45 protein-coding genes (2 of these 45 running past the window's edge) are annotated in these 57,671 nt (G+C 71.9%); 18 read left to right on the top strand and 27 right to left on the bottom strand.

Annotated features, from left to right (window positions below):
* From K4S16_RS11930 to K4S16_RS11920, 3 genes are all read left to right on the top strand, one after another.
* Window positions 1-536, top strand: the 3' portion of a protein-coding gene (locus K4S16_RS11930) for a xanthine dehydrogenase family protein subunit M (protein WP_149258985.1). 319 nt of this gene lie to the left of the window's left edge; 536 of the gene's 855 nt are visible here — the last part of the coding sequence; its start codon lies beyond the left edge, outside the window; it ends in the stop codon at window positions 534-536.
* 258 nt (window positions 537-794) lie between these two features.
* Entirely contained in the window at window positions 795-1,688 is an 894-nt protein-coding gene (locus K4S16_RS11925) for an SRPBCC family protein (protein WP_235036735.1), read from the top strand.
* A gap of 157 nt (window positions 1,689-1,845) precedes the next feature.
* A complete protein-coding gene (locus K4S16_RS11920; RefSeq protein WP_149258983.1) occupies window positions 1,846-2,547 on the top strand; it encodes a bifunctional 2-polyprenyl-6-hydroxyphenol methylase/3-demethylubiquinol 3-O-methyltransferase UbiG in 702 nt (233 codons plus the stop codon).
* A 45-nt stretch (window positions 2,548-2,592) separates the two neighbouring features.
* Here K4S16_RS11920 and K4S16_RS11915 read toward each other — a convergent pair whose 3' ends face one another.
* From K4S16_RS11915 to K4S16_RS11900, 4 genes are all read right to left on the bottom strand, one after another.
* On the bottom strand, window positions 2,593-6,207 hold the full coding sequence (locus K4S16_RS11915; RefSeq protein ID WP_160160884.1) for a bifunctional glycosyltransferase/CDP-glycerol:glycerophosphate glycerophosphotransferase: 3,615 nt from the start codon (window positions 6,205-6,207) through the stop codon (window positions 2,593-2,595).
* A gap of 97 nt (window positions 6,208-6,304) precedes the next feature.
* Complete coding sequence (locus K4S16_RS11910) at window positions 6,305-9,739, bottom strand: bifunctional glycosyltransferase/CDP-glycerol:glycerophosphate glycerophosphotransferase (protein ID WP_149258981.1); 3,435 nt, start codon at window positions 9,737-9,739, stop codon at window positions 6,305-6,307.
* A gap of 209 nt (window positions 9,740-9,948) precedes the next feature.
* On the bottom strand, window positions 9,949-10,881 hold the full coding sequence (locus tag K4S16_RS11905; RefSeq protein WP_149258980.1) for a LysR substrate-binding domain-containing protein: 933 nt from the start codon (window positions 10,879-10,881) through the stop codon (window positions 9,949-9,951).
* A 128-nt stretch (window positions 10,882-11,009) separates the two neighbouring features.
* Window positions 11,010-12,518, bottom strand: coding sequence for a carotenoid oxygenase family protein (locus K4S16_RS11900; protein ID WP_200841831.1), 1,509 nt, complete (start codon window positions 12,516-12,518; stop codon window positions 11,010-11,012).
* Between the two features lie 73 nt (window positions 12,519-12,591).
* Here K4S16_RS11900 and K4S16_RS11895 point away from each other — a divergent pair, with 73 nt between their 5' ends.
* The 3 genes from K4S16_RS11895 (at window position 12,592) to K4S16_RS11885 (ending at window position 14,764) form a co-directional block, all read left to right on the top strand.
* The gene (locus K4S16_RS11895; protein WP_160160883.1) at window positions 12,592-13,242 is read left to right on the top strand and encodes a TetR/AcrR family transcriptional regulator; all 651 of its coding nucleotides are present in this window, start codon (window positions 12,592-12,594) and stop codon (window positions 13,240-13,242) included.
* A gap of 326 nt (window positions 13,243-13,568) precedes the next feature.
* The gene (locus tag K4S16_RS11890) at window positions 13,569-14,123 is read left to right on the top strand and encodes a peroxiredoxin (RefSeq protein ID WP_149258977.1); all 555 of its coding nucleotides are present in this window, start codon (window positions 13,569-13,571) and stop codon (window positions 14,121-14,123) included.
* Between the two features lie 98 nt (window positions 14,124-14,221).
* Window positions 14,222-14,764 (top strand): carboxymuconolactone decarboxylase family protein, encoded by a 543-nt coding sequence (locus tag K4S16_RS11885; protein ID WP_149258976.1) that lies wholly within the window; start codon window positions 14,222-14,224, stop codon window positions 14,762-14,764.
* A 113-nt stretch (window positions 14,765-14,877) separates the two neighbouring features.
* Here the strand turns inward: K4S16_RS11885 and guaA are convergent, their stop codons facing one another.
* Window positions 14,878-16,464, bottom strand: a complete 1,587-nt coding sequence (guaA, locus tag K4S16_RS11880) for a glutamine-hydrolyzing GMP synthase (RefSeq protein ID WP_235036734.1) — start codon at window positions 16,462-16,464, stop codon at window positions 14,878-14,880.
* Between the two features lie 342 nt (window positions 16,465-16,806).
* On the opposite strand from guaA, the gene K4S16_RS11875 reads away from it, so the two are divergent.
* Window positions 16,807-17,769: a zinc metalloprotease gene (locus tag K4S16_RS11875; protein ID WP_235036733.1), complete on the top strand. Its 963-nt coding sequence runs from the start codon at window positions 16,807-16,809 to the stop codon at window positions 17,767-17,769.
* Between the two features lie 62 nt (window positions 17,770-17,831).
* Here the strand turns inward: K4S16_RS11875 and K4S16_RS11870 are convergent, their stop codons facing one another.
* On the bottom strand, window positions 17,832-18,602 hold the full coding sequence (locus K4S16_RS11870) for a DNA alkylation repair protein (protein WP_149258973.1): 771 nt from the start codon (window positions 18,600-18,602) through the stop codon (window positions 17,832-17,834).
* 169 nt (window positions 18,603-18,771) lie between these two features.
* On the opposite strand from K4S16_RS11870, the gene K4S16_RS11865 reads away from it, so the two are divergent.
* Window positions 18,772-19,674, top strand: a complete 903-nt coding sequence (locus K4S16_RS11865; RefSeq protein WP_200841829.1) for a zinc metalloprotease — start codon at window positions 18,772-18,774, stop codon at window positions 19,672-19,674.
* Window positions 19,675-19,784: 110 nt separating this feature from the next.
* Here the strand turns inward: K4S16_RS11865 and K4S16_RS11860 are convergent, their stop codons facing one another.
* Both K4S16_RS11860 and K4S16_RS11855 read right to left on the bottom strand, forming a co-directional pair.
* Window positions 19,785-21,536, bottom strand: coding sequence for an FAD-dependent oxidoreductase (locus K4S16_RS11860; RefSeq protein ID WP_149258972.1), 1,752 nt, complete (start codon window positions 21,534-21,536; stop codon window positions 19,785-19,787).
* A 9-nt stretch (window positions 21,537-21,545) separates the two neighbouring features.
* Window positions 21,546-23,135: a succinic semialdehyde dehydrogenase gene (locus tag K4S16_RS11855; protein ID WP_149259530.1), complete on the bottom strand. Its 1,590-nt coding sequence runs from the start codon at window positions 23,133-23,135 to the stop codon at window positions 21,546-21,548.
* A 552-nt stretch (window positions 23,136-23,687) separates the two neighbouring features.
* On the opposite strand from K4S16_RS11855, the gene K4S16_RS11850 reads away from it, so the two are divergent.
* Entirely contained in the window at window positions 23,688-24,344 is a 657-nt protein-coding gene (locus K4S16_RS11850) for a TetR/AcrR family transcriptional regulator (protein ID WP_149258971.1), read from the top strand.
* Window positions 24,345-24,367: 23 nt separating this feature from the next.
* On the opposite strand, the gene K4S16_RS11845 is transcribed toward K4S16_RS11850, so the two are convergent.
* From K4S16_RS11845 to guaB, 3 genes are all read right to left on the bottom strand, one after another.
* Window positions 24,368-26,107: a glycerol-3-phosphate dehydrogenase/oxidase gene (locus K4S16_RS11845; protein WP_149258970.1), complete on the bottom strand. Its 1,740-nt coding sequence runs from the start codon at window positions 26,105-26,107 to the stop codon at window positions 24,368-24,370.
* 133 nt (window positions 26,108-26,240) lie between these two features.
* Window positions 26,241-27,356: a GuaB3 family IMP dehydrogenase-related protein gene (locus K4S16_RS11840; protein WP_149259529.1), complete on the bottom strand. Its 1,116-nt coding sequence runs from the start codon at window positions 27,354-27,356 to the stop codon at window positions 26,241-26,243.
* Between the two features lie 84 nt (window positions 27,357-27,440).
* Window positions 27,441-28,937: an IMP dehydrogenase gene (gene guaB / locus K4S16_RS11835; RefSeq protein WP_149258969.1), complete on the bottom strand. Its 1,497-nt coding sequence runs from the start codon at window positions 28,935-28,937 to the stop codon at window positions 27,441-27,443.
* Between the two features lie 242 nt (window positions 28,938-29,179).
* Between guaB and K4S16_RS11830 the strand changes: the two genes are divergently transcribed.
* The gene (locus K4S16_RS11830) at window positions 29,180-29,569 is read left to right on the top strand and encodes a DUF5319 domain-containing protein (RefSeq protein WP_149258968.1); all 390 of its coding nucleotides are present in this window, start codon (window positions 29,180-29,182) and stop codon (window positions 29,567-29,569) included.
* Window positions 29,570-29,608: 39 nt separating this feature from the next.
* Here the strand turns inward: K4S16_RS11830 and K4S16_RS11825 are convergent, their stop codons facing one another.
* From K4S16_RS11825 to groES, 4 genes are all read right to left on the bottom strand, one after another.
* Window positions 29,609-30,529, bottom strand: a complete 921-nt coding sequence (locus K4S16_RS11825; RefSeq protein WP_149258967.1) for a hypothetical protein — start codon at window positions 30,527-30,529, stop codon at window positions 29,609-29,611.
* Window positions 30,526-31,209 (bottom strand): sigma-70 family RNA polymerase sigma factor, encoded by a 684-nt coding sequence (locus K4S16_RS11820; RefSeq protein ID WP_235036732.1) that lies wholly within the window; start codon window positions 31,207-31,209, stop codon window positions 30,526-30,528. Before K4S16_RS11820 ends, K4S16_RS11825 begins: the two co-directional genes overlap by 4 nt.
* Before the next feature lie 294 nt (window positions 31,210-31,503).
* A complete protein-coding gene (gene groL, locus K4S16_RS11815) occupies window positions 31,504-33,132 on the bottom strand; it encodes a chaperonin GroEL (protein ID WP_149258966.1) in 1,629 nt (542 codons plus the stop codon).
* An 85-nt stretch (window positions 33,133-33,217) separates the two neighbouring features.
* Window positions 33,218-33,529, bottom strand: coding sequence for a co-chaperone GroES (gene groES, locus K4S16_RS11810; RefSeq protein WP_200841863.1), 312 nt, complete (start codon window positions 33,527-33,529; stop codon window positions 33,218-33,220).
* A gap of 264 nt (window positions 33,530-33,793) precedes the next feature.
* On the opposite strand from groES, the gene K4S16_RS11805 reads away from it, so the two are divergent.
* The 3 genes from K4S16_RS11805 (at window position 33,794) to K4S16_RS11795 (ending at window position 38,547) form a co-directional block, all read left to right on the top strand.
* A complete protein-coding gene (locus K4S16_RS11805) occupies window positions 33,794-35,050 on the top strand; it encodes an SAM-dependent methyltransferase (protein ID WP_149258965.1) in 1,257 nt (418 codons plus the stop codon).
* A 722-nt stretch (window positions 35,051-35,772) separates the two neighbouring features.
* A complete protein-coding gene (locus K4S16_RS11800; RefSeq protein WP_149258964.1) occupies window positions 35,773-37,422 on the top strand; it encodes a hypothetical protein in 1,650 nt (549 codons plus the stop codon).
* A 186-nt stretch (window positions 37,423-37,608) separates the two neighbouring features.
* A complete protein-coding gene (locus K4S16_RS11795) occupies window positions 37,609-38,547 on the top strand; it encodes an aminoglycoside phosphotransferase family protein (RefSeq protein WP_149258963.1) in 939 nt (312 codons plus the stop codon).
* 307 nt (window positions 38,548-38,854) lie between these two features.
* On the opposite strand, the gene tsaD is transcribed toward K4S16_RS11795, so the two are convergent.
* The 8 genes from tsaD to K4S16_RS11755 form a co-directional block, all read right to left on the bottom strand.
* Window positions 38,855-39,892 carry a tRNA (adenosine(37)-N6)-threonylcarbamoyltransferase complex transferase subunit TsaD gene (gene tsaD / locus K4S16_RS11790; RefSeq protein WP_200841828.1) on the bottom strand — a complete coding sequence of 346 codons (1,038 nt, stop codon included), beginning with the start codon at window positions 39,890-39,892 and terminating at the stop codon, window positions 38,855-38,857.
* Window positions 39,893-39,998: 106 nt separating this feature from the next.
* The gene (gene rimI, locus K4S16_RS11785) at window positions 39,999-40,490 is read right to left on the bottom strand and encodes a ribosomal protein S18-alanine N-acetyltransferase (RefSeq protein WP_268843224.1); all 492 of its coding nucleotides are present in this window, start codon (window positions 40,488-40,490) and stop codon (window positions 39,999-40,001) included.
* The gene (gene tsaB, locus K4S16_RS11780) at window positions 40,487-41,167 is read right to left on the bottom strand and encodes a tRNA (adenosine(37)-N6)-threonylcarbamoyltransferase complex dimerization subunit type 1 TsaB (RefSeq protein WP_149258962.1); all 681 of its coding nucleotides are present in this window, start codon (window positions 41,165-41,167) and stop codon (window positions 40,487-40,489) included. Before tsaB ends, rimI begins: the two co-directional genes overlap by 4 nt.
* 140 nt (window positions 41,168-41,307) lie before the next feature.
* Window positions 41,308-42,333: a hypothetical protein gene (locus tag K4S16_RS11775; protein WP_149258961.1), complete on the bottom strand. Its 1,026-nt coding sequence runs from the start codon at window positions 42,331-42,333 to the stop codon at window positions 41,308-41,310.
* A 127-nt stretch (window positions 42,334-42,460) separates the two neighbouring features.
* The gene (gene tsaE, locus K4S16_RS11770; RefSeq protein ID WP_268843223.1) at window positions 42,461-42,931 is read right to left on the bottom strand and encodes a tRNA (adenosine(37)-N6)-threonylcarbamoyltransferase complex ATPase subunit type 1 TsaE; all 471 of its coding nucleotides are present in this window, start codon (window positions 42,929-42,931) and stop codon (window positions 42,461-42,463) included.
* Window positions 42,928-44,007, bottom strand: a complete 1,080-nt coding sequence (locus K4S16_RS11765; protein WP_149258960.1) for an alpha/beta fold hydrolase — start codon at window positions 44,005-44,007, stop codon at window positions 42,928-42,930. Before K4S16_RS11765 ends, tsaE begins: the two co-directional genes overlap by 4 nt.
* A gap of 11 nt (window positions 44,008-44,018) precedes the next feature.
* Window positions 44,019-45,140, bottom strand: coding sequence for an alanine racemase (gene alr, locus K4S16_RS11760; RefSeq protein WP_149258959.1), 1,122 nt, complete (start codon window positions 45,138-45,140; stop codon window positions 44,019-44,021).
* Between the two features lie 483 nt (window positions 45,141-45,623).
* Window positions 45,624-47,123, bottom strand: coding sequence for an NAD(P)H-hydrate dehydratase (locus tag K4S16_RS11755; RefSeq protein WP_149258958.1), 1,500 nt, complete (start codon window positions 47,121-47,123; stop codon window positions 45,624-45,626).
* 225 nt (window positions 47,124-47,348) lie between these two features.
* Between K4S16_RS11755 and K4S16_RS11750 the strand changes: the two genes are divergently transcribed.
* The 3 genes from K4S16_RS11750 to K4S16_RS11740 all read left to right on the top strand — a co-directional run bounded on the left by K4S16_RS11750 (window position 47,349) and on the right by K4S16_RS11740 (window position 48,922).
* Window positions 47,349-48,209 carry a helix-turn-helix transcriptional regulator gene (locus tag K4S16_RS11750; protein ID WP_149258957.1) on the top strand — a complete coding sequence of 287 codons (861 nt, stop codon included), beginning with the start codon at window positions 47,349-47,351 and terminating at the stop codon, window positions 48,207-48,209.
* A 38-nt stretch (window positions 48,210-48,247) separates the two neighbouring features.
* Window positions 48,248-48,469 (top strand): DUF397 domain-containing protein, encoded by a 222-nt coding sequence (locus tag K4S16_RS11745; protein ID WP_149258956.1) that lies wholly within the window; start codon window positions 48,248-48,250, stop codon window positions 48,467-48,469.
* A gap of 222 nt (window positions 48,470-48,691) precedes the next feature.
* Window positions 48,692-48,922: a DUF397 domain-containing protein gene (locus K4S16_RS11740; RefSeq protein ID WP_308800794.1), complete on the top strand. Its 231-nt coding sequence runs from the start codon at window positions 48,692-48,694 to the stop codon at window positions 48,920-48,922.
* A 223-nt stretch (window positions 48,923-49,145) separates the two neighbouring features.
* On the opposite strand, the gene K4S16_RS11735 is transcribed toward K4S16_RS11740, so the two are convergent.
* The 3 genes from K4S16_RS11735 to glmS all read right to left on the bottom strand — a co-directional run bounded on the left by K4S16_RS11735 (window position 49,146) and on the right by glmS (window position 53,030).
* On the bottom strand, window positions 49,146-50,117 hold the full coding sequence (locus K4S16_RS11735) for an ABC transporter permease (RefSeq protein ID WP_149258954.1): 972 nt from the start codon (window positions 50,115-50,117) through the stop codon (window positions 49,146-49,148).
* Window positions 50,118-50,126: 9 nt separating this feature from the next.
* The gene (locus tag K4S16_RS11730) at window positions 50,127-51,071 is read right to left on the bottom strand and encodes an ABC transporter ATP-binding protein (RefSeq protein WP_149258953.1); all 945 of its coding nucleotides are present in this window, start codon (window positions 51,069-51,071) and stop codon (window positions 50,127-50,129) included.
* A gap of 114 nt (window positions 51,072-51,185) precedes the next feature.
* Window positions 51,186-53,030: a glutamine--fructose-6-phosphate transaminase (isomerizing) gene (gene glmS, locus K4S16_RS11725; protein ID WP_149258952.1), complete on the bottom strand. Its 1,845-nt coding sequence runs from the start codon at window positions 53,028-53,030 to the stop codon at window positions 51,186-51,188.
* A gap of 122 nt (window positions 53,031-53,152) precedes the next feature.
* On the opposite strand from glmS, the gene coaA reads away from it, so the two are divergent.
* A complete protein-coding gene (gene coaA / locus K4S16_RS11720; protein WP_149258951.1) occupies window positions 53,153-54,094 on the top strand; it encodes a type I pantothenate kinase in 942 nt (313 codons plus the stop codon).
* A 6-nt stretch (window positions 54,095-54,100) separates the two neighbouring features.
* Here the strand turns inward: coaA and K4S16_RS11715 are convergent, their stop codons facing one another.
* The gene (locus K4S16_RS11715; RefSeq protein ID WP_149258950.1) at window positions 54,101-55,471 is read right to left on the bottom strand and encodes an alkaline phosphatase PhoX; all 1,371 of its coding nucleotides are present in this window, start codon (window positions 55,469-55,471) and stop codon (window positions 54,101-54,103) included.
* Window positions 55,472-55,629: 158 nt separating this feature from the next.
* On the opposite strand from K4S16_RS11715, the gene K4S16_RS11710 reads away from it, so the two are divergent.
* Window positions 55,630-57,671 carry the 5' portion of a DUF4132 domain-containing protein gene (locus tag K4S16_RS11710; RefSeq protein ID WP_160160882.1) on the top strand. The gene runs 223 nt beyond the window's last position, so only the first 2,042 of its 2,265 coding nucleotides appear in the window; it begins with the start codon at window positions 55,630-55,632; its stop codon lies beyond the right edge, outside the window.

Raw genomic sequence — 57,671 nt, 5'->3', positions numbered from 1 at the left:
GGCACCGCGGCACCTTCGGCGGGTCGCTCGCCCACGCGGACCCGGCGGGCGACCTGCCCGCGGTCGCGCTCGCCTTGGACGCGGTGCTCCTCGTCCGGTCCGCGCGCGGTGAGAGGGAGATCCCCGCGTCGGAGTTCTTCGTCGACTGGATGACGTCGGCGATGGAGCCGGACGAACTGCTCGTAGGCGTGCGCGTGCCGAAGCTGGGCGCGGGCTGGGGCGTGCACTACGAGAAGTTCCACCGGACGGCGCAGGCATGGGCGATCGTCGGCATCGCGTGCGCCGTCCGCCGCAACGGCGACGGCGTCGAGGAGGCGCGGATCGCACTGACCAACATGGGACCGACCCCGGTCAGGGCGAGCGCGGTGGAGACCGCCGTCAGAGGCGGGGCGGTGTCGGAGGACACGTTCCGGACCGCCGCCGCGCAGGCGGCGGCCGGCACGGAGCCGCCCACCGACCTGCACGGGTCGTCGGAGTACCGGGCGCATCTGGCCACGGTGCTGACGGCGCGCGCGCTGGCGGCCGCCGCGGGCTGACCCGCCCGCGCGGCATGGACATGCGGCCGGGCACCGTCGCCCCGTTGCCCGGCCGCATGTCCACCTCCCGCCTGTGGGCCGTACCGCATGTGGGCCGTACCGCATGTGGGCCGTACCGCATGTGGGCCGTCCCGCATGTTCGCCGGGCTGCGGGGTACCGAGTTGCCTGGAGCGTGGGGGGTATGACCCCACTGGCGACGCGACGGGCGGCCACCGTAAGGTCACGGGCAAGGTCTCCGGACGATAAGGACACTGATCATGGAGCTGGACCACGATTTCACCGTCCCCGTGCCGGTGGATCAGGCCTGGTCGGTGCTGCTCGACGTGGAGCGCGTCGCGGCCTGCATGCCGGGCGCGACGCTCGACTCTGTCGAGGGCGAGGAGTACTCGGGCCGGATGAAGGTGAAGGTCGGCGCGATGACCATCACCTACCGCGGCACCGCGCGGATCGTCTCCGCGGACGAGTCGTCCCGCGTCGTCACGATGGAGGCGTCCGCCAAGGAGGCCCGCGGGTCCGGGACGGCGGCGGCGACCGTGCAGGCGAGGCTGCGCGAGGAAAACGGCATCACCCGCGTGTCCGTCCACACCAAGCTGAACGTGACGGGCCGGCCGGCGCAGTTCGGCCGCAACATCCTGTCCGAGGTCGGCTCCAAGATCATTTCCCGGTTCGCGACGCAGCTGGCCGCCGAGCTGGAGGCGCCCGCCCCTGCCGCCCCCGTTGAGAAGCCCGCCGAGACTCCGCCTGAGAAGCCCGCCGAGGCCTCCGCCGAGACGCCCGCCGTCGCCGCCGTTGCGCCTGCGGAGACGTCCGGCGAGGTATCGGAGAGCCCGGGCGCTGCCTCAGAGAGCGCTGCGGAGGCCGCCAAGCCGGAGCTGGAGGCCGAGACCGGCGTGGCCTCTGCGACGCCGGAGGAGACCGCCGAAAAGCCCGGCCCGGTCAAGGCCGAGCCCTCGCAACGACCCTCGCTGCACGTGGCCGGCGGGCGCGGGGAGCCCCAGCGCGCGGGCGCCAGGGACGACGGCGACGACGCGATCGACCTGCTGGAGTTCGTCGGCCCGTCGATCGCCAAGCGTGCCGTTCCCGCCGTCGGTGGCCTGGTGGTGCTCATCCTGTTCATCCGCTTCCTCCTGCGCCGCCGCAAGAAGCGCTGACCTCGCGGGGCCCCGACCGGGGTTCACGTCCGGGGTTCACGTCCGGGGTTCACGTCCGGGGTTCACGTCCGGGGCGGGGTCAAGGCGGCGTCAACGATCCGTGCGCGGGCGGCGGCGTCGATGGAACGGGCCTGCGCCGGTGCGGTCGGCTTGTTCCGTGGACACCACCGAGCTCCAGCGGATCGCGCGGATCGAGAACGACAACTGGTGGTACCGCGAGCGCCGGGCGATCCTGTCGGCGGAACTGCTGCGGTTCAGCGTGCCCGGTACGGCCGTCGACATCGGCGCCGCGTCCGGTGCGTGCTGCCGCGTGCTGGCCGACCACGGCTGGAGCGCCACCGCGGTCGACCTGAGCCCGGCCGCCGTCGCGCTGGCCCGCGCCCACGGCGTCGAGGCCTACGAGGGAGACGCGCGCTACCTGCCGCTTCCGGCATCCGAATACGACCTGGCCCTGGTGCTGGACGTGCTGGAGCATGTGGAGGACGACGCGCGTGCGGCCGCGGAGGTCGCGCGGGTGCTGCGGCCGGGCGGGACGGCGCTGGTGTCCGTGTCGTGCGACATGGCTCTCTGGTCGGCGCACGACGTGGCCCTCGGACGCGTCCGCCGCTACAGCCGCCGCGCCCTGGTCGATCTGCTGGAGGGCGCCGGGCTGGTGCTGGAGCGCGTGTGGAGCAGGGGCGTCCTGCACAGGCCGCTCCTGCGGCTGCTCAGGAATCGGACGGCGCGGCGCGAGGATCTGGCGCCGCTGCACCCGTTCGCCAACGAGGCGCTGCGCTTGTCCGCCGCGCTGGAACGGCGGCTGCCGACCGCCTCGTGGCCGGGCGTGCGACTGTTCGCACGGGCCCGCCGCCCTGGCTGAGCGGCGGGCTCCGGCTACGTGCTCACCGAAGAGCTGGGACGGGGTTCAGGCTTTGCCGAAGATGCGGTCCACCACTCGGGACGCCGCCTGGCCGTCGTCGTGTGGGCAGTACTTCACGAAGAAGCGGTCGTAGGCGTCCGCGTAGCGCTGCTCGCCGGCGGGCGCCGCCCTGACGGCCTCGGCGACGTCCGCGGTCGTCCGCACGACCGGGCCGGGCGCTTCGGCCTCCAGGTCGAAGTAGAAGCCGCGCAGGTGGTCGCGGTACCAGTCCAGGTCGTAGGTGTAGAGGACGATGGGTCGCCCCAGGATCGCGTAGTCGAACATGGCGGACGAGTAGTCCGTGACGAGCACGTCGGCCGCCATGTACAGCTCGGCGATGTCGGGGTATCGGGACACGTCGATGATGAAGGGACCCGAGTCGCTCCCGGCGAGCCGGTCCGCGGCGATGCGGTTGGTGAGCCTGAGGTCCCGGTCGGTGATGAGGTGGTGCGTCCTGAGGAGGAGGACGTGGTCGTCGCCGAGGGCCTGCCGCATGGTGTCCAGGTCCAGTTCCATGGAGAAGCCGTGCCTGCCCCCACCGTGGTACCGGTCGTCCCGCCATGTCGGCGCGTAGAGGACGACCTTCTTGCCCTGGGGGATCCCCAGGCGCTTCCGGACGTGGGCCCCGATGCGCTCCCACTCGGGCGTGCTGAGGATGTCGTTGCGCGGGAACCCGGCCTCCAGGACCTCGCCCTCGTACCGGAAGGCCCGCCGCATGACCTGTGTGGCGTAGGGGCTGGGGGACAGCAGGAGATCCCATCGCGGCACCTCCCGTTCCATCCAGTCCAGCGGTTCGATGCGCTGGTACGGCATGTCCCTCAGGTCGTAGGCGATGCGCTTCAGCGGGGTGCCGTGCCAGGTCTGGAGGTAGGTCTGCCCCTCCCGCTTGAGGAACCAGGCCGGCATCGCCTGGTTGGTGACGATGTACCGAGCGCGCGCGAGGACGCGGAAGTGCTCGCGGCTGCCGGCCAGGACCGTCTCCGCCTTGCCGCCCACCGCGAACTGGTCGTCCCGGGAGATCCACACGCATTCCAGATCGGTGTCGCGGCGGACGAGCTCCTCATAGACGGCCCTGGGGCTGCAGCTGTACTGGTTGCCGTCGTAGCTGCTGAAGACCGCGATATCGGCCAGGGGGCTCCGCAGGTAGACGGGATAGTCCCTCTGGAAGAGAAGGACCTGTGCGTGGCCGCCGCGCTCGTCGTCCTCCAAGGCCGGACGGCTGAACAGCATCAACGCGTCGATCTGGTGGACGCCGACCTCGAATTCGTGCGTTCCGACGCGATGCCGGTCGGGCAGGTCGGGGATGGCCTCACGTTCGACGACGAGAGCCACCTCTCCGGAACTCGTGCGCGCCAGCATGTCCCAGGTGCCGCTGCTCAGGGGGAGGTCCGTCCCGAACACCGGCATCGCTGCGGGCGTGAAGGTCGCGGTGAACCGGGCGCCCTTCCCGGTTGTGTCGCTGGCTCCCGCGTCGCCGTCCCACGTGACAGGGACGCGGTGTTCGTCGCCGGAAAGGCGCCGCCGCAGGACGAAGTGGTCGGGGCGGTCTTCGGGGTCGGCGAAGTCGCCGGTCAGCGTGAGCAGGCCGCCGGCGTCCCACTCGGCGTCCGTGACGACCGGGCGGATGCTGCGCTCGACCCCGCGCAGGTTCCCGAACGCGGTGCGGCTGACGGCGAACTCCCGGCCGCGCCCCTCCCCTTCCGGGAAGGCGAACCGAGCGGGCCTGACGTTGCTCGCCACGGTGAGGCGGAGCGGGCCGCCGTCGCCCGTCAACCGGATGTCCCAGTCGATGGCGTCGCGCAGGTGCGGGCCGTGCGGCTCGCCGCCCGGGACGGACGCGAGGTACTCCAGCGGCAGCCTCGCGGTGAAGTCGAACCCGGTGCCCTCCGCCATCCGCAGGACGGCCGCCTGCCGCAGCGTCACCTCGCCGCGGACCTCGGCTCCCCCGTGCCTGCGGACCGCGACCATCGCGGCTCCGGCGCCGAGCGCGCGCCGCGTCCAGCCGGACAGCACCAGCACGTCGCCTTCGCGGCGCAGTCCGGTGAGGACGGCCTTGGCCCGCTTGACGTGGACGACGAACACGTCGTCGTCGCCCGCCGCCGGCTGGACGGCCACGTGCTCGTCCACCTGCCGCGCCGCCGTCCACCGCACGGCCGGGGCCGTCGCGGTCAACCGCTGGACCGCCCTGCGCCCGGCCGTCGTCACCTCCGCGAACAGCTCGTAGGTGGCCGTCCGCCATTCGTCGCCGTCCAGCAGGTATTCGGGCTCCACCCGGACCGTGAACCCCGACCAGTCCAGGGAGACGTTCGCCCGGCCGGCGCGTGCCGTGACCTCCGGGACGTACCTGCGCTCCACCGGCAGCCGGATCTCCTTGCCGGTCCGCACGTCGCGCATCCAGACGCGGATCCGGGAATCGGTCACCGACGCGACCCCGAACCGGTCGAAGTGGGCGTGCCCCTCCACGATGAGGGTGTCGACGTCCCACTCCACACGGTCGACGTCCGCCCACAGCACCAGTTCGTCGGTGACGTCGTACACGTCCTCCGGGATGCCCGTGTCCGGGTCGTCGAAGAAGGGGTAGCGGGCGTACCAGCGCTGCCGAAGGCGGCCGCGGGACACGAGCGGGACGTCCCGCAGCCCCCTCTCCTCGAAGCGCAGCACCTCCAGCAGTTCGGGCAGCATGCACGCGCCGAGCAGGTACGTCTCCAGCCTTCTGATCGCCTCAAGGCCGACGGTGGCCCGGCGCCCGGCCTCCGCGACGATCTCCGCGCCCAGCTCGGCCAGGCGTTCGCGCTCCTCCCACGTGGCGGCGGGCAGGGCGAGCATGAGCTCGCGCACGTCCAGGTCGAGCGCGTACATGTCGTGGACGGCCAGCAGGTCCGGCGCGTGCGTGCGGACGAGTTCCCGCGTCTTCGCGAGGTTCGCCATGCGCTGGGTGATGTCGGCCGGGTCGGGGCGCGTGCGCATGGCCGTCCCTGGACGGTCGCGCCAGAAGTAGACGGTCGCGTCCAACACGTCCACGACGGATGCCAGCAGGTGGGTCTGCACCGCGATGAGCATGTCCCGGCCGGACCCGAACTCGAAGCCGTGCGCGTCCCAGAACGAGCGCCGGTAGACCTTGTTCCACACCGTCCTGTCTTGCAGGAGGGCAGGGTGGCGGGTCACGTGCGTCGACTTCATGGTCTCCGCGTAGGAGTCCCTGTGGAGCGGTGACTGCCGCACCTGGTCCTCGTCCAGGCACATGACGTTGCCGCCGGCGAGATCCGAGCCGGTGGTGTCCAGCGTCCTGACGAGCAGTTCGTAGGCGTAGGGCGGCACCGCGTCCTCACCGTCGGCGAAGGCGAGGTAGCGGCCCTTCGCCTGCTCGATGCCGGCGTCCATGGCCGCCGTGCCGGGACCGGGCTTCAGGACCGCGAAACGGTCGTCGCGTCCTGCGAACTCCTTGGCGAGCGCCGCGTCCTTGCCCGTTCCGCCGTCGCCCGCCCTTTCCTCCCCCATGGGCTCGTCCACCATGAGCACCTGGATGTCGCGCAGCGTCTGCCCCGCGATCGACTCCAGGCACTCCGCCAGGCGGCCGCCGGTGTTGCGGATGGGGACGACGATGCTGATCTGCGGGGACACGAGCGGCTCCGTACTGGGCTTTCGGGGATCCGGTGGCTTTTGGGGATTCGGTGGGCTTCGGGGATTCGCGACGAGGCGGCCGGCAGGTCCGGCGGGCTCAGCGAAGGACCCGGTCGAGCACGCGGGCGGCGGCATGGCCGTCGTCGTGCGGGCAGTACCGGGCGGCGAAGGCGGCGCGCGCGTCCCGGAACCCCGTCTCCAGCGCGGCCGGCTCGCTGAGCGCCTCGACGACCTCCTGCGTGGTGGCGAGCAGCGGCCCCGGGGCCTCGGCGTCGAAGTCGAAGTAGAAGCCGCGCACGTGGTCGCGGTAGCGCTCCAGGTCGTAGGTGAAGAACACCATCGGGCGGCCGGTCACGGCGAAGTCGAACATGGACGACGAGTAGTCGGTGACGAGCACGTCGCTGATGAGGAACAGCTCCGAGATGTCGGGGTAGACCGACACGTCCATGACGCAGTCGCCCGGCCGCAGCCTTGGGCGGTCGGTGACGAGGTAGTGCGTCCGCAGGAGCAGGACGTGGTCGCGGCCCAGCGCGGCGCGGAACCTGTCGATCTCGAATTCGAGGCGGAACGCGCGCTTGCCGATCGCGTGGTGGAAGTCGTCCCGCCACGTCGGCGCGTACAGGACGACCCGCTTGCCCTCCGGGATGCCGAGCCGCCGCCGCACCGCCGCCGCGATCTCGTCGCGGTGCGGGCTGCTCAGCACGTCGTTGCGGGGGTAGCCGCTTTCGAGGACCTCGCCGGAGTAGCCGAACGCGCGCCGGAACAGCGGCACGGAGAACGCGTTCTGGGCGAGCAGGAGGTCCCACTGAGGGACGTCGTACTCCATCCAGTCCACGCCCTCGGTGCGCTTGTAGGGCATCCGCTTGACGTCGTATCCGAGCTTCTTCAGCGGCGTCCCGTGCCAGCACTGCACGTAGGTCTGGTCCTCGCGCTTGGTGAACCACTCCTGCTGCGACCAGTTGCCGAAGATGTAGCGCGCGCGGGCGAGCGCCTCGTAATGCTCCCGCGTCCCGGTGAGGACGGTCCGGGCGCCCGCCGGCTTACCGAACTGCCCGTTCTCGGTGACCCACACGCATTCCAGGTCGGTGTCGCGCCGCCGGAGCTCGTCGTAGATGCCGCGCGGATTGCACGAGTACTGGCGTCCCCGGTACGCGTCGAACACGGCCAGTTCACGGACGGGCAGGTTCAGGTGGCGCCGGTAGTGCCCGGACCGTATGCGGCTCTGCGCGTAGGCCCCGCGCTCGTCGTCGTCCAGGGCCGTCTCCACGCGCAACTGCAACTGGTCGCTCTTCTGGGCCCGGACCGTGATCCGGTGCAGCCCCGCCTCGAACGGCTCGGGCAGGTCGCGGAGGGTGTGGCGCCGGACGACCACCGGCTGCTCCTGCCCCCCGACGGTGGCGACGACGTCCCAGCGGCCGGAGACCAGCGGACGGGACAGCCCGAACACCGGCATGCGCGCGGGCGAGAACACCGCGGTGAACCGGTCGTCCTCCCAGTGCAGCCCGACGACGTGCTCCTCGCTCGACCGACGCCGCCTGAGGGTCAGCGAGTCCGGGCGCCCGATCCGGTCCGAGCAGGTGCCCGCCAGGTGGAGCGCGCCGTCCGGCGACCACGACACCTCCTCGACGGCGAGCACGCGGCCGCGCACGACGATCCGCAGGGCGCTGCGCCGGGTCCTGGCGATCTCCAGTTCGCCGCCGGGAACGGGGAACGCCGCGCCCGCCGGATCCTCGTCCAGGTAGGGGCGTATCCCGTCCGAGAGGGTGACCTCCCAGTCGCCCGGGCGCCGGACCAGCCCGGCGACCGGCAGCCGCGCCCGGAACCCTTCGGAGCCGACCGGCTCGACCGCCCCGAGCACCTTGCCCCGCCCCGCCCTCGGTGCGGCGGTGACGCGCGGCTCGTCCCCGAGCGGAACGCGGCTCCAGCCGTCCAGCCACAGCTCGCCGCCCTCCAGATGGCAGCCGACGACCGCCGCCGGCGTGCGGCGCACCTGGATCATGAACCGGTGCCGGCCGGCGACGCCCTGGACGAGCACGCCCGGCGCGCACTCCCGCTCCCGCGGCCACTGCCGCCCGGTGAGGCGCGGGCCGGTGAACGTCGACCGGCGCCGCAGCCCCCGGTTGACGATCTCGACGCACGGCACCCAGTCGACGTCCCGCCAGCGGCCGAACGTCCGCAGCGAGGACGGGTCGACCTCCGCGACGAACCCGGACCAGTCGTAGGTCACGTTCGACTGCCGCGACCCGGCGGTCACGTCCGGCCTGCGGACCCTCCTGACCGGGACGCGCACGAGGCCCCGCTTGTTGGACGCCAGCAGCCAGAGCCGGATGCGGGACCCGTCCTCGCTGGAGGAGTCCAGATGGCGGATGTAGGCGTGGCCCTCCAGGCGGAGCCGGCCGTCCGCCCAGGTGGCCCGGTCGATCACCGCGACCGGCCTGAGCTCGTCGGTCACGTCGTACACGTGGGCCGGGACGCCCCGCTCCTCGTCCTCGAAGAACGGGAACTGCGCGTACCAGCGGTGGCGCAGGCCGCGCCGCACCCGCGGCGCGTCCGCCGCCTTGCGCAACTGGACGTAGCGCAGCACCTCCAGCAGTTCCGGCATCATCCGCCGGCACAGCAGGTGCATCTGGAGGCGGGTCATCGCGGGCTGCCGCTTCAGGACGCGCGGGCTCACCTGCCTGGCCAGGGCCGCCCCGATGGCGAGGAGCTCCCCGCGGTGCTCGTCCTGCGTCCTGGGGAGGGCCTCGAAAAGGACGCGGAGTTCGATGGGGATGAGGACGTGCTCGTCGTAGGCGTTCAGGAGGTGCGGCGCGTAGTCGGCCAGACCGTCCCGCACGGCCCGCGCGGAGCGCATGCGCTGGCTGAAGTTGTCCCAGTCGTAGCGGTCCTCTGTGATGGACCCGGGGCGCCTGCGCCAGAAGTAGACGGTCTCACTCAGGACGTCCACGGAGCGGGCCAGCGCGTGCGCGCGCGCCGTGACCGGGGGGTCCTCGTAGTAGCCCGGAGGGAACTCCAGACCCGTCCGGGTCCAGAACGAGCGGCGGTACACCTTGTTCCACGGCGTCCGGTCGCGCATCAGCATCGGCATGGACGACACATGCGTCTTCGACCGGGGCTCCGTGAACAGGCCGTCGTGCAGGAACGACTGCCAGGTCCGGTCGTCGTCCATCCGCTGGACGTTCCCGCACGCCATGTCGGACCCGGTCCGTTCGAGGGACGCGACCAGCCGCGCGTAGGCCTCGCGCTCCACGACGTCGTCGGCGTCGGCGAACGCCAGGTACTCGCCCCTCGCCTGCCGCACCCCGGCGTTGCGGGCCGGCCCCGGCCCCTCGTTCTCCCGCGTGAACAGCCGGAACCGGGGGTCGCGGCCGCACATGTCCTTGGCGATCACGGCGCCGTTGTCGGTGGACCCGTCGTCCACCATGATCACTTCGAGGTCGCCCAGCGTCTGGCCGGCCAGCGACTCCAGGCACTCCCGGAAGTACTCCTCGGTGTTGTGGAAAGGCACGACGACGCTGAGCTTCGGGGACATGGGGCCTCCTCCTCGCCCCACGAGCATGGTGACGTCACGCCGCCGCACGAACGCGCATCGCTATTGCGAGGACGTCCCCTGACGCAGACTTGACCCCGCCTGGCCGCCACTTGACCCGCGCCTTAATCCCCGGATCAGCCGCCCACCGCCCCCGAGACCCCGAGTTCCAGGCGTGCAGATACCGGAAGGGACAGATCAGACGGACCAGATCAGGCGGGACGGATGCCGGGGGCGACGCCCGAGTCGGCGACGGCGGTGCGGATGCTCGCGGCGAGCGCCTCGAACTCGTCCGCGCGCGGCGACGTCGACCGGAAGCCGAGGCCGACGCGGCGGAAGGGCGCCGGTGCCGCGAACCGGTGCACGCCGAGGTTCGGCGCCCGGCGGGTCTCCACGTGCAGCGCCGTCTCGGGGACGAGCGTCACCCCGAGCCCGCCCGACACGAGCTGGACCAGCGTCGCCAGGCTCGTCGCGTACGTGGCCGCCGCGGCGCGCGCGCCCACCTCCCTGCAGACGTCGAGCGCCTGGTCGCGCAGGCAGTGGCCCTCGTTCAGGAGGATGACGTCGAGGTCGTTCAGCGCCTCCCGCTCCACCCCGGTGGCGTCCAGGTCGAATCCCGCGGGCGCGACGAGCACGAAGTCCTCGTCGTACAGCGGCAGCTCCGTCACGCCCGCCGCCGGCACGGGGAGCGCCAGCAGCACCACGTCCAGGCGTCCGGCGAGCAGTTCCGCGACGATGTGACTCGTCTGCTCCTCGTGCACGGACAGTTCCAGGTCGGGGAACTCCTTGGCGAGCCGCGGCAGGACGACGGGCAGCAGGTACGGCGCGACGGTCGGGATGACCCCCACCCGGAGCGGCCCCACGAGCGGCCCCCGGACGGCCTTGACCTCCTCGACCAGCCGGTCGAGTTCCGCCAGGACGGTCTCGGCGCGCCGCGCGACCCGCTCCCCCGCGGGCGTCAGCAGGACCTTGCGCGTCGTCCGCTCGACGAGGCGCGTTTCGAGGCTCTCCTCAAGCGCCGCCACGGCTCCGGACAGGGCGGGCTGGCTCATGCGGAGCGCGGCGGCGGCGTCGCGGAAATGCAGGTACTCCGCCAATGCCAGGAAGGCCCGCAACTGGGCCACCGTCGGTCTGCTGATCGCCATCCTGACCGAGAGATTACCCAACCGCGGTCACGCACCGTGACATGCCCCAGGTCGAGGCGGGGTGGGATTCGCCACAGCGTTCACACGCCACAGCGTCCAGACGGCACTGCCAGGGGGTGGGGCGGCGCTCAGTGGATGGGGAGGCGGTCCGGGTGCGGGATCGGGGCGCCGGGATCGGCGACTCGCGAGGTGAAGGTGCCGTGGAAGCCGAAGGGGAGGTGGTGCGGGAGGTGGAGGTTCGCGACGGGAGCTAGGTCCCGGGCGTCCAGGATGGTGAGTCGCGAACGGTGCTCTGCGGCGAGATACACCACGGTTAGGAGCCACCCGTCGTCCTCGGCGGAATCCGGCGCGCGGGGCACGAAGATGGGCTCGCCCACATAGGTGCCCGGGCCGGCATCGTGCGCCTGCGTATGCCCGGTGTCGCTGTCGACCTTCAGGATGGTGTCGTACTCGCCGCTCGGGCCCGTCCGTCCCGTCATGTAGGTGAAGCGGTGGCGGCGCGTGGAGCGGCGCCAGTCGTACTGGGGGAACTCGCCGGGCGTGTCCGACAGCTGCGTCTCGATCACGCGGCCCGCCGGGGTGATCCGGTAGCGCATGAGCCTGCTGGACGGCAGGTCGGTGAAGCGCGTGCGGAACTCGGACAGGTCCCGCCTGATCGCCTCGAAGTCGTCGAAGAGCACCAGGTCGACGACGGTGTCGGTGCCGTCCTCGAAGGCGTTCGCCACGTGGACGTGCACGAGCGACTCGTGCTCCACGATCCGCGCGGGGCCGCCGTTGCGCGGCACCAGCACGAAGCGCGTCCCCTTCTCGGGACGGTGCCGGATCGCGTCGAACACCGACGCGCCGCCGCCGAACATGGTGCGCAGGTCGACCATGTACGGGTCCAGGACGAACACCATGTGCTCGGTCGTCAGCGCCACGTCGTGGTTCCACGGCATTTTCAGCATCCGGACTCTGGCCAGCCGCCGCAGCCTGCCGTGCCGGTCGACCTTCCAGCAGTTGAGGGACGGCAGCGGGGTGAAGTCCTGCCCGAAGTTGAACATCTCGCCCGTCACCGGATCCCACTTCGGATGAGCGGAGAACGCCTTGAGCGCGCCGCGCAGACGCCCGTCGAAGTCGTACGCGCCGAGCGTCTCCAGGGTGTCGGGGTCGAGGCGGTGCGGCGGACCGCCCTCCCACAGGGCCAGCAGCCGGTCGGCGTGCAGCGCCACGCCGGTGTTGGCGACGTTCGCCGGCCCCTTCCCCTTAACGAAGTTGGCCCAGAATCCGCCGGGAAGCGGCGTTCCGACCCCCGGGTGGCTGGGGGCGCTGGAGACCATGCCGTGCTTGAACTGCGGCGTCCGGACGTAGCGGTTGCGGAACCGCACGGACCGGCCGTCGAAGGCGAACTGCGAGACCATCCCGTCGCCGTCGAAGAGGTGGTGCATCAGCGTGCGCCCGACCTCCCACTTGCCCGGGCCGATCCGGTACAGCGTGCCGGTGAGGCCGGACGGGAGCTCCCCGTCGATCTGGTCGATGACGTAGTCGTGCTCGTGCATGAGCGGCGCGAAGATGCGCGCCATGTCCGCCCGATCGGCCTGCGGCCCGCCGTTCACGGGCTCGCGCTTCGGGGAGTCGGCTTCGCTGGTCCGGGGCATGGGGGCCTCCCCATCTGGATACGCGTGTTGCCAGAAAGGTAGGTTCTGGAAACGCCTGTGTCAAGATTGGGAGGTGAGCCCTCGCCCGTACGGCGGCGTCACCGCCGACCGCCGCCGCGCCGACCGCCGCGCCGCGCTCCTGGAGGCGGCCCTCGACCTGCTCGCGGCGGAAGGCGTCCGAGGCACGTCCCTGCGCGCCGTCTGCGCTCGCGCCGGCCTCAACCCGCGCTACTTCTACGAGAACTTCGCCGACCTGGACGCGCTGCTGACCGAGGTCCACGACCGGATCGTCACGGAGGTCGCCGAGGCCGCCGCGCAGGGCGTCGCCGCCGCGGGGCCGGACGCCGGCCTGCGCACGACCGTCCGCTCCGCCGCCGTGGCCGCCCTGGGGATGAGCCGTGCGGACCCCCGGAAGGTCCGCGTGATGCTGGTCGAGGCGACCGCCAGTCCCGTCCTGCGCGAGCGCCAGGCCGCCGCGCGCCGCGACTACACCCGCCGGGTCATCGAGTACGCCCGGACGTTCTACGACATCCCGCCCGACGCCGACGCGCGGGTGCAGTTCGTCGCCACCATGCTGGTCGCCGGCTGGAACGAGAACGTCATCGCCTGGCTGGACGGCGAACTCAAGACCACCCTGCCCGGCCTGGCCGACATGTTCGCCGACGCCGCCGAAGCCCTCGCCACCCACGCCGCCGCCCACGCCCGAGAGAATGACCGGCTTTGAGGGATAGGTCACTCGATGCGTATTGTGCGGGCTCGACGCCCTACACTGGCTCGTCACCGAGCGTGAAGCCCGTTTTGGGCGAGTCGATGTGATTTACATCTAGTAGTCGGCTTGGTTTCCGCACCACCCGGTCATTGCTCCGCAGGTCAGGGCAGGCAAGCGGGCTATTGATAAGAAGTTCCTATCGATCACTTGCGACAGATCGATTTCTCTTGCGAATCGGCTCACGGCACTGTGAGTGACACGGCCGCCGAGGCGGGAAGCCCGCGGCCTTCCTGCGCCTCCTCATGCGGAGGCGACCCTTTCTCATGTCGAAGGAGCATGCGTTGCTTACTGTCGGTGACAAGTTCCCCGAGTACGAGCTCACCGCCTGCGTCTCGCTGGACGCCGACAGCGCGTTCGAGACGATCAACCACAAGTCCTACGAGGGCAAGTGGCGCGTGGTCTTTTTCTGGCCGAAGGACTTCACCTTCGTCTGTCCCACCGAGATCGCCGAGTTCGGCCGCCTCAACGAGGACTTCGCCGACCGCGACGCTCAGGTGCTGGGCGCGTCGGTCGACAACGAGTTCGTCCACTACGCGTGGCGCAAGGACCACCCGGACCTGCGGGAGATCCCGTTCCCGATGATGTCCGACCTCAAGCGCGAGCTGTCCGAGGCGCTCGGCATCCTCACCGAGGACGGCGTCGCCCAGCGCGCGACGTTCATCGTGGACCCGAACAACGAGATCCAGTTCGCCATGGTGACCGCCGGTTCCGTCGGCCGGAACGTCAAGGAGGTCCTGCGGGTGCTGGACGCGCTGCAGAGCGACGAGCTGTGCCCCTGCAACTGGAACAAGGGCGAGGAGACGCTCGACGCGACCAAGCTGCTCGCGGGCGCCTGAGCCTCTCACCGGGTCCGATCCCGCGGAGTCCCAGCACGACCGACGGCGGCCGGCCGCGCGGACCGCGGCCGGCCGTCCGCACGAAAGGACGCATGATCATGAGCGTGGACGCGCTGAAGGGCGCCCTCCCGGGCTACGCCAAGGACACCAAGCTCAACCTGGGCTCGCTGACCTCGACCTCCCAGCTCACCGACCAGCAGCTGTGGGGGACGGTCCTCGCCTGCGCCCTCGCCACGCGCAGCACCGTCGTCATCCGGGAGCTGGCCGAGGAGGCGGGCGACAACCTGTCCGCCGAGGCGTTCGAGGCGGCCAAGGGCGCCGCGTCGATCATGGCGATGAACAACGTGTACTACCGCGCCACCCACCTGATCGGGGACGAGACGTACGCGACCCTCCCGGCCCGGCTGCGGATGTCGATCATCGGGAAGCCCGGCGTCGACAAGGTCGACTTCGAGCTGTGGTGCCTCGCCGTGTCGGCGATCAACGGCTGCGGGCGGTGCCTGGAGTCGCACGAGAAGGTCGTCCGCGAGGCGGGCCTGTCGCGCGAGCTCGTCCAGGAGGCGCTGCGGATCGCCGCCGTGGTGAACGCGGCCGCCGCGACGCTGGACGCCGAGGCCGCCCTGGCCCCCGCCACCGTCTGACTGCTCGGCCGACAGCACGTCTGACGCCGGCGGCACGGCCTGGCGGCAGGGCCGGCGCCGGCCGGTGAAAGCGAAAGGCCCGGACGGATCCGTCCGGGCCTTCGCCGTGCCTGCTACTCCCACTCGATGGTGCCCGGGGGCTTGGAGGTGATGTCGACGGTGACGCGGTTGATCTCGCGGACCTCGTTGGTGATGCGGGTGGAGATCCGCTGCAGGACCTCGTAGGGGAGCCGCGCCCAGTCGGCGGTCATCGCGTCCTCGCTGGTCACCGGACGCAGCACGATCGGGTGCCCGTACGTGCGGCTGTCGCCCTGCACGCCCACGGACCGCACGTCCGCGAGCAGGACGACCGGGAACTGCCAGATGTCGCGGTCGAGGCCGGCGCGGGTGAGTTCCTCGCGGGCGATGGCGTCGGCGTCGCGGAGGATGTCCAGGCGGTCGCGCGTGACGGCGCCGATGATGCGGATGCCGAGGCCGGGGCCGGGGAACGGCTGCCGCCAGACGATCTCGGCGGGCAGGCCGAGCTGCTCGCCGAGCGCGCGGACCTCGTCCTTGAACAGCGTCCGCAGCGGCTCGACCAGCTTGAACTGGAGGTCCTCGGGGAGGCCGCCGACGTTGTGGTGCGACTTGATGTTGGCCGCGCCGGTGCCGCCGCCCGATTCGACCACGTCCGGGTAGAGGGTCCCCTGGACGAGGAACTCGACCGGTTCGGCCGGCTCCCCGGCGGCCCCGGACCCGCCGTGGACGATCTCGCGGGCCGCCTCCTCGAACACCCGGATGAACTCGCGGCCGATGATCTTGCGCTTCTCCTCCGGGTCGGTGACGCCGTCGAGGGCGGACAGGAAGCGCTCCTGGGCTTCCACGACGTGCAGGTTCACGCCGGTGGCCGCGACGAAGTCCTTCTCGACCTGCTCGGGCTCGCCCTTGCGCAGCAGGCCGTGGTCGACGAACACGCAGGTCAGCTGGTCGCCGATGGCGCGCTGGACGAGCGCGGCGGCGACGGCGGAGTCGACCCCGCCCGACAGCGCGCAGATGACCCGCTTCTCGCCGACCTGCTGCCGGACGGCCTCGATGGACTCGTCCGCGATGTTCACCATCGTCCAGTTCGGCCGGCACCCGGCGCCCTCGTAGAGGAAGCGCCGCAGGATCTCCATGCCGTGCTGGGTGTGCAGGACCTCGGGGTGGAACTGGACGCCGAAGAAGCCGCGCTCCAGGTCCTCCATGCCCGCGACCGGGGTGACGTCCGTGCTGGCCGTCACGGTGAAGCCGGAGGGGGCGCTGCTCACGAAGTCGCGGTGCGACATCCACACCGCCTGCTCGTGCGGCAAGCCCGCGAACAGCATGCCCGGGGACGTGACGGCGACGGTGGCACCGCCGTACTCGGCGACGTCGGAGTTCTCGACCGTCCCGCCGAGGGCCTGCGCCATCACCTGGTGGCCGTAGCAGATGCCGAGCGTGGGGACGCCGATGTCGAACAGGCCCTCCGGCACGACCGGGGCGCCTTCGGCGTACACCGAAGCCGGGCCGCCCGAGAGGATGATCGCCTTCGGCCGCTTGGCGAGCATCTCCGCCGCCGGCATGGTGGACGGCACGATCTCGCTGAACACATGGCACTCGCGGACCCGTCGTGCGATCAGCTGCGCGTACTGCGCGCCGAAGTCGACGACGAGGACGGTGTCAAAGGACTGGTCTGCGGCCACCAACTACGCCTTTCGCCCGGCCGGAAGGGTCTCCCAGTCTACGGGCCCCTGCCTGCGCCGATGCGCCGCACCCCGGAGCTGATCGTTACATGCGGCAACTGACCGATAACGGTCAGCATCGATTTACCTTGATCACACATACAGGATGACCGCGTTCTGCTATCAGTTGATGACGTCCTGTATTCGGCGAAGCACAGCTCTCCCGGAAGCCCGCTCTCCCCCGAGGCCCGGTCTCCTCGCGAACCCGGTCTCCGCGGAAGTCGGCCTCCGGGGGTGCGCCGTGCTCGCCGGAACGCCGCGCTCGCCCGGTCCCCGGCCGCGAGCGACGTCCCTAGGAGTGCCGTGAAGCTGCTCGCCGCCGCCGCTCTGCTCGCCGCCCTCGTCCCCGCCGCGCCTTCCGGGCCGTCCGCGAGCCCGTGGCACGAACGCCGGGGCGGCGACTGCGCGCAGCCCCTCGCCGCGAACCGCTCAGCCGAGCGGCACGCCGACGTGCGGCACCGGACGGACGGCCATGTCCGCGACGACCTGGACCTGAGCCCCGCCGAGGCCGCGGCCGTGGAAGCGCGCCTGAACCGGATCCTCGACGATCTCGGCCAGGGCGAGCACGGGTCCGCGAAGGCGGCCGGCCTGCGCCGAGGGGCGCGGATCACCATTCCGGTCTACTTCCATGTGATCCACGCCGGCGCGAAGGGCAACGTGTCCCTTGCGATGATCCAGCGCCAGATCGACACGATGAACGCGTCCTACGGCGGGCGCAACGGAGGCGCTGACACGCACGTCTCCTTCACGCTCAAGGCCGTGAGCCGCACCGACAACGCGGCCTGGTTCGGCGACCCGGAACGCTACGAGGACACCTACAAGCCGAAGCTGCACAGGGGCGGCAAGGCCGACCTGAACCTCTACAGCACCTACATCGGCGGCGACCTGCTCGGCTGGTCGACCTTCCCCTGGAGGTACAAGTCCGACCCCGAGATGGACGGCGTCACCATCCACTACGCCAGCATGCCGGGGGGCTCCATCCACAACTTCAACAAGGGGTTCAGCGCGACCCACGAGGTGGGGCACTGGCTGGGGCTGTACCACACGTTCCAGGACGGCTGCAGCGGCCAGGGCGACCGCGTCTCCGACACCCCCGCCGAGCGCGACCCCACCAACGGCTGCCCGGCCTACAAGGACACCTGCCCTACGCCCGGCGACGACCCGATCCACAACTACATGGACTACAGCTACGACACCTGCATGAACTCCTTCACCGCCGGCCAGGGCGCCCGCATCCACAAGGTGTGGACGGCCTACCGCGCCTGACACGGCCGTCGGCCGCGGTCCGCTTACAGGCCGCGGCCTGACCATCAGCCCCGGCCTTGCACTCAGCCCCGGCCCACTCCGGCCTTGCTCCTGGTGGCGGTCTTGTTCTTGGCGGTGGTCTTGAGGCGGGTCGCTACTTCGGGGGGTAGGCGGCGGACGGCCTCGCGTAGGGTCACGCCTGAGATGGTGTCGAGGCGGGGTTCGACCCAGGCGGCCACCCAGTCGGGGTCCTTCTTGGACAGTTCGCGGAGCACCCAGCCGATGACCTTGCGGATGAAGAACTCGCGTTCGGCGATCAGCGCGTCCCCGTAGCGGTCGATGCGGGCGAGGTCGGGATCTCCCGCCCGCACACCCGCCATGAGCGCCAGCATCGCCGTGCGCCGCACCCACATGTAGGGGTCGGCGACCCACGCGTCGAGCACCGCCGCCAGGTCCGGGTGGCGGAAGACCAGGGCGCCGACGACCTTCTCCGCGAGCTGGTCGACGTACACCCAGCTCGCCGAGTCGCGGATGAGCCGTTCGGCCAGGCTCACGTCGCGCGGCTCCAGCAACGCCACCCGCTTCATGAGCACCTCGATGGCGGCCATGCGGGCCTCGTGCACCGGGCGGCCTTCGTCGGTGACGTCCCAGAGGGTCGCGGCGAGGGCGACCAGTTCCTCCCGTGTCGGCTTGGCCTTGACCGCCGACACCGCGATCCTGCGCAGCGCGGGAACGGGGACGCCGATATGGGCGAACTCGCTCTTCAGGTAGCGCTTCTCCCCCTCGGCCCGCACCGGGTCCGCCTGTGCTCGCAGCTCGGCCATGATGCGTGCCGCCTCGGCCTCCACATCCATGGGGCCACGCTACGCCGCCGCGCTACGGCGCCGTATTCAGCATTACGCATCCGTGTTCGTCCAGGTTTGCTAAAGACGCGCTGTTTGTTCGCATTCACCCTGGTTCCAGCGATGACTCCGCTCCCCCAGCGCGCGCTCCCCCGCTCGCGCAGCACCCCCAAGGAGTTCCATGAAACGCGCCGGAATCGCCGCCGTACTCGGCATGGCCGCCGCCTTCACGGCGTACGCCCCTGCCGCACCCGCCACACTCGCCGCCCCTTCCGCCGGGCACGCCTCGTCCACCGTCTGCGCCGACCAGCCCGCGCAGGCCCGCGTCCGGGCCGGGGCCCACGCCACCGAGCGGAACCAGCCCGGAGCGGCCCAGGTCGCCGCGATGGAGAAGGACTTCCAGAACCGCGTCGGCAAGCTGAGGAAGGCGAGCACCGCGGCGGCCATCACCGTCCGGGTGCACTTCCAGGTCGTCTACGGCAGCGCTGGCAACGTGTCCGACTCGGTCCTGAACAAGCAGCTCACCGTCCTCAACAACGCCTACGCCGGCAGCGGCGTCACGTTCACTCTGGCCGAGATCAGGCGGACGCAGAACGCGGCCTGGTTCTCCGACCCCGAGGGCAACGAGAGGAAGATGAAGTCCGCGCTGCACACCGGCAACGCGCAGGACCTCAACTTCTACACCGCCGACCTCGGCAGCAGCCTCCTCGGCTGGGCCACGTTCCCGAGCAGCTACCGCTCCCAGCCGTCGATGGACGGCGTCGTCGTCCACTACCAGAGCCTGCCGGGCGGCTCGATCGGCAACTACAACGAGGGCGACACCGGAACCCACGAGGTCGGCCACTGGATGGGGCTCTACCACACGTTCCAGGGCGGGTGCAGCGGCTCCGGCGACAGCGTCTCCGACACGCCCGCCGAACAGAGCCCGGCCTCAGGCTGCCCGACCGGCCGCGACACCTGCTCGGCGCCCGGCGCCGACCCCATCCACAACTTCATGGACTACAGCTACGACTCCTGCATGTACGAATTCACGCCGGGCCAGTCCACGCGCATGAAGAACCAGTGGGCCGCCTACCGCGCCTGATCCCCGACGGCGCCTGATTACGTACCCCGTCTGACCGGTGAGCCCGGTGCCGGAGCTTTCCGCTCCGGCACCGGGCTCCTCGGCTTCCGCCGGGGCGGCCACCGAGCGGGTCAGGCGATGTCGACTATCGGGAGTTTCAGAGCCGCGGGGGCGTCGGCCGGGACGACGGGGTTCTTCGGCGCGACCGGGGCGAGGCGCCGGTAGGCGTCGCCCAGGGCGGGGCGAGGGTCCTTCTCCGCACGGTTCGGCCAGAACGACATGGCGCGCTCGGCCTGGGCCGTGATGGTGAGCGACGGGTTGACGCCCAGGTTGGCCGAGACGGCGGAGCCGTCCACGACGTGCAGTCCGCGGTGCCCGTAGACGCGGTGGTAGGGGTCGATCACGCCCGTCTCGGCGGAGTCGCCGATCGCGCAGCCGCCGAGGAAGTGCGCGGTCATCGGGATGTCGAACAGGTCGCCCCAGGCGCCGCCCGGGATGCCGCCGATCTCCTCGGCGATCAGGCGGGTCGCCTCGTGCCCCTCGGGGATCCAGGTCGGGTTCGGCTCGCCGTGCCCGGCGGACGCGCGGACGTCCCACCCGAACGGGCCCTTCTTCGGGCTCAGCGTGATCGAGTTGTCGCGGGTCTGCATGACCAGCGCGATGACGGTCCGCTGCGACCAGCGCCGGACGTCGAAGAGCTGGACGAGGTCGCCGGGCCGGCGCACCACCTCACGGGCGAACTTCAGGATCCGCGGCCTGTGCCGCTCCCCCGGCCGGTCGCCGTCCACCAGGAGGGTCTGCAGGCTCGCGAGCAGGTTCGAGCCGCGGCCGTACCGGACGGGCTCGATGTGGGTGTCCGGCGTCGGGTGGAACGAGGACGTGATCGCCACGCCCTCGGAGAAGTCCGGGCCCGGCTTGCCGCCCCGGCGCCCGCCGCCCAGGATCGCCTCGGAGTTGGTGCGGGTCAGGGCGCCGAGCCGGTCGGACAGCCGCGGCAGCAGCCCGGTCGACTTCAGCTTGTGCAGGAGCTTCTGCGTCCCGTAGGTGCCCGCGGCGAAGACGACCTGCTCGGCGGTGAGCGTCTTGCGGTTGCGGCCGAACGAGCCGGTCCGGACGATGTCGACCTCGTAGCCGCCCCCGGCGCGCGGCCGCACCGCGGTGACGCGGCTGAGCGGCATCACCCGGGCGCCCGCCTTCTCGGCCAGGTACAGGTAGTTCTCCGTCAGCATGTTCTTCGAGCCGTGGCGGCAGCCCGTCATGCACTCGCCGCACTCCAGGCAGCCGCGCCGGCGCGGGCCCTCGCCACCGAAGTAGGGGTCGGCGCTCTCGATCCCGGCGCCGCGCCCGAAGTAGACGCCGACGGGCGTCTTCACGAACGTCTCGCCTTTGCCCATCCGGTCGGCGACCCGCTTCATGACCTTGTCGGCCGCCGTCGTCGTCGGGTTCTGGACGACGCCGAGCATGCGCTTCGCCTGCTCGTAGTAGGGCGCCAGCTCGTCCCGCCAGTCGGTGATGTGCGCCCACTGCCGGTCCTTGAAGAACGGCTCCGGCGGGACGTACAGCGTGTTGGCGTAGTTGAGGGACCCGCCGCCGACGCCCGCGCCCGCCAGCACCATCACGCGGCTCGACTTCGCGCCGCGGATGAGGTGCATCCGCTGGATGCCGGTCAGGCCGAGCGCGGGCGCCCACAGGTATCGGGCGATGCGCCAGTTCGTCCTCGGCAGCTCCGGATACCGGGACCCCGGCGCCCCGGCCGGGTTCGTGTCGAAGCGGCGGCCCGCCTCGATGACCCCGACCCGGTAGCCCTTCTCGGTCAGCCGCAGCGCCGAGACGCTGCCGCCGAACCCCGACCCGACGACGAGCACGTCGAAGTCATGCTTCACAGGCGTTCCCTACTTGATCCGCAGCTTCTTCATGAGCTTGATGCCGGTGGCCATGTAGTCGGCGAACTTGTCGTAGCCGATGGCGCCCGGCGGCTCCAGGTCCATGAAGTGCTGGCTCGCGACGGTCTGGACCTCGGTGAACTTCAGCAGCCCCTCGGACCCGTGGCGGCGTCCCACACCGGACTGCTTCATCCCGCCCATCGGGGAGTCGTACGAGGCGTACGCGGCGCCGTAGCCGTCGTTGATGTTGACCGTCCCCGCCTGGATGCGGGCGGCGATGCGGCGGCCGCGCGCCGCGTTCTTCGTCCACACCGACGCGTTCAGCCCGTAGGACGTGTCGTTGGCGCGGGCGACGACCTCGTCCTCGTCCCGGTACTTGTAGACGGAGACGACGGGGCCGAACGTCTCGTTCGCGCACAGGTCCATGTCGCCGTTGACGTCCGCGAGGACCGTCGGCTCGTAGAACAGCGGGCCGACGTCCGGACGGGCCTTCCCGCCGGCGAGGACGGTCGCGCCCTCCTTGACGGCCTGGTCGACGTGCGCGGAAACCGCGTCCAGCTGGCGCTTGTGGGTCAGCGAGCCCATCTCGGCCTCGAAGTTCAGGCCGGTGCCGAGCTTCATGCCCTTGACCAGCTCGACGAACCTCGGGACGAAGCGGTCGTAGACGTCCTCGTGCACGTACATCCGCTCGATCGAGATGCACAGCTGCCCGGCGTTGGTGAAGCACGCGCGGACGGCGCCGCGCGCGGCGCGCTCGACGTCGGCGTCCGGCATGACGATCATCGGGTTCTTGCCGCCGAGCTCCAGCGAGTAGGCGACCAGGCGCGGCGCCACCTTCTCCGCGATCGCCTTGCCACCGCGCGTGGAGCCGGTGAACGAGACGTAGTCGGCGTTGTCCACCAGCGGGTCGCCGATCTCGGACGGCTCCCCGACGACGATCTGCCACAGGTCCTTGGGCAGCCCGAGCGACACCAGCAGGTCGAGGACCCACAGGCTGGACAGGCAGGTCTGGGTGTCCGGCTTGTGGATGACCGCGTTGCCCGCCATCAGCGCCGGCGCGATGTCGCTGGCCCCGAGCGCGAACGGGTAGTTCCACGGCGCGATCAGCGCCACGACGCCCTTCGGGTGCCGCAGCTCCTGGACGCGGGTCACCCCGGGCATCATCCCCTGGCGGCGGCGCGGCTTCAGCAGCCGCGGGGCCCGCCGGGCGTAGTAGAGCGAGCACAGCGCCACATCGAGGAACTCCTCCATGGCGTGGCGGCGCGCCTTGCCGGTCTCCAGCTGGATGACGTCGAGGATCTCCTCGCGCCGGTCGACCAGGGCGTCCGCGAGCCGCAGGAAGGGCTTGACCCGCTCGCCCGCCGGCAGCGCCGCCCAGGCCCGCTGCGCCTTGCGCGCCCGCTCGTAGGCGGCCCGGACGTCCTCGGGGCTCGACAGCGGAACGGCCGCGAGCGGCTCACCGGTGAAGGGGGTGGGGATCGTCGCGGTCTCGGCGCCGTCCGAGACGACATGCGAGACCAGCCGGTCGATCAGCGCCTTGGGGAGGCTGTGCTCCGCCGCGCTCTTGGCAGAGTCCGCCGCGGCGTCGGCAGTGTCCACCGAGTCTCCGGCGGAGTTCGCCGCGCCCTCGGCAGGGTTCGTCGCGCTCTTGGCAGGGGCCGCAGCGCCGTCAACGGAGTCCTTCACGCCTTCGGCGGAGTTCTCCGAGCCTTCGGCAGGGACCGCGGCGCCTTCGGCAGGGGCCGCCGCGCCGTCAGCGGAGTCCTTCACGCCTTCGGTAGTGCTCGCCGCGTCTTCGGCAGGCTTCGCCGTGTCTTCGGCAGAGTTCGTCGCGCCTTCGGCAGGGTCTGCCGCGCCTTCGGCAGGGACCGTCGGGGATGCCATGCAGGCAGGGTATGACCACCCGTCCAGTTTGGCTACCCGCAAGTAATGCGCTACTTGCAGTGATATGCCCCACTAGGTCCCGCCGACTCCCCCGGGCGATCCCGGTTTCTCCGACCGCGGCTGACAAACCTCGCCGAACGGACCGTTCCAAGCAGGCCGGAGTTGTGCAAGTCGAGGACTGACCGTGTCCGCCCGGTGTATCCCGAAAGCAGGAGGAGAATCTCAGCGCCGCCCGAGGGCGCGGCGCCGTCCAGGGGAGGGACAGCGATGACGCACGCCCGCGGCCGCACGCCCGAGGGTGACCCCGGCCGCCCCCGGCCGCGCCGGGACCGGCGGGAGCAGACCCGCGCCGCCCTGCTCGCCGCCGCCGAGCGCCTCTGGGCCGAACGCGGCATCCACGGCGCCTCGCTCGACGACATCGCCGCGGCCGCCGGCCTCACCAAGGGCGCCGTCTACTCCAACTTCGCCGGCAAGACCGACATGCTGCTCGCCCTGATGGAGCGCATCACCAGCGCCCGCACCCGCACCGGCGTCTGCGAGGAGCTCCGCGCCGCCGCCGAGGACGCCGAGGACGCCGACCCCACCGGCCGCCCGTCCCGCCGCGACCCGGGCGAGGCCCCACGCCGCCTCGCCCTGCTCCTGGTCGAGTTCTGGCTCTACGGCATGCGCGACTACGCCGCCGGGTGGCGCATCGCCGACTGGTACGCCGAACGCCGCGCCGAACTCGCCCGGGAGCTCCAACCCGCGGACGGCGCCGCCCCCGACGAAACCGCCCCCGACGGTATCGCTCCGGACGACCGCGCCACCCTCACCATGGCCCTCGACTTCGGCCTGGCATTCCAGCACCTCCTCGACCCCGTCCGGGTCCCCGCCGAGCTGTACAGCACCGGCAGGGCCCTCATGCGAGGCCGACTCGAACGCTGAGCGCCAGGCCGGAGGCGACGGGGTCAGGGCGTGGCGACGGGGACGATGTCGGGGGCGCCGCGGCGGTGGGCGTCGGCCTCCTGGTCGCCCTCCTGCGTCTGGGAGGCGCGCTCCGCCTCGACGCGCTTGCGGTAGTACTCGATCTCCCTGTCGCGCTGCTTCTTGGACCAGCCCAGGACCGGGGCCAGCAGGTCGGCCGCCTCCTGGGCGACGCCGACGCCGCGGTCCCAGGTCTCGATGGAGATGCGGGTCCGGCGGGCGAGGACGTCGTTGAGGTGCCGGGCGCCCTCGTGGGTGGCGGCGTAGACGACCTCGGCGCGCAGGTAGTCGTCGGCCCCGCTCAGCGGCTTGGCGAGGTCGGGCTTGTCGGCGATGAGTTCGAGCAGGTCGTCCAGGAGCGTCCCGTAGCGGCGCAGGAGGTGTTCGATGCGGGCGACGTGCAGGCCGGAGCGCGCGGCGAGGCGGTGCCGGGCGTTCCACATGGCCTGGAAGCCGTCGCCGCCGACGAGCGGGATCCGGTCGGTGCAGGACTGGGCGACCTTGCCGTCGAGGCCGTGGGCGACCGCGTCGATGGCGTCCTTGGCCATGACCCGGTAGGTCGTGTACTTGCCGCCCGCCACCAGGACGAGGCCCGGGACGGGGTGCGCGACCACGTGCTCGCGGGAGAGCTTGGACGTCTCCTCGGTCTCGCCGGTGAGGAGGGGGCGCAGGCCCGCGTAGACGCCCTCCACGTCGTCGTGCGTGAGCGGCGTCGCCAGGACGGAGTTGACGTGGTCCAGCACGTAGTCGATGTCGGCCTTGGACGCGGCGGGGTGGGCCCTGTCGAGATCCCAGGCGGTGTCGGTGGTGCCGATGATCCAGTGGCGGCCCCAAGGGATCACGAAGAGCACCGACTTCTCGGTGCGCAGGATGAGCCCCGTCGAGGAGTGGATGCGGTCCTTCGGCACGACCAGGTGGATGCCCTTGGACGCCTTCACGTGGATCTGGCCGCGTCCGCCGACGAGCTCCTGGATGTCGTCGGTCCACACGCCGGTCGCGTTGACGACCTGCTTCGCGCGGACCTCGCTGGTAGCGCCGCCCTCAAGGTCGCGGATGCGCAGGCCGGTGACCCGCTCCCCCTCGCGCAGGAACCCGAGGCACTGGGTGCGCGAAGCGATCTGGGCGCCGTACTCCGCCGCCGTCCGCAGGACGGTCAGCACGTAGCGGGCGTCGTCGACCTGCGCGTCCCAGTACTGGATCGCGCCGGTGAAGGCGTCCTTGCGCAGGGACGGCGCGAGGCGCAGCGCGCCGCGGCGCGTCAGGTGCCGGTGGTGCGGGACGCCGCGCGTGCTGCCCATCTGGAAGGAGAGGGCGTCGTAGAGGGCCACGCCCGCACCGAGGTACGCGCGCTCCCACACGCGGTGCGTCGTCGGCAGCAGGAACGGGACGGGCTTCACCAGGTGCGGCGCGATCTGCTGGAGCAGCAGCGCGCGCTCGGTCAGCGCCTCCCGGACGAGGTCGAAGTTGTACTGCTCCAGGTAGCGCAGCCCGCCGTGGATCAGCTTGGAGGACCGCGACGACGTCCCGGACGCGTAGTCGCGGGCCTCGACCACCGCGACCGACAGGCCGCGGGTGGCCGCGTCGAGCGCCGCGCCGGCGCCGACGATGCCGCCGCCGACCACGACGACGTCGAACTCCTCGCGGGCCATGCGGTCAAGGGCCGCCGCCCGCTCGGCCGGGCCGAGCCGGGAGCTTCCAAGACCCGTCACCGGTGATCCCGTCATCGCGCATCCCCCCACAGCGGTTCGGTTTCGGAACAGGTTCCTACCCAAGAGTAAGGACCGGTTCACCCCGAGATGCGATCAAACGGGGGTGGGGTGTCTCTCAGTCGGCGACCGGCTCAGCCCCTGGACCGGCTCAGTCCGTGGACTGCCCGGGGGCCACGACGACCTGGACCCGCTGGAACTCCTTCAGCTCCGTGTACCCGGCGGTGGCCATCGAGCGGCGCAGCGCGCCGATCAGGTTCATGGAGCCGTCGGCCACGTGGGACGGGCCGTGCAGGATCTGCTCCATCGTCCCGATCGTCCCGATCTCGATGCGGGTGCCGCGGGGGACGTCGCCGTGGTGGGCCTCGCTGCCCCAGTGGTAGCCGCGTCCGGGCGCCTCGGTGGAGCGGGCGAACGGGGAGCCGACCATCACGGCGTCGGAGCCGCAGGCGAACGCCTTGGCGATGTCGCCGCTGTTGACCATGCCGCCGTCGGCGATCACGTGCACGTAGCGGCCGCCGGACTCGTCCATGTAGTCGCGGCGGGCGGCGGCCACGTCGGCGACCGCGGTGGCCATCGGGACCGCGACGCCGAGGACGGTCCGCGTCGTGTGCCCGGAGCCGCCGCCGAACCCGACCAGCACGCCGGCCGCGCCGGTGCGCATCAGGTGCAGCGCCGCCGTGTAGGTGGAGCAGCCGCCGACGATCACGGGGACGTCGAGGTCGTAGATGAACTGCTTGAGGTTCAGCGGCTCCGCGCGCCCGGACACGTGCTCGGCGGACACGGTCGTCCCGCGGATCACGAACAGGTCGACGCCCGCGTCGATGACGGCCTTGTGGAACTGTGCGGTGCGCTGCGGCGACAGCCGCGCCGCGACGGTGACGCCCGCCTCGCGGACCTCCTCGATCCGGCGGCCGATCAGCTCTTCCTTGATCGGCTCGGAGTAGATCTCCTGGAGCCGCTGGGTGGCGCGGACGTCGTCCAGCGAGGCGATCTCGGCGAGCAGCGGCTCGGGGCTCTCGTAGCGCGTCCAGAGCCCTTCGAGGTCGAGCACGGCGAGCCCGCCGAGCCGTCCGACGGCGATCGCGGTGGCGGGGCTGACGACGCTGTCCATCGGCGCGACGACCAGCGGCATCTCGAACCGGTAGGCGTCGATCTGCCAGGCGACGCTGACCTCCTCGGGATCGCGCGTCCGGCGGGACGGCACGATGCCGATGTCGTCGAAGGCGTACGCCCGGCGGCCGCTCTTGCCACGGCCGATCTCCACCTCAGCAGCCACTGCGCCCTTCCTCCACGTGATCTGGTCTTCCCGCGGTTCGCGGGACCAAGCCCCGGAAGAGCTTACGTCAGGTCAGCGGCCCTGGTAGTTGGGGGCCTCCACCGTCATCTGGATGTCGTGCGGGTGGCTCTCGCGCAGGCCCGCGACGCTGATGCGCATGAGCTGGCCGCGCTCCTGGAGCTCGGGGATGGTGCGGGTGCCCGCGTACCACATCGACTGGTGGAGCCCGCCGACGAGCTGGTGCGCGACGTTGGCGAGGGGCCCGCGGTAGGGGACCTGGCCCTCGACGCCCTCCGGGATCAGCTTCTCCTCGGCGTTGACGTCGGCCTGGGCGTAGCGGTCCTTGGAGTACGAGGCGCCGCGCTCGCGGTTGCGCATCGCGCCGAGCGAGCCCATGCCGCGGTAGGACTTGTACTGCTTGCCGTGGACGAAGATCAGCTCGCCCGGGGACTCCTCGACGCCGGCGAGCAGGCTGCCGAGCATCACCGTGTCGGCGCCCGCGACCAGGGCCTTGGCGATGTCGCCCGAGTACTGCAGGCCGCCGTCTCCGATCACCGGGACGCCGGCCTCCTTCGCCGCGCGGGACGCCTCGAAGATCGCGGTGATCTGCGGGACGCCGACGCCGGCGACGATGCGGGTGGTGCAGATGGAGCCGGGGCCCACGCCGACCTTGATCGCGTCGGCGCCCGCGTCCACCAGGACCTGGGCGCCCGCCGCGGTGGCGACGTTGCCGCCGACGACCTGGACGGACGAGTTGCCCTTGATCGCGGCGATCGTGTCGGCGACGCCCTTGGAGTGGCCGTGCGCCGTGTCCACGATGACGACGTCGGTACCGGCCTCGATGAGGGCGCGGGCGCGGCGCAGCGCGTCCTCGCCGACGCCCACGGCCGCGGCGACGAGCAGGCGGCCGTCGGCGTCCTTGGTGGAGTCGGGGTACTGCTCGCTCTTGGTGAAGTCCTTGGTGGTGATCAGGCCCTTGAGGCGGCCGTCGGCGTCGACGAGCGGGAGCTTCTCCACCTTGTTGCCCGCGAGCAGGCGGAACGCGTCCTCGCGGGAGACGTCCACCGGGGCGGTGACGAGCGGCATCGCCGTCATGACCTCGCGGACGGGGCGGGACAGGTCGGTCTCGAAGCGCATGTCCCGGTTGGTCACGATGCCGACCAGCACACCGCGCACGTCGGTGACCGGCACGCCGGAGATCCGGTAGCGGGCGCACAGCGCCTCGACGTCGGCGAGCGTGGCGTCCGGCAGGCAGGTCACCGGGTTGGTGATCATCCCGGCCTCGGAGCGCTTGACCCGGTCTGCCTCCGCGGCCTGCTCCTCGATCGACATGTTGCGGTGCAGCACGCCGATGCCGCCCTGGCGCGCCATCGCGACCGCGGTGCGGGCCTCGGTGACGGTGTCCATCGCCGCCGAGACGAGCGGGATCCGCAGCGAGATCTCGCGGGTCAGCCGGGTCGTGGTGTCGGCCTCGCCCGGCTGCAGGTCGGAGTAGCCCGGCAGCAGGAGCACGTCGTCGAAGGTCAGGCCCTGCGGGAGGAACTTGTCGGGCGCGGCGGCGGGGTTCATGACAACCTTCCCGTAATGGTGGCGACGTCGGGCCAGGTCACAAGGACCCTGTCCCCATGGTAGGGGCCTGAGCCCGCGGCGGGACGGGCTTTGCCCGCGGCGGTCACGTGGTCTTGGTGACATCTCCCAACACGCCGGGCGGTCCTTCCCATTCCCCTGACCGCCCTTACGCTTCGCGACCGTTCGCACTCGGAGAGGAGCGGGGGTGCACCTCACGGGGCGTCGCGCAGTAGCGTGGGGGTGTGCACGACGATGCTCCGCTCGACCCGTTCGCCGGAGACCCGGAGGATCCCGCGGCGGCGCTCGGCGACCCGAGCGACGAGACCGCTCCGCTCAGCGTGACGGAGCGGGAGGACGTGCTGGCCGACCTCGCCGACCTGGAGGTCTTCCGGGCCCTGCTGGAGCCGCTCGGCGTACGCGGCCTCACGGTCGACTGCGGCGACTGCGGCAAGCTGCACTACATCGACTGGGAGCTGCTGCACGGCAACCTGCGCCACCTCCTGGACGAGGGCCTTCCCCGCGTGCACGAGCCCGCCCTCTCCCCCGATCCCGTCGACTACGTCAGCTGGGAGTACGCCCGCGGCTACGTCGACGGCGTGATCGACAGCGAAGAGGGCCGCGACGAGAACTGACCCTGCCGGTTCGCACGAAGTGCGTGCCGAGGAGGTTTCTCAGTCCTCGATGGAGCGGTTCTGGTAGTCGAGGGCCCGCTTGCGGACTATCCGGCGCAGGTCGTCCAGGCGGAGTCGGGGGTCGTCGGCGGACTGCGCCTCGGGCTTGTCGCCCGGGTCCGTGAACATCATCGGGGCCTCCTGCCGGTGCGGGGGGCGCCGGGGAATCAGCCTCGGGACGCCGCTCTCACCGCGCCGCTTGAACTGCCGGTAGTCCCCACGGCCCAGGCCAGGGTCGTCGGACGGCGTGCGCTGCGCGGGGCGTCCGGCATCCGGCGCGGGGCGCACGGGCGTCTGGGGGCGTTCGAGGACACCGGCCTCGGAGTCGGCGGTCCGGTCGACGTCCTCCGCCACGCCGGCCGCGCTCGGCGCCGGGGAGGCGGTGGTGCGCTCGGCGTCGCGGCCGCCGGCGGCCGCGACGCCGCTGCTGGCGAGGACGGCGCCGGCCACGCCCAGGGCCACGATGGTGCGCGGCCCGCGGCGGCGCGGGCCGGGCCCCGAGGGGGCGGGCGGGCCGGGGGCGTCGCAGCTCTGGTCAGGGGCTTCGCAGGTCGGGTCGTCGACGTCGACTATCAGTGCGCGCAGGAGCCGCACCGCGGGGTCGCGGTCGTCGGCCCGCCCCTCGTCCGCCGGGTCGCGCTCGTCGTCCGGCGGACCGGCGCGGAGAGCCTCGTCGGGGCCCTCGGCAGAGCCCTCAGCGGGGCCTTCAGTGGGGCCCTCAGCGGGGGCCGCGGTACCGGCAGCGTCCCGCGCCGCCAGCGACTCGATGATCGCGTCGGTACGGCGCACCGCGGACAGGTCCACGGGCGGGGCGGCGACCGGGCGGGACGCCGGGGCCGGGGCCGGGGCGTCGCCGGGGCTCGAAGGCTCGTCCGGATCCGGGGCGCCCCGCAGGCCGGTGTGGGGGCCGCGCTCCGTCAAGCGATCGACTCCTCTCTGGCCATCGCCCGGAGCCGGGCCAGAGCCCGGTGCTGCGCGACCCGTACCGCCCCCGCCGACATGCCCAGCACATTACCGGTCTCCTCCGCCGACAGCCCCGCGACGACCCGCAGCAGCACGAGCTCGCGCTGGTGCTCGGGCAGCCGCGTGAGCAGGTCGCGGGCGCGCTGCGCCTCGATGTAGCGGACCACCGTCTCCTCGGGCCCGGGACGGTCGTCCGGACCGTCCGGCAGGTCCTCGGTGGGCACGGCGGCGCGGACCGCGCTGCGCAGCGCGTCCGCGATCTTGTGCGCGGCGATGCCGAAGACGAAGGAGGCGAACGGCCGGCCCATGTCCCGGTAGCGGGGCAGGGCCGACAGGACGGCGATGCAGACCTCTTGGGCCACGTCGTCGGCGATGTGGTACTGCCCGGAGACCCGGCCGAGCCGGGCCCGGCAGTACCGGACGATCATGGGACGCACCTCGGCGATGAGGACCTCGATGGCGCCCGGGTCGCCCTGCACGGCGAGATGGGTCAGCTCCTTGAGGTCGCCGTCGCCGGCGTGGGCGGCGCGCAGCGCCCGCGTCCCGCGGCCGAGACCGCCGGGAGGCGGAGGGGCCGGCCCGCTCGAGGGTTCGGCAGCGCGCGCGGTCATGGTCCCGGCGAAGCATCCCTCGGTCACGTCAAGCATGATGCCCAGCACCCCCGGGCGTGTCTCCACTGTCCTCTACAACGGAATGGTCACAGTGCGGGAGCGAACCTGGAGTTATTACGCGTCGTGGTCACTCCGCTGCCGCGCGTCGCGAGCTTTTCCGGCGAGAACGCGCTTTCTCCGATGGGAACGCAACCCGTCCGTCGGACCCGGCCCTGGCCCGAGGACGGCCCTCCTGCCGGAGACGCAGCGAGACCCCCGCCTGGAGGGGCGGGGGTCTCGCCTACGCTTCCCGGACGGGACGAGCCCGCCGGTCGGCCGTTCTCAGTGGCCGTGGCCGTGACCGTGGCCGTGACCGCCGCCGGCGGCCTCCTCGGCCTCCTCCGGCTTGTCGACCACGAGCACCTCGGTGGTGAGCAGCATGCCCGCGATGGAGGCGGCGTTGGTGACCGCCGAGCGGGTGACCTTCACCGGGTCGATGACGCCCTGGGCGATCAGGTCGCCGTACTCGCCGGTGGCGGCGTTGTAGCCGTGCCCGGCCTGCAGCTCCTGCACCTTGGAGACGACGACGTAGCCCTCCTGGCCGGCGTTCTCGGAGATCCAGCGCAGGGGCTCGGGCAGCGCGCGGCGGACCGCCTCGGCGCCGGTGGCCTCGTCGCCGGACAGGCCGAGGGCGCCGAAGCCCTCCTTGGCGACGTGCACCAGGGCGCTGCCGCCGCCGGAGACGATGCCCTCCTCGATCGCCGCGCGGGTCGCCGAGATGGCGTCCTCGAGGCGGTGCTTCTTCTCCTTCAGCTCCACCTCGGTGGCGGCGCCGACGCGCAGCACGCAGACCCCGCCGGCCAGCTTGGCCAGGCGCTCCTGCAGCTTCTCGCGGTCCCAGTCGGAGTCGCTGTTCTCGATCTCGACCTTGATCTGGTTGATCCGGGCGGTCACCTCGTCCGCTGAGCCCTCGCCGTCGACGATGGTGGTGGCGTCCTTGGTGACGGTGATCCGGCGGGCGCGGCCGAGGTCCTCCAGCCCGATCGAGTCGAGCTTGAGGCCGATGGCCTCGCTGACGACCTGGCCGCCGGTCAGGGTGGCCATGTCGCCGAGCATCGCCTTGCGGCGGTCGCCGAAGCCGGGCGCCTTGACCGCGACGGACAGGAACGTGCCGCGGATCTTGTTGGCGACGAGCAGCGCAAGGGCCTCGCCCTCGACGTCCTCGGCCACCACGAGCAGCGGCTTCTTGGTCTGCGCGACCTTCTCCGCCAGCGGCAGGAACTCCTGCACGTTGGAGATCTTGCCGTCCACGATGAGCACGTAGGCGTCCTCCAGGACGGCCTCCATGCGCTCGTGGTCGGTGACCATGTGCGGCGACAGGTAGCCCTTGTCGAACTGGAGGCCCTCGGTGAACTCCAGCTCGAGGCCCATGGTGTGGGCCTCCTCGACGGTGATGACGCCGTCCTTGCCGACCTTCTCGAACGCCTCGGCGATCAGCTCGCCGATCTGCGGGTCCTGGGCCGAGATGGTCGCGACGTGCGCGATCTCGCCCTTCTCCTCGACCTCGCGGGCCGACTTCAGCAGCTGGTCGGACACGTACTGGGCGGCCGCGTCGATGCCGCGCTTGAGGGCGAGCGGCGACGCGCCGGCCGCCACGTTGCGGGTGCCCTCCCGGACCAGCGCCTGCGCGAGGACGGTCGCCGTGGTGGTGCCGTCGCCCGCGATGTCGTTGGTCTTGGTCGCCACTTCCTTGGCGAGCTGGGCCCCGAGGTTCTCGTAGGGGTCCTCCAGCTCCACCTCGCGGGCGATGGTGACGCCGTCGTTGGTGATCGTCGGCGCGCCGAACTTCTTGTCGATGACGACGTTGCGGCCGCGCGGGCCGATCGTCACCTTGACGGCGTCCGCGAGAGCGTTGACGCCGCGCTCAAGAGCCCGGCGAGCGTCCTCCTCGAACTCCAGGATCTTCGCCATGCGGATACTCCTCTTTCACGCGATCCGCCCCGGCGGGCCGCCCGAAGGCGGCGCCGACCGGGGCGGGTGCATCACGTCTCGGTGATTACTTCTCGATGACCGCGAGCACGTCGCGGGCCGAGAGGACGAGGTACTCCTCGCCGTTGTACTTGACCTCGGTGCCGCCGTACTTGCTGTAGAGCACGACCTCGCCGACCTTGACGTCGACCGGGACGCGCTCGCCCTTGTCGTCGACGCGACCCGGGCCAACGGCAAGGACGGTGCCCTCCTGGGGCTTCTCCTTGGCGGTGTCCGGAATCACCAGGCCCGACGCGGTGGTGGTCTCGGCCTCAAGCGGCTGGACGACGATGCGGTCCTCAAGCGGCTTGAGAACAACCTTGGTGGCGGTCGTCACGATCTGACCTCCCCTTCGATTGGTCCTCGGCCGGCCATGGATGACCGACCAGCACATGTGACAGAAGAGGCGACCCTGGACCGGCCTGCCGTCGCGGGTGCCAGACCGACCTTCGTCGCTGTGGTTGGCACTCTACCCTTGAGAGTGCCAGTCGTGAGACTATTCCGTGCCCGTTACCCCGTCAACACGGACACGAACCCGCCGACCGGCCGTCTCCGGACGTTCACCGGGCCCGGGGTTCCGCTTCCTGCCGCTAACTTCCACCCTATGGACATCGCGTCGTTCCGGGCCCTGCGCACCCCCTCCGGCCAGGCGCTCCTCAGGGAGGCGGCCGAGGCGGACGTGAGCGAGGACGGTCTGCTCGCCACGGCGTCGCGGCTGCGCGAACGGCACGACGACCCCTCGCTCGTGGCCGCCGCGCTGACCCAGGTGCGGTTGCGGGCGCGGGCCCGCGCCAAGTTCGGGGCCGACGCCGACCGCATGTACTTCACGCAGGCGGGGCTTGAGCAGTCCACCCGCGCGAGCGTGGCGGCCTACCGTGCCGCACGGTTCGCGGACCGGCTGCCCGGGGCGCGCGTGCTGGAACTGGGGTGCGGGATAGGGGCCGACCTCATCGCCCGAGCGCGCGCGGGCCTCATCGGGGAAGGCGTGGAGCTGGACCCGCTGACGGCCGAGGTGGCCCGCGCCAACGTGGCCGCTCTCGGACTGGACGGTCTCGCCTCCGTGCGGGCCGGGGACGCGACCAAGGAGGACCCGGCCGGGTTCGACGCGGTCTTCGCCGACCCTGGACGGCGCACGGCGCGCGGCCGGGTCTTCGATCCCCGCTCGTACGAACCGCCGTTCGACGTCGTCCTGGAGATGGCCCGGCAGGTGCCCGCCGCCTGCCTGAAGGTCGCACCCGGCATCCCCCATGAGGCCGTACCGGACGATGCCGAGGCCGAGTGGATCTCGGTCGGCGGCGACGTGAAGGAGGCCGCCCTATGGCTGGGCGGGCTGGCAGGCGACGCGGGCCGGCGGGCCACTCTCCTCTCGTCCGACACCCATTTTCCAGAGACCGAGCCCCTGCCCGAGACAGAGCCCCGGGTCTGGACGCTGACTTCCAGCGGCGCGGGCGAGCCCGACGTGCGTGCATGGGGCCGGTACCTGTACGAGCCTGACGGCGCCGTGATCCGGGCCCACCTGGTCGGCGAGGTCGCGGATCTGGTCGGCGGCGGCCTGGCGGACCCCCGCATCGCGTACGTCACGTCAGACGAGCTGCGCCCGACGCCGTTCGCCTCCGCCTACGAGATCGAGGACGTGCTGCCCTTCTCCGTGAAGCGGCTGCGCGCCGAGCTGCGCCGCCGCGAGGTCGGCGTGCTGACCGTCAAGAAGCGCGGTTCCGCCGTCGACGTGGACCGGCTCCGCCGCGACCTCGGGTTCGGCGGGCGCCGCGCGGAACGGGGCGCCGAGGAGCTGACCCTCGTGGTGACCCGTGTAGGACGCGACCCCGTCGCACTGCTGACGCACCCCGTCGCCGGAGCCTGACCCGCCGGACACGCGGTCTGCCCCTCGGGAACGCGGTCTGCCCCTCGGGAACGCGGTCTGCCCCTCGGGAACGCGGCCTGACCCGCCGGGGACGGGCGCCGTCCGGCAACCCTTCCCAAAGATCTTCCACCCGGCGGCGCAACACCAAGCGGGGCAGGGCGACGCGCCACGGCGGTGCAAATCATCGGCGCTTTCCGGCATTGCGCGCACCAGGGATTGCGGCCACCCGGCAAGGGCATGGGGCGGCCGTGGAAATCGGTGCGCGGAGCCCGAGCGGCCCGGAAACACCAAGGCAGGTTCAGCGGCAGGGCCATCGGCGCCCTCGAAGCCGTCCCGAAAAAGCGCGGATCCGGCCCCGCCGTGTCACGCTCGCCGCACGCGCGTCGGGCAGGGTGTAGCCGACCGCGGGTTCGCGAACTGACGATGTTGGACGAGATGTACGGACAGAACGCCACCCAGAACGCCGGACCCGTCCCGCCGCGCCCGCCGCCGTACACCCCACCTATCCCCAGGAAGAGAGCGATAGCCACAAAACGGGAAACTCACCATGCAATCAGCTATTTCCAACTAGTCGCCCTAGCCGGATAACAGGCGCATCCCGCCGAACTCGCAACTTTCTCTACTACCCGTTTTAGGCGCGCTCTACACGCACTACAGTGGCCACTCCAGAGATTCATTTGCCGTGCGTCATTTCGTCGCGCCGGCACACGAAGGAGCATCGGGTGGAAACGAATCACAACTTCCTGCAGACGGGGGGTCAACCGGTTTCGGACCGGATGCGGGAGTTGCTCGCCCGTGCGGCGCAGGACCACGTCTATGAACAGCGCTCACAGGGTCAGGTCCTGGACGAGATTCGCCAGCGTCTGGAAGGCATGGAGTGGCTGCTCCGCGAGGTCCGCGAGCGGGAGCTCAACGGGCTGACCGGGCAGATCGAGAGCGTCCGCGGGCAGGTCGACGAACTGTCCGGCAAGCCCCCTGAATGGGCCGAGGGCCTGGCCGAGCACATCGAGGCGTTCGGCGAGCGGGTCAAACCCGTGGCCGAGCTGCCCGCGCTGTGGGCCGACGTCGGCGTGGTAGCCGAGAACGTCGACGAGGGCCTGACCCGCATCCAGGCCGTCCTCGACTCGGCGCAGCAGATCACCGACGCCACGCAGCAGGCGTCGCGGCGCATGGACGACATGACCAAGCGGCTGGACAAGCTCCAGGGCAGCATGGAGGCCGCGTCCGTCCGCTTCAACCGGCTCGACAAGTCGCTCGCGGAGCTCGGCCACCGGTCCGAGCGGCTCGAACACTCGATCAACGGGGTCACGGCGAGGGTCGACCAGGCGCTCGGCGAGATGGCCGACCGCACGGAGCAGGGCCTCGAGGCGGTCAGCGGTCGGGTCGAGGGCGTCGGCGGCCGCCTCGACGGCATCGACGGCCGGCTGGACGGCGTCGACGGCCGCCTCGAAGGGCTGTCGGGCAAGCTGGAGGGCCTCGACGGCCGGTTCGAGGGGGTCGACGGCCGCATCGACGGGGTCGGCGAGCGGATCAGCCGGCTCCCCGCCGCGCTGGGGATCGCCGAGGTGCACCGGGCGCTGACCGACCTCGCGCAGCGCCCGGACGCCGAGTACGGCGACCGGTTCGACGCGCTGGAGAAGCACCTCGCGGAGGCCGTCGACCCGCTGGTCGAGGAGCTGCGCGCCCGGCCGGACCGCGACGAGGTCAAGGCCACCATGGCGCAGATCGCCGAGACCGCCTACAGCGACGTGGCCAAGCGCATGGACGAGTTCTCCCGCCGGTTCGAGGACGTGCACGACGACGTCCGCAAGCGCATCGAGGGCATCCACGACGAGGTCGCCAAGCGGGTCGACGGCGCGCTGGAGGAGTTCACCGCGCAGGTCGACCTCGTCTCCCGCCGCGTCGAGTCCGTGCACGTCGACGTGGCCAAGCAGGTCGAGTCGGTGCACAACGAGATGTCGCGGCAGGTCAGCGGCGTCCACCACGACTTCGGCAAGCGGATCGGCGACATCCACGACGACGTCACGCGGCAGGTCGGCACCATCCACGAGGACGTCGCCAAGCAGGTCGGCCACATGCAGGAGGACGTCGCGCGGCAGGTCGGCGGCGTCCAGGCGGAGTTCGCGCGGCGGGTGGAGAGCATGCAGGACGATGCCGCCCGGCGCGCCGACGCGGCGCAGGCCGAGTTCGCCAAGCGCTTCTCCCATGTGGAGGACGAGGTCGGCCGGAAGGTGGACGGCGTCCACGACGATGTGTCCAAGCAGGTCAACGCGGTGCACGAGGACGTGCTGAAACGGCTGTCCACCCTGGAGGAGACGATGCTCGCGCTCGCCGAGGCGCTGCTGCGTCCCCGCCGCGAGGCCAAGGACTGACGAGTGTCCGGGTGGGGCCGGCGCGGGCCCCACCCGGCATCCCCGTACCTCCCGGTATTCGCCGTGTTCGTCCGGTGAACCGCCGGGATGACCGGAGATGCTTCCCTCATGTCACCCCGATGACGTGCGTTTTGTTACTTTCCGTCTTCGCAAAATCACTCCCAATACCCATCGGAATCCGTTTTCATGGATCAGGTGACCCACACACCGGCTCCCTGCCTGCCGACCGGCGTCCCGCCCGGGCACACCACCCTGCGCTGGGTGGAGGACTGCCTCGGCGAGGGCGCCGAGGTCCGCATGGTGCGGCCCCTCGCCGGCACCGCCCACGCCAACCACGCCCTCCTCGTCGAGAGCCGCTCCGGCGAGGCCCACCACCTCGTCCTGCGCCGCTGGACCTCCCGCGAAGCGGCCCCCGCCCGCCGCGGCTACGGCGACGCCGAGTTCTCCCCCGAACGCGAGATCGCGGCGCTCGCGCTGCTCGCCGCCAGCAGGATCCCCACCCCGTCCCTGGTCGCCGCCGACCCGTCGGGCGCCTACTGCGACGTCCCCGCCCTGCTGATCACCCGGCTCAGGGGCCACCCGCCGCGGCCCTCCCGCGACGACCTGCCCGAGTACCTGATCCAGCTGGCCGCCGCGCTGCTGGAGGTGCACGAGCTGAACGGCGCGTCCACCATGCCGCCGTACGTCCCGCACAACCGGCTCGACGTGCGGCTCCCGCCCAAGCACGCGATCCGCCCCGAGCTGTGGGAACGCGCCTTCGAGGTCGCCGCCCGGCCCGCCCCGGAGGCGCCCGCCCGGTTCATCCACCGCGACTACCACGCCGACAACACGCTGTGGTCCTACGGCAGGCTCACCGGCATCGTCGACTGGTCGGACGCCTCGTCCGGCCCCGTCGCCGTCGACATCGCCTGCATGCGCCGCGGCCTGGCACTGCGCTACGCCCCGTCCGTCGCCGACCGCTTCCTGCGCTCCTTCGACCAGGTCTCCGGCGGCCACGCACACGACCCGTACTGGGACGTGCGCAGCGTCCTCGACCTGCTCCCCGAGGACGACACCCGCATGATCGACGAACCCCAGATCCCCATCTGCGAGGACTACCTCGACAGCCTCCTAGCCCAGTGCTGAACCCGGCAGCATGTCCGCCGCGGCACTGAGGCAGACACGACCAAGGCAGCCACTCCGCCCAGGCCGGCCCAGGTCGGGACCAGCACCGCGCCAAAGGTAGCGCTGCGAAGGCCAGTACCTCGGCCCAAGGCCGACGCTGGACCAGCATCTGCTGAGACAGACACGGATTGAGGCCAACACGAGGCTGAGGCCGGCCCCGGGCCGCAGTCGGCGGTGCGCCGAGGCCGGCGCGACGCTGGGACCGGCACCACGGTGGGGCTGGCACCGTGCTGTGGGGCCGCCTCGCTCAGCGCCTGGGGGGGCTTGTTCAGGGGAGGGTGACGGCCTCGATCGGGAGGCTGGAGTCGGCGGGGAGTTCCAGGTCGGACGGGGCGATGCCGGAGGCGACCAGCTCGGAGCCCAGGGCGGCGACCATGGCGCCGTTGTCGGTGCACAGCTTCGGGCGCGGGACGCGCAGGCGGACCCCGGCGGCCGCGCAGCGCTCCGCGGCGAGGGCGCGCAGCCGCGAGTTGGCCGCGACGCCCCCGCCTATCAGCAGGTCGGGGACGCCGTTGTCCTTGCAGACCTTCAGCGCCTTCCGCGTCAGGACGTCCACGACGGCCTCCTGGAAGGACGCCGCGACGTCGGCGACGGGGACGGGCTCGCCCGCGCGCTCCTTGGCCTCCACCCAGCGCGCGACGGCCGTCTTCAGGCCGGAGAACGAGAAGTCGTAGGTGCCGTCGTTGTACTTGCCGCGCGGGAACGCGATCGCGGCCGGGTCGCCCTCGCGGGCCATGCGGTCGATGACCGGGCCGCCGGGGAACCCGAGGTCGAGGACGCGGGCGACCTTGTCGAACGCCTCACCGGCCGCGTCGTCCACCGTGCTGCCCAGGGAGCGGACGTCGCCCGCCACGTCCGGCACCAGCAGCAGGGAGGAGTGGCCGCCCGACACCAGCATCGCCACGCACGGCTTCGGCAGCGGGCCGTGTTCGAGCTGGTCGACGCACACGTGCGCGGCCAGGTGGTTGACGCCGTACAGCGGCTTGCCGAGCGACAGCGCGTACGCCTTGGCGGCGGCGACGCCGACCATCAGCGCGCCCGGCAGCCCCGGGCCCGCGGTGACCGCGAAGGCGTCCACGTCGGTGAACGCCACGCCGGCGTCCGCCAGCGCGCGCTCGACGGTCGGCCCCATCGCCTCCAGGTGCGCCCGCGACGCGACCTCCGGCACGACGCCGCCGAACCGGGCGTGCTGGTCGACGCTGGAGGCTATCGCGTCCGCCAGCAGCGTGTGCCCGCGCACGATCCCGACCCCGGTCTCGTCGCAGGAGGTCTCGATCCCGAGCACCAGTGGCTCGTCCCGAATCACGTGAGTCTCCCTGTCTCCCCGTTAAGCCCTGTCTCCCCGTTGGGCGCTGTCTCCGCGAGCGTCCTGCTTGTCCGGCCGTCGCCGGGGCGCCTTCCGCCGCTCCTGGTCATCCGGCCCTGTTGAAGCCCATGGGCGGACGGTCGCGGAGTTTGCGGCACATGACGATCGCGTCCACGTCCGAGGGCTGGTAGTAGCGCTTGCGGATGCCGACCCGCTCGAAGCCGAACCGCTCGTAGAGGCGGTGGGCGGCGTCGTTGTCGGCGCGGACCTCCAGGAACACCGACTCGCTCCCCCGCCGGACGGCCTCCTCCAGCAGCGCGGTGAGCAGCGCCGCGCCGATGCCGCCCTTGCGCCGGTCCGGGCGCACCCCGATGGTCTGCACGTCGGCCTGCCCGCCCGCCGCGGCGAGGCCCGCGTAGCCGACGATCTCACCGTCGGACGCCTCCGCGACGATGTAGTGCCGGGTGCGAGGCTGGTCGGCGAGCTCGGCGGCGAGCATCTCCTCGCTCCAGGTGTCCTCCGGGAACAGCACCCGGTCCAGCCGGTGGACCGCCGGAAGGTCGGCACCGGTCATGGACCGCAGGACGACATCGCTCACGCCGGCGTCACCTTCTTGCGGGGCCCCGGCTCCTTGGCGTCCGGCCGGCGCAGGTAGAGGGGCTCCGGCTGCAGCAGCTCCGGCCCCTTCAGGCCCGACAGCCTTGCGACGACCAACTCGGCGAGGGCGGTCGCGGTGGGCAGCAGCGGCTCGTGCTCCGAGCCCCCGAGGATCTCCGGGTACAGGGCCGCGCCCTCGCCCACGACGGGCATCCCCTCGGGCGCGCCCTCCAGGACGTCCACCGCCGGGCCCACGGCGGGATCGGTGGCGCGGAAGCGCGCCGAGTCGTACCGCGCCCAGTAGACCTCCTTGCGGCGGGCATCGGTGGCGACCGCGAACGGCCCGTCCCGCCGGGTGGCCCAGGCGATGATGTCGAGCGTGCAGACGCCGTGCACGGGGACGCTGAGGGCCTCGCCCATCGCCCGCGCGGTGACCAGCCCGACGCGCAGCCCCGTGTACGGCCCCGGGCCCACGCCGACGGCGATCGCGCTCAGGTCGCCGGGCGCCGCCCCCGCCTCCGCCATCACCTCCGCGATGGACGGGGTGAGCAGCTCGGTGTGGCGCCGCCGGTCGACGGCCTCCGCGAGGCCGCGCTGCACCGCGCCCTCGCCCGGGGTCCACTCGTACAGCGCCACGGTGATCGCGGCGGTCGCGGTATCGAAAGCCAAGACCAGCACGGGTTGTAAGCCTACCGGCCGCCGGCCGGGAGTCGCTCGGCTCTGGCCGGCCCGGCTCAGGCGGCCCCGTGATCGGCTAAGCGCGGACTCAGGGCCCAGCCCGAGGCCGGGGCATGGCTGAACGCGGACTCAGGTGGCCCTCAGCGCTGACTCAGGGCGGTCACCACGGCCTTGGTGACCTCGGTGGCGCCGCCGGTGGCGGCGTCGGAGGACAGCGGGCCGCTCTTGTCCGAGCCCGAGTAGTGGACGGTGACGAGGACGTTGGCGACCCGGACGTTGCCGATGGCCTCGCCGGAGCCCTGGTTGTCGTCCACGCTGTAGACGATGTACCCCTCGTCGCCGACGCCGGTGAGCCGGATCTTGTCGGTGAGCTTCTGCCCGGCCAGCAGCGCCTTGCCGGACTCATCGGCGGTCCGCTCGGTCACGAACGTCTTGCGGGCCGCGTCGGTGGGCGACGTCCCGGCCGCGCCGGCGATCGCGCGCAGCTCGATGGTGAGCTGCCGCCTCTTCTCGCCCGCGTAGGCGCCCCACACGCACTGGTTCTGCTGGTCGTCGCCCTGGTAGTTGTCGGCCTCGGTGCGCTCGGAGTCGGGCGCCAGCCGGTTGATCAGGTCGTCGCCGATGATCGTGCAGGAGTCGGGGACCGCGGTGCGCTCCCCCTTGGACATCGGGGAGTTGTCGGTGGCGCCGCTGCCGACGACCTGGCCGGTGCTCCGCTCGCCGCTCGCGCCGACGCCGCTCAGGACGGCGAAGACCGCGAGCCCGCAGACGGCGATGCCGGCGACGGCGCCGCCGAGGACGACGGCCCAGCGCCGTCCGGCACGGCGTTCGCGCGCCACCCTGTGGCTGCCGGTGCGGTAGCCGCCGCTCCCGCCGCGGTGGGGGCCGCTGCCCGTCCGGTACCCGCCGCTGTCCGTGCGGTATCCACCGCTCTCGGTCCGGTATCCACCGCTCTCGGTGCGGTAGCCGCCGCTGCCGGTCTCGTAGGGGCCGGTCTCCCGCTGGTACGGGCCGCTGCCCGGACGGCCCGAGGAGTACCGCTCGTACGCGTCTCCGCCCGCACCGTATCCACCGCCGTCCGGCCGGTAGCCGCCGCCTGCTCCCTGGCCACCGCCCGAATCGCGGTAGCTGTCGCGGGGATTCCCGCTGCGATGGCTACCACTCACCGGTTCCCACTCCCGTTGGAAATCGATATGTCGTGAAGGTGAGGCTTGTTGCGGCAAAGAGTACGACATCAAGCCTAAAAAAGGACCAGTCGGGCCGGCAAAATCCGTAGAAGTTGCCAGTCCAGCATCATCCAGGGCCGAGATCCAGGTCGGACCAGCGCTCACCGACCCCGACGATCCTTACTTCGCGCTCCTCGCCGGACCCGTCGCCGCGAGAAATGATCACTTCCAGCCGGTCCTCGGCGAGGCCCTCGGCGAGGCCTTCTCCCCATTCCACGATCGTCACCGATTCCGCGATCGACGCGTCGAGATCGAGATCGTCCAGCTCGGCGAAACCGCCCAGCCGGTAGGCGTCCACGTGCACCAGCGACGGACCGCCCGCCAGCGACGGGTGCACCCGCGCTATGACGAACGTCGGCGAGGTGATCGGGCCGCGCACCTTCAGCCCCTCGCCGATGCCCTGCGTGAGCGTCGTCTTGCCCGCGCCGAGGTGGCCCGTCATCACGAGCAGGTCGCCCGCCCGGAGCACCCCGGCCAGGCGCAGCCCGAGCTCGCGCATGTCCTCGGCGGTGGGGACGGTGAGGGTGACGGCGTTCACGCGGTGCGCTCCTCTTCCTCGTACACGGGACGGACCCGCTCGACCAGCCGGCGCAGGCCCCCCGTCACCACGCCCGGGTACTCCAGCGGCAGCACGTGCCCGGCCTCCTCCACCTCTACCAGCTCCGCGTCCGGCAGCGCGTCGGCGATGCGGCGGGCGTGCTCGGCGGGGGTCAGCCGGTCCCGGCCGCCCGCCACCACCAGCACCGGGACCCGGCCGATCACGTCCGTGCAGCCGATCTTGTCGTGCGCCATCAGCGCCGGGTAGAACTCCGCGATCACGTCGATCGGGGTCCGCCTGATCATCTCCTCCAGGAAGGCCACGACGGACGGGCTGACGTACTTGTCGGCGAACGCCATCTTCCGCGTGACGACGAACGCCAGGTCGGCGCCCAGCCCGCGGGCCTTGTCGACCAGCTCGGCGCGGCGGCCGAGGCCCCGCAGCGTCCCCGGGGCAAGCGGCCGGACGGCCTTGGCCAGCACCATCGGCAGCCCCAGCGTCATCTCCGCCAGGTCGCCGCAGGAGGTGTTCACCAGCGCCACGCCCACGACCCGCGACCCGAACAGCTCCGGATGCTTCTCCGCCAGCGCCATGATCGACATGCCGCCCATGGAGTGCCCCACGAGGACGACCCGGCGGTCCGGGCCGGCGGCCGCGTCCAGGACCGCGCGCAGGTCGTCGCCGGTCTGCTCGATCGTCGCGTCCCCGGGGCGCCCGCGTCCGGAACGGCCGTGGCTGCGCTGGTCCCAGAACACCAGCCGCAGCGACCCCTGCAGGTCGCGGCGCTGGTAGTGCCACGAGTCCTGGTTGAGGGTGTAGCCGTGGCAGAACACGAGGGTGAGGTCGGCGTCGTCGGGGCCGTCCACCTCCACGTGCAGCGGGACGCCGTCGTCGGCGGCGACGGTCATCTCCCGCCCGCGCAGCTGCCCGAAGGGCTCGGCGGCGTCCGGGTCCGGCCGCAGCCGCACCCGGCCGACGGCGAGGTGCCGCAGCCCGACCGCCGCGCCCACGCCCGCCGCGCCGACGCCCGCGACGACGCCCGCGACGCCGAGCCTGCGCTTTCTCCTGCTGTCCATTCCCGCGCCCCCTACAGCGCCCCCGGGTACGCCCTCGGTACCCGGGCCCCGATGCGGGTGACGATCTCATACGAGATCGTCCCCAGCGCCTCCGCCCACTCCTGCGCGGTCGGCTCGCCCCGGTCGCCCGGGCCGAACAGGATGATCTCGTCTCCGGCCGCGAGCCGGTCGTCGCCGACGTCGATGACGAACTGGTCCATGCAGACCCGTCCGGCGATCGTCCTGCGTCGCCCGGCCGCGAGGACCTCCAGCACGTTGGACCCGTGCCGCGGGATCCCGTCTCCGTAGCCCACGGGCACCACGGCCAGCGTGGTCTCCCGCTCGGTGTGGTACGTGTGACCGTACGACACCCCGCTGCCCGCCGGAACCCGCTTGACCAGCGCCGCGTCCGCCACGAGCGTCATCGCGGGGCGCAGCCCGAACCCGCCGAGCGCCGGCACCGGCGTCAGCCCGTACGTCGCGATGCCTGGCCGGACGAGGTCGAACCGCGCCTCCGGCAGGGTCAGCGCCGCCGCCGAGTTCGACAGGTGCCGCACCTCGAAGCGCGCCCCGGCCTTCTCCGCGTGCGCCACCATCTCGGTGAACGCGCCGATCTGCGCCGCGATCGAGGGATGGCCGGGCTCGTCCGCGCAGGCGAAGTGCGACATGACCCCCGCGACCCGCACGTGGCCCGTGGCCTCCGCCTTGAGCGCCGCGTCGACCAGCGCCTCCCAGTCGTCGCCCCGCGCACCCCCGCGCGACATGCCCGTGTCGGCCTTGAGATGGATCCGCGCCTCGCGCCCGGCCCGCTCCGCCGCCTGGACGACCTCGTCCAGCAGCCAGACCGCCCCCACGGTCAGGTCGACGTCCCGCGCGACGGCCTCCTCGTACGGTTCGCCGGGGACGCCCACGCAGACCAGCGTGCGGACGGTGAGGCCCGCGTCCCGCAGGCGCAGCGCCTCGGCCAGCTTCGCGACGCCCAACCAGGACGCGCCGCCGGCGAGCGCGGCGCGGGCGGCCTCCACCAGCCCGTGCCCGTACGCCTCGGCCTTCACCATGGCCATCACCTCGGCGCCCCGCGCGCGCTCGCGCAGCACCCCGATGTTGTGGCCGATGGCGCCGAGATCGACCCGTGCCTCCGCAGGAACCCTCATGGTCACCCAGTCTGCCGTCCCCGCGCCCATGCCTGGGCCTTATCGCCCAGGTCACGGCCAGAACGGCCCCTCACAAGCGCTCCCCCGGCGCTCCCTCGCCCAATAAGACGCAAATGCCCACCCCAGGGTTCAGCCCCAGACCCCGTCGCGGGTCGGGCGGCCGGAAGGCGCTCCAGGCGCCTGGAGGCCGCACGACCCGCCGAGCCGGGCGACCGCAGCGCCACGCCGAAACCCGCACGGGCACGAGAACCTCAACCGTGGCGGGAGGATCGCCCGGCTCGCAACGGGGGTTCCAGGGGGTCGCCCCCCTGGGCAGACACAGCGCGGGTCGGGCGGCCGGAAGGCGCTCTAAGCGCCTGGAGGCCGCCCCACCCGCCGAGCCGGACGACCGCAGCGCCACGCAACAAACCCGCACGGGCACAACACACCGAAACCGTGGCGGGAGGATCGCCCGGCTCGTAACGGGGGGTTCCAGGGGGGTCGCTACCCCTGGGCAGACACAGCCCGAAAAGCGTGGGGGAGGGCGTCGATCACGTCTTGGGCGCTGATCGGGGCTTCGGGGCCCGGGGTGGGGGCGGAGGCCAGGCGGGCGGCCAGGCCGTGGAGGTAGGCGCCGCCGGCGGCGGCGTCGAGGGCGGGCATGCCGCCGGCGAGCAGGGCGCCGATCAGGCCGGACAGGACGTCGCCCGTGCCGGCGGCGGCGAGGCGCGGGGTGCCGGTCGGGTTCACGCGGACGGGGCGGTCCTGCTCGGCGACCAGGGTCGTGGAGCCCTTCAGCAGGACGGTCGCGGAGAGCTCGGCGGCGGCGCGGCGGACGTGGTCGAGGCGGGCGGCCTCGATGTCCTCGCGGTCGGCGGCGATGAGCCGGGACAGCTCGCCCGCGTGCGGGGTGAGGACGGTCGGGGCGGCGCGGCACAGCAGGTCGCGGCGGCGGGCGAGGACGGTGAGGCCGTCGGCGTCCACGAGCACGGGCAGGTCGGTGCCGAGGACGGCCTCCAGAAGCGACTCGGCGGCGTCGCCGGTGCCGAGGCCGGGGCCGGCCACCCAGGACTGGACGCGTCCGATGCGCTCCAGGACCCTCGCGTCGTGGCGGCCGGGCTCGACGACCGTGGTGACGACCTCTGGCCAGCGCTGCCGGACGAGCTCGACCGGGCGGGCGACCGAGGCGAAGCGGACCATTCCGGCACCGCCGCGGACCGCGCCGCCGGTGCTGAGGACGGCCGCGCCGGTGAACTGGTCGCCGCCGGCGATGATGCCGACGACGCCGCGCCGGTACTTGTCGGACTCGGGGCGGGGCTCGGGCGGGGCGATGTCGGCGGGCCGGGCGGCGACGACGTCGGGGTCGGGCAGATCGGGGCCGAGGCCGATGTCGACCAGCTCGACCACGCCGCAGTGGGCGGCGCCCGGGTCGATGAGCAGGCCCGGCTTGTGCGTGCCGAAGGTGACGGTGACGTCGGCGTGGACGGCGGCGCCCTCCACGCGTCCGGTGCTCGCGTCCACGCCGCTCGGGACGTCGCAGGCGACCACGAGCCCGGCGGCCTCGGAGGCGAGCGCGGCGTACCGGGCGTGGGGCTCGCGAAGGCCGCCGGTCCCGCCGATGCCGGTCAGGCCGTCGATGATCAGGTCGGCGCCGGCGATGGCGGACTCGACAAGGGCGGATTCGGTGGGCGCGGAGTCCAGGAGGCGGCCGCCGGCGGCGCGCAGGTCGGCCAGCCCGCCCTCGTGGATCTTGGATCCGGCCTGCACGGCCTGGACGCGGGCGCCGCGCCGGGCGAGGCGGGCTCCGGCGTAGAGGGCGTCGCCGCCGTTGTCGCCGCCGCCCACCAGGAGGACTACGCGGGCCCCGTACACGGCGGGCAGGAGGCGCGCGCACACCGAGGCGAGCCCGGCGGCGGCGCGCTGCATCAGGGCGCCGTCGGGGAGCCGGGCCATGAGGGCCTGCTCGGCCGCCCGCACCTTGCCGACCTCGTGCGCGTACCTCATCCGCGACTCCCCAAGTCGATCACACACTTAGAGTGCCACGTGGGGACCCTCCGCAACCCCGGAGCCGTTCGATCACAACTTGCACCGCAACTTTCGGTGTCATGTGCGCAAAAGAATCTTCAGTCGTAGAATCTTGGGCATCCGGTCCGATGTATTCGCGCCGCGGCCCCCCGGTGCGGCAGAATGCGCCCAGATCAGTCCGCCGGGACTGGAGAGGCCCGAGCAATGAGCACTTCCCGTGGTCCCTCCGTCCGTCAACGGCGCCTGGCCGCCGAGCTCCGGAGGCTGCGCGAGGCCAAGGGCCTCACCGGAGACGAGGTCGCCGAACGGCTCGCCTGGTCGACCGCCAAGGTGAGCCGGATCGAGAACGCGCGGACCGGCGCGAAGATCGGCGATGTGCGGCGACTGCTGGAGCTGTACGAGATCGACGGCGCCCGGCACGACGACCTGATCGCCCTGGCGCACGACGCCGCCCAGCGGGGTTGGTGGGAGGACTACCGCGACCTGCCGAGCGAACTCGCGGACTTCATCGCACTGGAGTCCGAGGCGACGGCGGCCAGGGAATGGGGCAGCACCGTTATTCCCGGACTGTTGCAATCTGAGAGCTATGCCCGGAATGTCATCGGCGGATGGAGCGACCTGGCCACCCTGCCTCCGCAGGAACTCAACCGCCGGCTGGACGTGCGAATGCGGCGGCGCGAACTGCTCGACGGACCCGCTCCCCTGGAACTGTCGGCGGTTATCGACGAGGCGGTTCTGCGGCGCCGCATCGGCGATCAGAAGGTCATGCGGGAGCAGCTCGAACATCTGTACCAGATGACCGAGCGCCCGAACGTGACCCTGCAGATCCTACCCTTGGACGTACCACACTCGGTGTTGGCCGAATCGTTTATCCTCCTGGAATTCTCCTCGGTGCACGACATCAATTTTCCTGATATCGTTCACACGGAATCACTGACGATCAGCCACTTGGCGGAAGAAGCCGTCACCTATATGTACCGGCTCGCCTATTCGAGTCTGTCCCGCCAGGCACTGGATCCCGCGCAATCGCGACGGCGCATCGCCGAGGCCAGGGACGCGTGGTGACGGTCCGCTAAGGGCTCAATCCTTGCGAAAGGCACCGAGTGTCCCTTTTTGCTACTCCTGTACCACAATGGAGGAGAAGCGCCCACTGCGGGGCGAGTAATACATGCGTCGAGATCGGCACGCTAACCGATTCGTCCCGGTTTATCGGGGCCCGCGACGCGAAGTACGGCACGCAGAGTCCGGTCCTGTCATTCTCCCAGGCGGAATGGCGGGAATTCGTCGAACGAGCGAAGAAGGGTGATTTCGACCTGGGCCGCTGACCCGGCGCGAGGCGCCGTCCGGCCCCGTCCGCCAAGGCGTGCGGGGCCACGCCGCACGAGCCGGGTCCACCGCGCCGACCCGGCTCGTCGCCCTCACAACCGCAACTCTGGAACTACCTCGGCACGCCTGACACACGGGTACCGCGCCACCCGGACGTGATCAGGCGTTTTTTGCGATCTTGTTACCGTGTGCTTGATGCACCGGCAGCGCGGCCGCGGCAAATGCAACTTTCGATGCAGGGAGCCGGAATGAGTTTCCAGGGGACACCGCACGCCCGATGGAGAAAGAGCGCCCGATGCGGCGCCAGCAACTGCGTCGAGGTCGCACGTCGCGGCGGGGACGCCATATGCGTGCGCGACACCGAGGACGCCGCGACGATCCTGTCGTTCCGGCCCGATGAATGGCGCACGTTCACCGAGCGCGCCAAGGACGGTCGTTTCGACACCCGCTGAAACAGTCACTGCAACTTGCAAGTCCGGCGAGATTTCCAACCGGCCTGAGAATTGCGTTGAGCGGGAGCGGATCCGCGCCGCTCGGTAAGGAGCCGCATGATTTCCCGCGGTACACCGCTCCCGCTGATCGCATTCCCAGAAGATGATCGCATTGTGAAATCGCTCACGCCGCGAGAAACGCCTATCCGCCGCACAGTCACCTGACGGCCCCCAGAGGCGTCCGTCAGGCCACGCGGACGCCTCGGGGGACCCGGTACAGGGGCGTCCGCAGGCGGGAGGCCGTGATCCACACCGCGCCCGCCGCGAGGGCCAGGTCGAAGGCCAGCCCCCAGGGCCACACCGCGGCCCCGTCCTCGCGGTCCGACCCGTGGTCGTCGTCCCCGGCGCGGACTTCGCGCACGGTGCGGCTGATCGATCCGAGCGGGTCGGACTCCGGCGCGCGGCTGAGCACTACGTCTCCGACGAGGACGCGGCGCTCGGGCAGGCGCGGCGCCGCGTCGGCGAGCGCGACGACCGGGTTCGGGGCCAGCAGCCACCAGACGCGCTCGGTGTGGTCCTCGCTGTACCCGCCGTACCGGTCGGGGACGTGCTCGGACGTGAGCGGGACCGCCAGCGTGAACAGCAGCGGCGTCCCGACCAGCAGGGCGAACACCGTCAGGTACGACAGCAGGATCGAGGTGACGCTGCGGGCCACCAGCGCCGACCAGGCCTGCGACACCGCGCAGACCACGCCGATCAGCAGCGCCGTCACCAGCAGGACGACCAGGGCCCGTCCCACGCCGATGGCGCCCTCGGCGACCGGCAGGAGCAGGCTCGGCAGGGTCAGCACGAGGGTGACCAGGCCCGTCCCCCAGGCGGCGGCGAGCTTGCCGAGCGCGATGTCGCCGGGGGTGAGCCGGGTGACCTGCAGCGTCGCGAGCGTTCCGCGCTCGCGGTCCCCGTTGACCGACTGGCCGCCGAGCGCCGGGGTGACGAGCAGCGTCAGCACCAGCACCCCGAGCAGGACCCCGCCGAACATGGGGACGCCGGGCTCGCCGAAGGAGGAGGTGTCGCCGTACTCCAGCGCCACCCGGAACAGCAGCCCGAGCCCGTTGACGACCAGGCACCAGACGAGGAGCAGGACCTTCCAGCGGCCGGTCCGCAGCCGGGTCCTGATCTCCTGCCGTGCCACCAGGCCGATTCCGCGCGCGGTCAAGGACAATGCTCACCTCCGGTTCTCGGTCATCGCCAGGTAGGCCGATTCGAGCGCGCTGCCGGCGGGCGCGAGGCCGCTGACGGGCACGCCGGCGGCGACGAGCCTGGCCAGCAGCCCGGCCGCCTCGCCCTCGGTCAGCGGGCCGACCTCGGCGCCTCCCGCCACGTCGGCCGCCTGCACCCACGGCAGCTCCTCCAGCTCGCGGGCGAGCGCCGACGCCAGCGGCTCCGGGTCGAGGGAGCGGATCCGCCACCGGACCCGTGCCGAGGTGCCGGTGATCTCCGCCATCGCGTGGTCGCCGGCCGTCCGGCCGTGGTCGACGAGGACGACCCGGTCGGCGATCTCCTCCAGCTCGCTGAGGATGTGGCTGGACACGAGCACCGCGACCCCGTCGGCCGCGAGGGACCGCAGCAGGTCGCGCAGCTCGATGCGGGAGCGCGGGTCGAGGCCGGACGCGGGCTCGTCCAGCAGCAGGACGCGGGGCCGGTGCACGAGGGCCCGCGCCATCCCGAGCCGCTGCTTCTGCCCGCGCGAGAGGGCGTGGACGGGGCGCCCGAGGTGGTCGTCCAGGTGGACGAGGCTGAGCAGCGCCCTGATCCGCCGCGGGCGCTCCTGCTTGGGCAGCCCGTAGGCGTCGGCGAAGAAGCCCAGGTACTCGTCCACCGTGAGCTGGTCGTAGACGCCGAAGGCGTCCGGCATCCAGCCGAGCGCGTCACGCGCCTCGGCGGGACGGGCGAGCGCGTCGTGCCCCGCGATCCGCACCGTGCCCGCGTCGGGCGCGAGCAGCGTAGCCAGGATCAGCAGCAGGGTCGTCTTGCCCGCCCCGTTGGCCCCGACGAGCGCCGTGACCTGCCCGTACGGGACGGTGATGTCGAGGCCGCGCAGCGCCTCCACCGGCCCGAAGCGCCGCACCACGCCGCGCGCCTCGATCGCGAGGCCGCCGTCTCCCGCCACCCGCCACCTCCCGTCGCCGGGCCGGTCCCGATTCCGATGAGACGCGGCCCGTCGCGGGACGGTTCAGAAGAATCCGGAATCTCCCCAGAATCCGGATGTCTCCCAGGGGTCGGGCTACTCGACGGTGACGGACTTGGCGAGGTTGCGCGGCTGGTCGACGTCGTGGCCCTTGGCGGTGGCCAGCTCGCACGCGAACACCTGCAGCGGGACGGTCGTGACCAGCGGCTGGAGCAGCGTCGGAACGGCCGGGACGCTGATCAGCGTGTCCGCGTACGGCTCGACCGACTCGTCGCCCTCCTCGGCGATCACGATCGTCCGGGCGCCGCGGGCCCTGATCTCCTGGATGTTCGACACGATCTTGTCGTGCAGGACGTCCCGCGCCCGCGGCGGCACGACGACCACGACGGGCAGGTCCTCCTCGATCAGCGCGATCGGGCCGTGCTTCAGCTCGCCGGCAGCGAAGCCCTCGGCGTGCATGTACGCCAGCTCCTTGAGCTTGAGCGCGCCCTCCAGGGCGACCGGGAAGCCCACGTGGCGGCCGAGGAACAGCACGCACCGCTCGCCGGCCAGGGAGCGGGCCAGCTCGCGCACCGGCTCCATGGTCTCCAGGACCTTCTCCACCTTCTCCGGCATCCGCTCGAGGAGCTGGACCATGGCGAAGACCTCGTCGCCCCACTTGGTGCCGCGCACCTGCGCGATGTAGAGGGCGATCAGGTAGACGGCGACGAGCTGCGTCAGGAACGCCTTGGTGGACGCGACCGCGATCTCCGGCCCGGCGTGCGTGTAGAGGACGCCGTCGCACTCGCGGGGCAGCGTCGAGCCGTTGACGTTGCAGATGCCGAGCAGCTTGGCCTTCTGCTCCCGGGCGTGCCGGACGGCCATCAGCGCGTCCATCGTCTCGCCCGACTGGGAGATCGCGATGACCAGCGTCGTCGGGGACAGGATCGGGTCGCGGTACCGGAACTCGCTGGCCAGCTCGACCTCGCAGGGCAGCCCCGCCCAGTGCTCGATCGCGTACTTGGCGATCAGCCCGGCATGGTAGGACGTCCCGCATGCGACGATGATGATCTTGTCGACCTCGCGCAGCTCCTGGTCCGGGATGCGCATCTCGTCCAGGTGCAGGCGCCCGTCGGCGCCGATCCGGCCGAGCAGCGTGTCGGCGACGGCTCGCGGCTGCTCGGCGATCTCCTTGAGCATGAAGTAGTCGTAGCCGCCTTTTTCCGCGGCGGACACGTCCCAGTCGACGTGGTACTCCTTCACCTCGGCGGGGCGCCCGTCGAAGTCGGTGACCGTGACGCCCTCGGCGCGCAGCTCGACGACCTGGTCCTGGCCCAGCTCGATCGCGTCGCGGGTGTGCTCGATGAACGCGGCCACGTCGCTGGCGAGGAAGTTCTCGCCGTCCCCGACGCCGACGACGAGCGGGGAGTTGCGGCGCGCCCCGACCACCAGGCCCGGGGAGCCGGTGTGCGTCGCGACCAGCGTGAACGCGCCCTCCAGCCGGCCGCAGACGCGGCGCATCGCGTCCGCGAGGTCGCCGCCGCCCTTCAGCTCGTCCTCCAGCAGGTGGGCGACGGCCTCGGTGTCGGTGTCGGACCCGAGCCCGTGCCCGCCCTCCTCCAGCTCCGCCCGCAGCTCCGCGAAGTTCTCGATGATGCCGTTGTGGATCACCGCGACCGAGCCGGTGCAGTCGACGTGCGGATGGGCGTTGCGGTCGTTCGGCGGCCCGTGCGTCGCCCACCGCGTGTGCCCCATGCCGAGCGTCCCGGCGGGCGGGGGCTCCTCCGCCAGGGCGTTGCGCAGGTTCACGAGCTTTCCCGCGCGCTTGGCCGTCGCCAGCTTCCCGTCGGCCAGCACGGCCACCCCGGCCGAGTCGTAGCCGCGGTATTCCAGCCGCGCCAGGCCGTCGACGACCACGTCGAGGGCCGGACGGCCGCCTACGTACCCCACGATTCCGCACATGGCGGCAACTCTATTCGGTGTCTCGCACCGGACCTACCTGCGAGGGCCGCGGAAGCATGACGCTAGCGTGGACGACCGGTGGAAACCCGGTGACCGGCACGCAGCCCGGTTACTGTTCAGCCATGACGAGCGGATGGGACAGCGTGCCGAGCCCCTACGTGGAACTCTCCCGTGAGGCCTGGCGCGGCCTTCGCGAGAACACCCCGCTCCCGCTCACCCCCGGTGAGCTGGACGCCCTGCGGGGCCTGCGCGACCCGATCGACATCACCGAGGTCGAGGAGGTGTACCTGCCGCTGTCCCGGCTGCTCAACCTGTTCTTCCTGTCGGACGGGCGGCTGCGCGACACCGTCAGCGGCTTCCTCGGCGGCCAGGTGGAGCCCACCCCGTTCATCCTCGGGGTGGCGGGCAGCGTGGCGGTCGGCAAGTCCACCACGTCCCGGCTGCTGCGCACGCTCCTCGCGCGCTGGCCGGAGCACCCGAGCGTGGAGTTGGTCACGACCGACAGCTTCCTTTACCCGAACGCCGTTCTGGCCGAGCGCGGGATCATGGACCGCAAGGGGTTCCCCGAGTCCTACGACCGCCGCGCCCTCGTCCGGTTCGTCTCGGCGATCAAGTCGGGCGCGGCGGAGGCTTCGATCCCGGTGTACTCGCACCTGGAGTACGACATCGTCCCGGACGCGGTGCAGACCGTCCGGCGCCCCGACATCCTGATCGTCGAGGGCCTGAACGTGCTGCAGGCGCCGCCGCCCGGCACCCTCGGCGTGTCCGACTTCTTCGACTTCTCGATCTATGTGGATGCGCGGGTCGAGGACATCCGGCAGTGGTACATCGACCGGCTCTTCGCCCTGCGCCGCACCGCCTTCACCGACCCGCGCTCCTACTTCCACAAGTACGCCCACGAACTGGACGAGGACGAGACCGCCGCCTTCGCGCAGCGCGTGTGGCGGGACGTCAACGAGATCAACCTCGTCTCCAACATCCTGCCGACCCGCGCCCGCGCCACCCTCGTCCTCCACAAGGACAAGAACCACACTGTCCAAAGGATCCGACTCCGTCGGATCTGAGGCGGGTCAGCGGGACCAGGGGCCTGTTACGGCGAAGGTCGTGCCCGGGGTGTAGACGTTGACGTACATCGTCCGGTTGTCGGGGGAGAACGTGACGCCGGCGAACTCGCCCCACTCGGGTTCGGTCTCGGTGCCGATGTTCTGGCGGTTGCGGGCCATCGGGTAGACCGTGCGGCGGCGGGAGACGCCGAAGACGTGCTGGGCGCCGTTGCCGTCCTCGCACACCATCAGGCCGCCCTGCGGGGCCAGGCAGATGTTGTCGGGCGACTCGCCGGGCTTCTCGAGGTCGGTGTCCGGGCCGAACACGATGACGAGGGTGAGCCGGCGGTGGCGCGGTTCGTAGGACCACACCTGCCCGAAGTGGTCGGCGCGGGAGCCGTCCTTCGTCTTCGCGAAGCTCGACACGAAGTAGACGCGGTCGCCGCCCCAGTAGCAGCCCTCCAGCTTCTGGGCGTGGGTGATGCCGCCGGACCCGAAGTCCTGGAACCGGATCGGGGTCTGCGCCGCCAGCGGGTCGGGCACTTTCTTCCATTCGACGTGGTCGAACACGGTGCCGGGCTCTTGCACGACCGACAGGTCCGGGACGCCGGGGACGCACAGCGCCTCCAGTCGGCCGCCGGCCCGCAGGCTGCCGAAGCCGCCGCGCGGCCGCTCCGGCAGGAACCGGTAGAACAGCCCGAACGGCTTCTCGAAGGCGTCCTCGGTCTCGTAGACGGTGCCGTCGCGCGGGTCGACGGCGATCGCCTCATGCTGGAAGCGCCCCATCGCGGTCAGCGGCTCGGGGACGGTCCGGCCCTGGTCGTACGGGTCGACCTCGAAGATGAACCCGTGGTCCTTGGTGTAGTTCCCGGTCCCGGCCTTGTCCTCGGTCTCCTCGCAGGTCAGCCAGGTGTTCCACGGGGTGGGGCCGCCCGCGCAGTTCACGGCCGTCCCGGCGATGGCGACGCGCTCGGTGTGCACGCGCCCGGCCGCGTCGACCTCCAGCGCGGTGCAGCCGCCCAGGCCGCCCGGGTCGTAGGTGACGCCCTCGACGGCCGGCACCCGGTGCGCGGCGTCCGGCCGGTTCTCGTGGTTGCGGACGAGCCACGTCCGGCCCCGGCGCCCGGGGAAGGCGGCCATCCCGTCGCAGTGGCTCGGTACCGCCCCCTCTCCGGAGCGCAGCGGCTCTCCCTCGCGGGACAGGACGGTGTAGCGGAACCCGCGCGGCAGGTCCAGCAGCCCCCTCGGGTCGGGCACGAGGGGCCCGTACCCGTCGTGGCCGCCGGCCGGGGCGGCGGACGCGGCCCCGGCGAACAACTGCTCCACGGACCCGGTGAAGGCGATCCCCGCCCCCACCGCACCCGTCCTGGCGAGGAGCTGACGGCGCGAAACCGACATGAGCACACTCCCTGATGGATCGTTACATGATCCTCTTGCCCGTTGTAACACGCGTCACAGTGATTGTGAACCGGCCCGTTGCGGAGCCGGGCGAACCGCGGTTCCGGACGGTGCGTCTGAAGATCGATACTGTCCGTGCCTGCCGTGAGACTGGAGCAATGACCGACACCCCCGGCGTCGAGGACGCCCCCGAGAGCGACCTGCCCCGCCTGCTCGTCGAACCGCCGTGGAGCCGCCGGACGCCCCGCGGCGCGGAACCGGTCGTCCTGAAGGGGCTGAAGCGGCCCAGGACGCAGGCCGCCGAATCCTGGCCGCCCGGCCTCCGCGAGGAGTGGCTGAAGGTCGCCGACGGCTACATGGCGTCCTACGCGCCGCTGCCCGCGGACACCGACTGGGCCGCGGTGGCCGAGCACTTCCGCAGCGGCGCCGCACTGCGCGACCCGCGCGGCGGCGAGCGGGCCCGCCGGTACTACCGGCTGGTCATGGACGGGCCCGGTGACCTCGCGGACGAACTGCTCGCCGACGAGCGCTACCACGACGACTGGGCCGGCTGGAGTTACCGGGTCCCGCACAAGCACTTCGCGGCCCGGCGCGGCCTCGCCGCCCACCGGCTAATCCTGAACGCGGCCAAGGCGCACCCCTCCGGCGCGGAGGCGCTCGTCCCGTTCGTGGACGACGCCACGGCGCAGGTCATGATCGGCGCGCTCGGCCGGGTCGACGAGGCCGCGCGGCTCTGGTTCGCCTGGCACGGGTCCGCCGCGGCTCCGTTCGTCGTCCCGGAGGCGCTGCGCAAGCCCGGTCCCAAGCGCGCGAAGGCCGAGCAGGGCCTCGCGCTGATCGCCCGCGAGCACGGCAGCGGCTGCCTTGTGGAGGCGGCGCGCGGGTACGGCGAGGAGGCAGTCGCGGCAATCGAGGCGCTGCGCACCGACCCGCTGGACCAGTACCCCGACGACCTGCCGGAATGGGACGAGGAGACCGTCCGCAAGCTCCCCCGGCTCCTGCTGCGCGGCCGCGACCGGGCACTGCCGGTGACGGCCGTCCGCAACTTCGCGACGATGCTGCTGATCTCCACCCCGGAGGACCCGTACCCGGGGTGCGAGCAGGTCATCGAGCTGTGCGATCCCGGTTCGCTCGCCGAGTTCGCCTGGGCCCTGTGCCTCAACGAACCCCGCCACGGCCTGTGGGCGTCGCCGGGCGTGCAGTACGCCCTCCGGCGCCTCGGCGACGCCGCGACCGCCGCCCGGCTCACCGACCGGATGGCGCGCTGGGACAACTACTACACCTGGAGGTTCAAGGGGCTGACGGCGCTCGACGTCCTCATGGCGATCGACGCGCCCGCCGACGGCAAGCTGCGCCATCTGGACCGCCTCGCCCGCCGGAGCGCCGACCACAAGCACATGCGCCGCCATGCGCAGGGCCGGCTGAACGCCATCGCCCGGCAGCGCGGGCTCACCTCCGAGCAGCTCGCGGACCGGATCGTCCCCGACCTCGGCCTGGACGCCGAGGGCTCGATGACGCTCGACTACGGCCCGCGCCGCTTCGTCGTCGGGTTCGACGAGCAGCTCAAGCCGTTCGTGACCGACCAGGACGGAAAGCCCCGCAAGACGCTGCCGAAGCCGGGCGTCAAGGACGACGAAACGCTCGCGCCACTCGCCTACAAACGGTTCGCCGACCTGAAGAAGGAGGCCCGGACGGTCGCCGCCGACCAGATCAAGCGGCTGGAGAAGGCGATGGTGGCCGGGCGCTCCTGGACGGCGGAGGAGTTCCGCTCGGTCTTCGCCGGGCACCCGCTGATGCGCCACATCGCACGCCGCCTGGTCTGGTCGGCGCACGGGGTGGGGGCGGACGGAGCGGGGCCGGACGGAGCGGGGCCGGCGGACGGCGCCGCGTTCCGGGTCGCCGAGGACGGCACGCTCGCCGACGTCCACGACGACGAGTACGCCCTCCCGCAGGACGCCCGCGTGACGCTCCCGCACCCGGTGCTCCTCGGCAAGGAGGCCGTCGCGGCGTGGGCCCCGGTCTTCGCCGACTACGAGATCCTCCAGCCGTTCCCGCAGCTCGGACGTCCCGTCCACGAGCTGGGGGACGACGAGCGCGACACCGGCCGGCTGGCCCGGTTCGAGGGGCACGCCGTCCATTTCGGCAGGCTCATGGGCATGACGTCCCGCGGCTGGGAGCTCGGCGACAAGGAGACCGGCGG

The sequence above is a fragment of the Actinomadura sp. K4S16 genome (assembly GCF_008327685.1).
GTDB lineage: Bacteria > Actinomycetota > Actinomycetes > Streptosporangiales > Streptosporangiaceae > Spirillospora.
Note: the sequence above shows the minus strand (reverse complement) of the source record. Positions and strands in the feature narration are given on the sequence as shown.

Excerpts from the sequence above, each read along its gene's own strand:
- K4S16_RS11715 (WP_149258950.1), bottom strand. The coding sequence starts at position 55,471 with ATGTCGGTTTCGCGCCGTCAGCTCCTCGCCAGGACGGGTGCGGTGGGG.
- K4S16_RS11885 (WP_149258976.1), top strand. The coding sequence starts at position 14,222 with ATGAGCGTGGACGCGCTGAAGGGCGCCCTCCCGGGCTACGCCAAGGAC.
- coaA (WP_149258951.1), top strand. The coding sequence starts at position 53,153 with ATGACGAGCGGATGGGACAGCGTGCCGAGCCCCTACGTGGAACTCTCC.
- alr (WP_149258959.1), bottom strand. The coding sequence starts at position 45,140 with ATGAGGGTTCCTGCGGAGGCACGGGTCGATCTCGGCGCCATCGGCCAC.
- K4S16_RS11865 (WP_200841829.1), top strand. The coding sequence starts at position 18,772 with ATGAAACGCGCCGGAATCGCCGCCGTACTCGGCATGGCCGCCGCCTTC.
- K4S16_RS11905 (WP_149258980.1), bottom strand. The coding sequence starts at position 10,881 with ATGGCGATCAGCAGACCGACGGTGGCCCAGTTGCGGGCCTTCCTGGCA.
- K4S16_RS11765 (WP_149258960.1), bottom strand. The coding sequence starts at position 44,007 with ATGGACAGCAGGAGAAAGCGCAGGCTCGGCGTCGCGGGCGTCGTCGCG.
- K4S16_RS11805 (WP_149258965.1), top strand. The coding sequence starts at position 33,794 with ATGGACATCGCGTCGTTCCGGGCCCTGCGCACCCCCTCCGGCCAGGCG.
- K4S16_RS11925 (WP_235036735.1), top strand. The coding sequence starts at position 795 with ATGGAGCTGGACCACGATTTCACCGTCCCCGTGCCGGTGGATCAGGCC.
- glmS (WP_149258952.1), bottom strand. The coding sequence starts at position 53,030 with ATGTGCGGAATCGTGGGGTACGTAGGCGGCCGTCCGGCCCTCGACGTG.
- K4S16_RS11750 (WP_149258957.1), top strand. The coding sequence starts at position 47,349 with ATGAGCACTTCCCGTGGTCCCTCCGTCCGTCAACGGCGCCTGGCCGCC.
- K4S16_RS11740 (WP_308800794.1), top strand. The coding sequence starts at position 48,692 with ATGCAACTTTCGATGCAGGGAGCCGGAATGAGTTTCCAGGGGACACCG.
- K4S16_RS11910 (WP_149258981.1), bottom strand. The coding sequence starts at position 9,739 with ATGTCCCCGAAGCTCAGCGTCGTCGTGCCTTTCCACAACACCGAGGAG.
- K4S16_RS11850 (WP_149258971.1), top strand. The coding sequence starts at position 23,688 with ATGACGCACGCCCGCGGCCGCACGCCCGAGGGTGACCCCGGCCGCCCC.
- K4S16_RS11870 (WP_149258973.1), bottom strand. The coding sequence starts at position 18,602 with ATGGATGTGGAGGCCGAGGCGGCACGCATCATGGCCGAGCTGCGAGCA.
- guaB (WP_149258969.1), bottom strand. The coding sequence starts at position 28,937 with ATGAACCCCGCCGCCGCGCCCGACAAGTTCCTCCCGCAGGGCCTGACC.
- K4S16_RS11900 (WP_200841831.1), bottom strand. The coding sequence starts at position 12,518 with ATGCCCCGGACCAGCGAAGCCGACTCCCCGAAGCGCGAGCCCGTGAAC.
- K4S16_RS11845 (WP_149258970.1), bottom strand. The coding sequence starts at position 26,107 with ATGACGGGATCACCGGTGACGGGTCTTGGAAGCTCCCGGCTCGGCCCG.
- K4S16_RS11795 (WP_149258963.1), top strand. The coding sequence starts at position 37,609 with ATGGATCAGGTGACCCACACACCGGCTCCCTGCCTGCCGACCGGCGTC.
- groL (WP_149258966.1), bottom strand. The coding sequence starts at position 33,132 with ATGGCGAAGATCCTGGAGTTCGAGGAGGACGCTCGCCGGGCTCTTGAG.
- K4S16_RS11755 (WP_149258958.1), bottom strand. The coding sequence starts at position 47,123 with ATGAGGTACGCGCACGAGGTCGGCAAGGTGCGGGCGGCCGAGCAGGCC.